This window comes from Pseudomonas sp. CGJS7, assembly GCF_036961695.1.
On record NZ_JBAMDI010000052.1, the window covers coordinates 1 to 55,897 of the forward strand.

Genomic DNA, 55,897 nt, shown 5'->3' on the forward strand with positions numbered 1-55,897 from the left:
CTCACCTCAGATCGCCATATCCAAACGCCGATCCGCGCGATGCTCAAGAAAGTTCACCACCAGCCCCAAGCCGATCACCGCAGCCGCCACCACCAACACCTGATTCAAGCCGACCTGCCGCAACACCGCGCCGCCGATCAGCGAGCCCAGGGCGATGCCGATGTTGTAGCTCGACACGGTCAGGCTGGAGGCGATTTCGGCCGAACCGGGAATCAGCCGGCGCGAGATCTCGATCCCGTAATGCCCCAGCGACGGAGTGGAGCTCATCGCGAACAAGCCCAACACCAGAATGCCGGCGTAAGCGAACGAAGGCAGACCGATCAGGAAATAGATCGCCAGGAACAGACTCGCGATCAACGCGTAGTTGAAGCCGATGGTGCGCGACACGCCGAAACGCGCCGCGGCGATGCCGCCGAAGTGATTGCCCAGCACCACCCCGATGCCGAACAGCAGCAACAGGAAATTGGCGGTGTCCTGGCTGTAGCCCAGCGAATCGATGATCAGCTTGGGCAGGTAGGTGTAGGCGATGAAATAGCCGCCGAACAGCAGCACGATCTTCATCAGCGCCGACAGCACCCGCGGGTTGGAGATCACTTCGCCGAAACGCACCTGCTGCGATTCCAGCGTGCGTGCGCCGGCTTGCGCCGGAATCCAGCGCCACATCGCCGCCGCGGCGATCAGGTAAGCGCCGCCGAGCAGCCAGAAGGTGGCCTGCCAATGGTAGTGATCGCTGACGAAACCCATGATCGGAATGCTGAGCACGATGGCGATGGTCAGGCCCGAGATCACCTGGGCCATGCCTTCGATGGTCGAGCGCGGGCTGAGCTTCCCGGCCAACGGCATCGCCAGCGAGAAGAACAGGCCGTGATTGGCGCCCAGCAACAAGCGCGCCGCCAGCAACAGCCCGAAGTGTTCGGTCATCGAGGCCAGTACGGTCAGCGCGCCGGCCGCGGCCATCGACACCGCCAGGGTCAGGCGGGTGTCGTGACGTTGCAGCAGCCGGGTCAGCAACGGCGCGCCGATGGTGACGCCGATGGCGTAGATCGCCACCAGCCAGCCCAGTTCGTCGCTGCTGCGATGCAACTGATGGGTCAGCGACGGAATCAGGCCGACGGTGCCGAACTCGGCCGAGCCGAGCGCGAAGGCGCCGAGCAGGAGGGCGAAGAGGGATTTGTTCATGGGGGCGGAATTCGGGATCGGGGATTCGGGATTGGCGGAAGCGGCGGCTGGGGGCTGAAGTGGTTCCGGCCGATCCCAATCTCGTGCTATTGTTCCGATATTCGGAACTACGGAAACGATAGCAGCAGGCCGCGGCTTGTTGCAAGCTGTCGCCATGAGACCCCTGCATCACCCCGCCACCGACGATATCGAACTGACTTCCGTGCTCTACGCGCTGGCCGATCCGGTGCGGCTGAGCCTGGTCCGCGGCCTGAGCCGCGACAATCCGGTGTCCTGCGTCGGCGCCTGTCTGGACAACGAACTGGCGCTGCCGCGCGCGACCCTGTCGCGGCATTTCGACGTGCTGCGTTCGGCCGGCCTGGTCCACACGGTCAAATCCGGAACGCAGTATCTCAACACCCTGCGCTGCGACGATCTGGACCGGCGTTTCCCCGGTCTGCTGCGCGCGATCCTGCTCGGCGCCACCGGCTTGCCGGCGGCCCGCTTCGGCCAGGACAAGGCGCCCGCGGCCAAGCCCGAAACCGTTGCCGCGCGCGGGGAAAGCAAACCCGCCGCGCGCGGCCGCCGCGGCCAGGCCGCGCCCGCGCGTGCGGGCAAGGCGCGCTGATGCGCGCAACGCCGACGCGGCGGCGTTTTGCCGAACCGGCTCACACTAATGAAATTTGGTTGCGCGCTTATGCGTTCGGATTAGCCGGCGCGGCGGCCAAGCTGTTTATCGTGTCGTCCTTTCGCGCCCCGCGCGCGGCTTCTTGTATCGAGGGGATAGTCCGGCGATGAGTGCTCTGTTCTCGGCCTGGTTCCGTATTCCGTTCTGGCAGCGCGTGGTCGCCGGCTTCGCCCTCGGCGCCCTGGCCGGCTGGGCCCTGGGGCCGTCGGCCGATACCTGGTTCGGGCCGCTGGGCGATCTGTACGTCACCCTGATCAAGATGATCGCGGTGCCGCTGGTGTTTTTCGCGGTGATCAACGCGGTGGCCTCGCTGCATGGGCAGAAATCCATCGCCGCGCTCGGCGGCCGCACCTTCCTGTGGTTCGCGGTGACCGCGGTGCTGGCGGTGGGCGTGGGCCTGGCGGTGGGCACGATCATGCAGCCGGGCACCGGCGTGATCGGTCTGGCGATGGACTCGGCGTACAAGCCGCGCGACGTGCCCAGCGTGACCAAGGTGCTGCTGGACGTGGTGCCGAGCAATCCGTTCTACGCCCTGACCGGCATCGGCACGACCAAGAACGCCGCCGGCGAGACCGTGCTGGCGGCCGGCAAGGGCTCGATCCTGCCGGTGATTTTCTTCGCCGCCTTGCTCGGCTTCGCGATGGTCAAGCTGGGCGAAAAAGTCGCCGGCGTGCGCAAGCTGGTCGGCGAGACCAGCGAGCTGATGATCCAGGTCACCCGCTTCGTTCTGGAAGTCACCCCGATCGGCACCTTCGGCCTGATCGCTTCGCTGGTCGGCGCGTACGGCTTCGAGAAGCTGCTGCCGCTGGGCAACTTCGTGATCGCGCTGTATGTGGCCTGCGCGCTGCATATCGTGGTGGTGTACAGCGCGCTGCTGCTGGCGCACGGCCTGAACCCGTTGAAGTTCTTCCGCGGCGCCGCGCCGGGCATGCAGGTGGCGTTCGTGAGTTCGTCGAGTTTCGCCGCGATGCCGGCGGCGATGCGCTCGATCACCCACAACCTGGGCGTCAACAAGGACTACGCCGCATTCGCCTCGCCGCTCGGCGCGAGCATCAAGATGGACGGCTGCGGCGCGATCTATCCGGCGCTGTGCGCGGTGTTCATCGCCCAGTACACCGGCACGCCGTTGAGCGCGGACCAGTACCTGATCGTGATGATCGCCTCGGTGCTCGGCAGCTTCGGCACCGCCGGCGTACCCGGTACTGCGGTGATCATGGCCACGGTGGTGCTGAGCGCGGCGGGATTGCCGCTGGAAACCATCGGCTATCTGTATGCCATCGACCGTATCCTCGACATGATGCGGACCATGACCAACGTGACCGGGCAAATGCTGGTGCCGGTGCTGGTGGCGAAGGAAACCGGCCTGCTCGACCGCGCGGTGTACGAGGCCGCGCCGACCAACGTAGGATTGGAGCAAGACAAGGCCGCTTGATGCGGTAGCGTGGACCGGAAGACCGCGGCGGCAGATGCGCCGCGAGAGGCGATGCAAGGAGGCAGAGCGGATGTCGGTGGAAATCGTGTCGCGTCCGATGACGGACGAAGAAAAGCGCACCCTGGCCGCGAGCGCGCGGTTCCAGTGGATCGTCTCCATCGCGGCGGCGCGCGCCGGCCTGATCGTCGCGGCGATGCTGCTGGCGCTGATCGTGGTGCTGTGGTTCGGCCGCCACTGGCTGCCGTCATGCGCGAACGGATGCGTTTACTGGGCGCATCTGCTGCAACTGGTCGCGTTGATGGCGGCGATCTTCGCCGTCAGCGCAGTGCTGCTGGCCTTGTCGCGCCGCTGGCTGGAGCGCAAGCGCCTGCGCGCGCTGCGCGCCGATCTGCGCGCGGGCATGGTCGATGAAGAGCGCTACCGATTCAGCGGCTGCGAATGCTTCGTGCATGCCGAAGGCGAGCACGTGATGTACTTGCTGCGGATCGACGCCTCGCGCTGTCTGGCGGTGTACGACTACGGCCAGATCAGCGGCGACCCGGACGATGAGCACATGCTGACGCTGCTTCGGCCTCGAACCGAGGCGGTGCAGCGCCGCGCGCCGTGTTCGCGGACGGTGCTGTCGATCGCGCTGGAGGGCGCCGACCTGGCGTTCGTGCCGCAACTCGACGTGCCCAGCCGCGGCTGGCCGCCCGATCGCGCGGTCTGGGAGGTTCCATGGGACCAGGTGCGGCAGCGGCTGATGGCCGCCGGCGGCCCCACCCTGGCGGCCTTGTTGCAGGCCGAGCGCTTGCGCGATCATCGGCGCCGAGCCGAATCGCAAGGGACGCTATGAAGACGTGGATTCTCCCGGGCGCATGCGCCTTGTTGCTGGCCGCTTGCGCGACCACCGCGCCGCGGCCGCCGGCCGACGACGGCCGCAGCGGCGCGGTCGGCGTGCGTTCGATCGACAAGCTGATGCCCGGCACCGACCGCATGCAACTGGCCGACAACGAAACCTTCCAGATGCCGTTGGCCGAAGCCGGCAACCCGTTGCCGGCGTATCCGGCCGAGCTGTTGACCCAGCGGCTGCCGCCGCAAACGGTGTGCCTGCGGGTGGCGATCGGCGCCGACGGCCGGGTCATGGACAGCCAGCCGATCGCCGACGCCCAGGCCGGCTGCCCGGACGGCGACGGCCGCGATCCGCGTTTCATCCAGGCCGCGCGCACCGCCGCGGCGCAGTGGCGTTTCGATCCGGCGTTCCGTTGCGTCTATCCCGGCCCCAAGCCGGACGAACAAGGCTGCGTGACCGGCGTGGAGCAAGCGGTCGCGGTGAGTCTGGCTTTCAGCTTCGTGTTCGAACAGCAGGACGGCAAGGGCACGGTGCGGGTCGGCGGTTGAGCGGGAACCATTCGGGGGAGTCGTGTCGATGGAAGTTACCGCCGCCGCAATGACGGATCAGGAACGCGCTGCGCTGGAAACCTTGCTGCGGCCCGGTAAGTCGCGGTTGCGGCGAATGGGCGGGGAATGGGTGGTGGCGACGTCCTCGACCAGTTTGCTGGCGGCCTTGCTGTTCGCGCTTGCAGGTTGGTTGCTGCGCAAGCTCGCTGGGATCGACGTGGGCGACTATGTGTCGCTGGCGATCGTCGTCTGTGCGCTGTTGAGCGCGCTGATCTGCGCGGTTTACGTGTTCAGACACGATCGCTCCCGTCAGCGCATTCGCGCCCAGTCGGACCAGCGCTGCCGCGCGGATCTGGCGGCCGGGCAGGTGAGCGAGGAGCGCTATGCGCTCGACGCGATCAAATCCCTGCAGAACCCCGAACACGGCGGCTCGATCTATCTGCTGCGGATCGATGCGCAGCGTTGCCTGGCCGTATACGACTACGAATCCCACGACTTGGCGATGCGAGCGGCCGATCCGCTCAGCGGCGCGATGACGCCCGCCAACCGCGCGCTGCTACGCCGCGCGCCAGCGTCCGGCTACGTGTTCGCGATCGAGTTCAGCGGCGCACCGTTCGATAAAACGCCGCAAGGCGAACTGGCGGCCCCTCCCGAGCGTTGGCCGGAACACGGACAGCTGTGCGAAGTGCCTTGGGATCGGGTCGAACGTTGGTTGCAGGTGACCTGACCCACGCTCCAAGCGCGGGCGCTGCCGCGGATCAAACCCGCGAAAACTTCCACGACACCATCCGCCCGTCCCGATACGGCATCACCCCGTGGAACGGGCGCGGATCGGCGTCGAACACCAGCGGCAGGAATTCGCGGTCGCCTTCCCACATCGGCAATTCGTGCAATCGCTCGATGTCGACCCATTCCAGCGTGCCCTCGGGATTGCTCGCGAACGGCGCGCCTTCGAAGGCGGTAATGGTGAACACGAAACCGAGCCAGTCCTCGCCGTGTTTGCCGAAGCCCGGCCAGCTGATGGTGCCGCGCAGTTGCAGCGCGGTGCAGTCGATCCCGGCTTCCTCGAAGATCTCCCGGCGCATGCCCGCGACCACGTCTTCGTCGGCTTCCAGCTTGCCGCCCAGGCCGTTGTATTTGCCGAGCTGATGATCGTCGGGGCGGGCGTTGCGATGGACCATCAGCACTTGGCGGCCATCGGGCGAAATCACGTAGCCCAGGGTGGCCACGATAGGCGTATACGGCATGGGGGATGTATCGAATGGGGGCGGGACCGCGAGCGCACAGTGTCGGCGATTGTTCCCGCAACGGCCAGGGGCGCCGCCTCCCTACGTGACTTCCGACCCGCATCGGCATCCCTGGTGCGGGTTAAGGTGCCGGGGTTTGCGGCGACGGCGCCGGATCCGGCCATAATCGCCACGGTTCCATCACCAACCGATACGACAAGGACAGGGAGCACTCCATGCGCAAGCGTCGCCTCAGCATGCTGCTCGCCGGACTGACCACGATCACCGCCGCCGCGTTCGCTACAGCGTCCGCGGCCGAGAGCGATCGTTGGCAGTTGCCGGTGGCGGTCAAGAAACTCGACAACGGACTGACCGTGGTCGTGTCCCAGGACCGCAGCTCGCCGACCGTCGGGGTCAGCGTGGTCTATCACGTCGGCATGCGCCTGGAGCCGAAAAACCGCACCGGTTTCGCCCATTTGTTCGAGCATTTGATGTTCCAGGGCACGCCGACCGCGCCCAAGGGCGTGTTCGATCAGGTCATCAGCGGCGGTGGCGGACGCAACAACGGCTCGACCCGCCCGGACTTCACCAACTACATCGAGGTCGCGCCGGTGTCGGCGCTGGACCGCATCCTGTGGTTGGAAGCCGACCGCATGAAGACCCTGGACTTCAATCCGACTTCGCTGAAGAACCAGCAGGACGTGGTCAAGGAAGAAATCCGGGTCAACGTGAAGAACCAGCCCTACGGCGGCTTCATGTGGATCGACATCGGCCAGCACGCGTTCCAGAAGTGGGAGAACAACCACGACGGCTACGGCAGTTTCCAGGATCTGGAAAACGCCAGCCTGGCCGACGTGCAGTCCTTCCATCGCGACTACTACGGCCCCAACAACGCCGTGCTCGGCATCGCCGGCGACATCAGCCCGGAAGAAGCGTTCAAGCTCGCCGACAAATACTTCGCCGCGATTCCGGGCCGGCCGACGCCGGCGCCGCCGGATTACAGCGAAGGCCTGAACACCGCCGAGAAGCGGATCAGCCAGACCGACGCGCTGGCCCAGGTGCCGGCGATCGCCGCGGCCTGGAAGATGCCCGCGCGCGGCACTCGCGATCACGCGCCGATGGCGGTGCTCGGCAACGTGCTGGCCGGCGACGACGCTTCGCGGCTGTATCAGGGCCTGGTCAAGCAGCGCCAGATCGCGCTCAACATCGAGCCGCTGTACGGCCTGGTCGATCCGTGGACCTATAACGGCCCGACCTTGTACACCTTGTTCGCGCTGTACAAGCCCGACACCAACGCCGACGCGGTGCTGACGGCGATCGACGAGGAGGTGGCCAAGATCGCCCAGAGCGGCGTCGATGCGGCCACGCTCAAGCGGGTCAAGACCAAGATGCTGGCCGATTGGTACAACGGCCTGGAGAGCTACATCGACCGCGCCGACACCATCGCGCTGATGCAGACCTTGTGGGGCGATGCGAACGTGGTCAACAAGATTCCCGGCTGGATCGAAGCGGTGACCTCGGCCGACGTGCAGCGTGTGGCCAAGACCTATCTGACCCGCGCCAACCGCACCGTGATCGATCGCCGGCCGGCCGCGATGGCCGCCGCGCCCGCGGCCAAGGCCGACGCGCCGAAGACCCAGACGGCCGCGCCGTCGGGCAAGAACTGAGGACCGACGCCATGAGACTCCAGACTACTTCGCTCGCGCTGTCCCTCTCGCTGGCCCTGACCGCGCTGGCCGGCACCGCCGTCGCCGGTCCCGCCGCCAAGCTGCCCGAGCGCTTGCCGCCGCTGGCCGCCGACAAAGCCTTGCCGGTGCCGCAGATCGCGCAGAAAACCCTGGCCAACGGCTTGCAGGTGTGGGTGGTGCCGCGTCAGGGCTTGCCGCGCGTGGACTACGTGCTGACCGTGCGCAATGCCGGTTACGCCGCCGATCCGGCCGACGCGCCGGGCTTCGCTTCGCTCTACGCCGGTCTGCTGGTGGAGGGCACCGCCAAGCTCAACGCCAAGGCCATCGCCGAAACCGCGCAGAGCTACGGCGGCGAGATCGGCGCCAACGCGGTCAACGACGGCGTGCTGCTCAGCGCCAACGCTCTGCCTTCGCAAGCCGCGCCGATGCTGACCTTGTTGTCGGACGTGGCCGAAGGCGCCAGCTTCCCCGACGATGAGGTCAAGCTGGCCCAGGCCAACGCGCTGCAAGGCTTGAAGGCCGCGCAGGCGCAGCCTTCGTTCAAGGCCACGCGCGCGTTGCTGGCGGCGACCTACGGCGATCATCCGTATGCGCGCACCCAGCCAACCGAAGCCTCGATCAACGCCATCACCGCCGAAAAGGTCCGCGCCGAACACGCCAAACGTTTCCGTCCCGACCGCGCGCTGCTGGTCATCACCGGCCGCATCGACCCCGAGCAAGGCTTCAAACTCGCCGAAGCGGCGTTCGGCGACTGGAAAGCCAGCGGCGAGCCCATCGCCGACACCGCCGCCGCGCGCCGCAGCGCGCCGGCGCAGCGGGTGTTCGTGCAGCGCGACGGCAGCGTGCAATCGGCGGTGCGGCTGGGCCGCCCGGCGATTCCCGCGACCGATGCCGACTACATCCCGGCGCAGCTCGCCGGCATCGTCCTCGGCGGCGGCTTCAGCAGCCGGCTGATGCAGAACCTGCGCGAGGACAAGGGCTACACCTACGGCGCCCGCGGCGGTTTGAGCGCGCTGCTGTCCGGCGGCGCGATCCAGGCCTCGGCCGACGTGCGCAACGAAGTCACCGGCGCGTCGATCGGCGAATTCATCTACGAATTCGGCAAGCTCAACGATTACCCGGTGCCGGCGCAGGAGTTGGAAGACACCAAGCGTTACGTCGCCGGCGGTTATCTGATCAACAACCAGCTGCAACGCGCGGTGGCCGCGTCGTTGGCGAGCAACTGGCTGTTCGGCCTGCCGCCGGAATTCCTCGGCGAGTACGTGCCCAAGGTCCGGGCGGTCGATGCCGCGCAGGTTCAGGCGATGGCGAAGAAGTATTACGCGCCCAAGGATCAGTCGATCATCGTGGTCGGCGATTACCAGGCGGTGCAGTCGCAGCTCAAGCAGTACGGCGAGTTCAAGCAGGAGAAGTGATTCGGCGTTGGTCGTTGGCGGATGCGCGGATTGGCGTATGCGCCGGGGTTGTCGGTGATCGGCGACTGACGACCGACGAAGAGACCTGGAAGCCCCGGCCGTTTTGGCCGGGGCTTTTTCTTTTGCTCGTCATTCCCGCGAACGCGGGAATCCAGGGCCTTTCGCGCGAAACAGCGTGAAGCCTGTCGACGCGCCTTCGCAGTTTTCGTTGCGAAACACCGAGCGTTCAGACTTCCGGCGTTCTCGCACGAAAGGCCCTGGATTCCCGCGTTCGCGGGAATGACGGGCGAAAAGGCGGCCATCGAGGCTGCAACCGAATCCCCAATCCCGCGCCATAATGCCCGCCTCGCCACGGAGGACCTTATGTCCGCAGCCAGCCCATCCGACGCCCCGCGCCTGCTCGCCTTCGCCGGCAGCCTGCGCGCAGGTTCCTACAACCGCCGGCTGATCCCGGTGTTGGCCGAAGGCGCGCGCGCCGCCGGCGCCACGGTCACCCAGATCGAACTGCGCGACTACCCGCTGCCGATCTACGACGGCGACATCGAAGCCGAAGGTCTGCCGGAGAACGCACGCCTGCTGCAAGCGTTGATGGCCGAGCACGACGGTTTGCTGATCTCCACGCCCGAGTACAACGGATCGATGCCGGCGCTGGTCAAGAACACCCTGGATTGGATCTCGCGCCCGCTCGGCGACGGCCGTTCGGGCACCAGCCTGTTCGCCGACAAGGTCGCCGGCATCGTCTCGGCGTCGCCGGGCCCGCTGGGCGGGCTGCGTTCGCTGCTGGTGCTGCGCGATGCCTTGGCCAAGCTGGGCTTGATCGTGGTGCCGCAGCAGGTGGCGGTCGGACAGGCGGGCGAGAAGTTGCACGACTACGGCCAACTCGGCGATGAGCGCCAGCGCGAAGCGGTGCACCGCGTCGGCGCGGCGGTGGTCCGTCATCTCAAGGTCTACACCTCCACCAGCGGAGCCCGCGCATGAAAGGCCAGCAACGCGAATTGAACCTGCGCTTCCTTGCCCAGCCGACCGACGTCAATTACGGCGGCAAGGTCCACGGCGGCATGGTGATGAAGTGGATCGATCAGGCCGGCTACGCCGCCGCGGTCGGTTGGAGCGGCAAATACAGCGTCACCGTCGCGGTCGGCGGGATCCGTTTTGTCGCCCCGATCCGGATCAGCGATCTGGTGACCGTGCACACCAAGCTGATCCTGACTGGCACCAGCAGCATGCATTTCGCGGTCGACGTGAAAGCGCGCGATCCCGGTCTGGACGACGGCGAGCCGGAAGAGCGCTTGTGCACCCATTGCGTGATCGTGTTCGTGGCGATGGATCAGGTCGAAGGCAAGCCGACGCCGGTGCCGTCGTGGACGCCGGAAAGCGAGGACGACAAGCGTTTGGCGGAGTACGCGCTGAAGGTGATGGAGTTGAGCAAGGGCATTGAGGCGACGGTGGAGCGGTACGTTCACGAGAGTTGAGCCGCGTTTGCTCTTCCCCCTTTGAAAAAGGGGGGTAGGGGGGATTTGCTCTTAACCGCGCAAATCCCCCGCGCTGCGGTTTCTCGCCGCCTCGTGCCTCACCAGGCGCTCGCCCCCTTTTTCAAAGGGGGCGCCGACTCAAGCGCCGCCCCAAAACGAAACAGGCCGCCCGAAGGCGGCCTGTTTCTCGTATGCATATCGAAGCGCAGAACTCAGATCCCGTCGACCCGACGCGCTTCCATGAACTTCCCGCTCCAGTAACCGCTGTCCAGGCTGGACACAGTCACGTCCTTGCCGGTGCGCGGGGCATGCACGAAACGGCCGTCGCCCAGATAGATGCCGACATGGTCGACCCGGCCACGACGGCCGAAGAACACCAGATCGCCTTCGGTCATGGCGTCGCGGTCGATCACTTCGCCGGTCTTGGCCATCTCGCGCGAAACGCGCGGCAGTTCGATGCCCAGGGCATTGCGGAACACGTAGCCGACCAAGCCGCTGCAGTCGAACCCCTGGTCGGGCGAGGTGCCGCCCCAACGGTAGGGGGTGCCGAGCAGGGCCAGCGCGCGTTGCAGCATGCCCTTGATCCGGCCTTGTTCGGCCACCGGCATGTCGGTCTTGCTCAGCGCCACGTCCTGACCCTGGCCGAGCAGGCGGTTGAGGTCGGTGGCGAGCATCAGTGCGCGGTCGGAGAGGGTCATCGCCTCCGGCAGCATGTTGCCGGCGGTCGGTTCCGGCGCGTCGGCCGAATCGTTGCGCAGCGACGGACCGCCCGGAAGGATGCCGCCGATCGCCGAACCGGCGGCGGTGCCGGTCTGGGACGCGGACTGGGCGAACGCGGGCAGCGCGCAAACCGCCAGCGCGGCGGTCAGCAGAAGACGTTGGGTGGCCCGGCCGGAGCGGCTCTGGGCGGTGTCGCAAGATGCTTGGGGGGTGGCAGCCTGGCGGTTGTGGCGAGGTGTTTGGGTCGTCACTTAGTAATCACGAAGTCGTCACCGGTAGGGGACGATACCTGCCAAGCGCGAGAGGGTGGTTCAAATTTCGTTAGGCGGCCGTTAACAGGTGTGTGATTTTCCTCACATTTCTGACTGGTCTGAGACCTGCCGCGCATTCATGAGTCTCAGTTCTTCCTGAGAACTCGTTTGGCCCCGCTGTAATGGTCGCGCCAGTAGGGGCCGTCCAGACGGTCCAGGCGCACCGTGCCGCCGCTGCTGGGGGCGTGGATGAAGCGCCCCTCGCCGACGTAAATGCCGACGTGGCTGACGTTGCCGGAGCTGCCGAAGAACACCAGATCGCCGGCGGCCAGCAGCAACGGGGCGATCTTCGGGCCCTGATAGCCGGCCAGGTCGCGCGAGGTCCGCGGCAGGCTCATCGCCAGCATGTCGCGATAGACGTAATTGACCAGGCCGCTGCAGTCGAAGCCGCCTTCCGGGGTGTTGCCGCCGTAGCGGTAGGGCGTGCCGACCAGGCTGAAAGCGCGCATCAGCACCGAATTGGCGGCGCCGGGGTTCTCCGGGTCGACGTGCGGCCAGACCTTGGTCGGCTGGCCCGGCGGCGGGCGCTTGACGGTCTGCTGGCTGCCGCCGCAGGCCGCGAGCAGGCCGCTCAGGGCCAGCCCCAGCAGCAGCGCCGGCAACGGCAGCGGCCCGCGCGCTGGCGCGGGAGCGGTGTTGCCGGGATAATGCGCGGCCTTCGTCACGCCGATAGCTTGGCGGCTATCGGCGGCGGCGACAAGACAATCCATGTGACGTTTTGTGGCGGCCCATCCACATCGGCGCCGCCGTTACCTTTCCTGATCGCCGTTTGCGCGGTCTTCCAGCCGGACTTGCCATGAAAATCGAAAAAGATCGCGTCGTGCGTTTCCACTACACCGTTTCCGAACAGGGCAGCGAGCCGCTGGAAACCTCGGAAGGCCGCGAGCCGCTGGCGATCCTGATCGGCCACAACAACATCATCCCGGGCCTGGAAAAGGCGATGGAAGGCCGCGAAGCCGGCGACAAGTTCGAAGTCGACGTGGCCGCCGCCGACGCCTACGGCGCTCGCCAGGACGGGCTGACCCAGCGCGTGCCGAAGAAGTACTTCAAGGACACCAAGCTGGAAGTCGGCATGCAGGCGGTGCTGCAGACCAACTTCGGCCCGCGCGCGGTGACCATCCAGAAGATCGGCATGAGCGTGGTCGACGTCGACCTGAATCACCCGATGTCCGGTAAGGATCTGCACTTCGCGGTCGAGATCGTCGACGTGCGCGAAGGCGGTAAGGAAGAGATCGAGCACGGCCACGTCCACGGCGACGGCGGTCACGCACACTGATAAGCGGTTCGGCCCGGACACCGGGCCGAGCTCGCGACCCGGACGGCCCGCGCGAGCGGGCCGTTCGCTTTTGCGGCCGATCACGCCCAAGCTCCGCGCCGACGCCCGGTTCGGCAACGGCCTGAGTCAGGCGTTCGGGCAACATGGCCCGAGGCGAGGTTTCCGCGCCGGCGCAACGCTTCCGACCCCAGGCACCGCACGATGTCCGCTGCAACCCAATTGGCGCCGATCCCCGCACGCGACCGGCTGATCGCGCTCGATGCGCTGCGCGGGATCGCCTTGCTCGGCATCCTGCTGAGCAATATCGCCAGCTTCGCAGGGCCGCTGGCGCAGTTGCGCGAGGGCATCGATCCGGCGCTGAGCGGCATCGACCAGGCCTTGTCGGCGCTGGTGTACGTGCTGGTGCGGAACAAGTTCTGGACCTTGTTCGCGCTGCTGTTCGGCATGGGCTTTGCGGTGATGCTGGAACGCGCCGGCGCGGCCGGTCGCGATTTCCGCCCGGTGTATCTGCGCCGCAGCCTGGGTTTGCTGGCGATCGGTCTGCTCCACGCCTGGCTGATCTGGGCCGGCGACATCCTGGTCACCTACGCGCTGAGCGCGTTCGCGCTGCTGCTGTTGCGCCGGTGCTCGGGCGAGACCTGGCTCAAGCTGGGCGCGATGCTGTATCTGAGCGTGATCGGCTACATGCTGTTGATCGCGGCGGCGTTCGCGGTGCCCGGCGTGGCGCAGGGCAATGCGGAGAATCTGGCCCGCGCCCAGGCCGAGTACGCGGCCGAAGTCGCCGCATACGGGCACGGCGATTATTTCGCCGTGACCGCGCAGCGCTTGCGCTTCTTCTTCGACAGCGCGGTCCCCGGCTGGAGCCTGATGCTGCCGATGTCGCTGGGGCTGTTTCTGATCGGCGCCGGACTGGTGCGCAGCGGCGTCGTCGCCGATCCGGCCAGGCACCGCGCCGCGTTGCGCGCGATCGTCGGTTACGGCGCGCCGATCGGCGCGGTGTCGACCGCAGTCAGCCTGATGCTCGACAGCGCGCCGTCGCTGGTGAGCTTCAGCGCGTCGTCGGTGTTGGCGCAGACCCTGCACACGCTCTCCGGTCTGCCGCTGGCGTTAGCGTTGATCGCCGCGGTGCTGTTGATCCTGCAGGCCGGTGCGCGTTGGCCGCTGCGCTTCGCCCCGGCCGGGCGCATGGCCTTGAGCAATTATCTGGCGCAGTCGCTGGTCGCGACCTGGGCGCTGTACCACTACGGGCTGAATCTGTGGGGCCGGTTGTCGTACGCCGAACTGTTCGCCGCGGCCTTGGTCTTGTTCGCCTTGCAGATGGCGGTGAGCGCGTGGTGGCTTCGGAATTACCGGTTCGGGCCGGTGGAATGGCTGTGGCGCGCGTTCTCGTACTGGCGCATACCGGCGATGCGGTTGCGCGGCGGCGACTAGGGTTCGCCGCGGCAACAAGAACGGCCCGCTCGCGCGGGCCGTTCGATGCGGCGTTGGCGCAACCGCCAACGCCGCAGAGTCGGTGCGATGCGCCGACTCAGTTCACGCTCACCGCCGTCCACACCCGGGCCAGGGTGGTGTACTCGGTCGAGGTGTTGCCGTACAGATCCGCGGCGGCCTGCAGCGTCCAGGTGCGCGCCTGCGGATAGGTGGTGCTGGAAACGAAGTAACGGGTCAGCGCGCGGTACATGATCGCGCCGACCTTGTTGCGGCCGATGCCGACGATGGCGGTGTCGTTGTTGCACACCAGCTGAGCCTTGGTGTAGTTGAAACCGGCCGGCACCACCGCGCCTTCCGAGGCCAGATAGAACATCCGGTTGAGCACGCCGGAGGTGTAGTGCGGATCGAACGGGCCGCGCGCGTAGGTCTGCGAGGCGGTGAAGCCGCCGGACGGGTAGCAGACCTTCGACTTGCCGTCGGCGTCCTGCTTGAACATCACCCGCAACGCTTTCTTGTCGCCGGGGTTGCTGATGTAGATCTCTTCGCCGATCAGGTAATCGCCCGGATCGTTGGCGTTGCCGACCGCGAACTCGACCAGGGTGCCGAAGATGTCGGAGACGCCTTCGTTGATGCCGCCGCTGTCCTTGATGTTGTAGTAGCCCAGGCGCGCGGTGGCGCCGGTCACGCCGTGGGTCATTTCGTGGCCGGCCACGTCGAGCGCGACCAGCGGGCGATAGGTGGTGCCGTCGCCGTCGCCGTACAGCATCGCGCTGCCGTCCCAGTACGCGTTGACCAGGTTGGTCGGGCCGTAATGGACGTAGCTGTTGACGCCGCGGCCGTCGTTGAAGATGCCGTTGCGGCCGTGGGTGTTCTTGTAATAGTCCCAGGTCGCGGCGACGCCGTAATGGGCGTCGGCGGCGGCCGAGGCGCGGTCGGAAGTGGTGTTGTTGCCCCAGGTATTGTCGGCGTCCTTGAACAGGGTGCCGCTGGCGCTGCTGCGGTTGCCGGCATCCCAGGTCTTGCCGTTGCCGCGGCTGGGATCGGTCATCTCGAAGCCGCCGGTGACCGAATTGGTGACGATGCCGACGTTGCCCAGGGTCAGGGTCTTGCCGGTGCCGTTGGCGGCCGCGGCGTGGACGTGGTCGTCTTCCTGCAGCAGCTTGCCGTTGCCGGCATCGATGAAATAGCTCAGGTTGCCCGGCGCCGGGCTGTCGTTGCGTTCGCCGCGCACGTCGACCTGATAGGCCAGGGTCGGCTGGACGCCGCGCGCGAACACCACCAACTGCGCGTCGGCCGAAGCGATGGTACCGTCGAACGCGGCGCCGGCTTCGACCCGCGCCTGTTCGGCGCTGAGCTTGGGCTTGAGATCGGGGCGGGCGAAGCTGCGCATGTCGTCGCCCTGGCTGATCGACAGCAACTGGCCGTCGCGGCTGTGCACGACGAAATCGCCGCCGACCACCGGCAGGCCTTCGTAGCTGCGCTCCATGCGCACGTGCTCGGTGCCGTCGCGGTCGACCATCACGTCGCGGGCGTGGAAGCCGTCGGCGGCGACGCGGTGAACCTGCTCGGAGGCGACGCCGTTGAGCAGGCCGCGCGCGCGGTCGGCGGCGGGCGAGGCGTCGGCTTGCGCCGGCGAGGTCGATGCGGCGGCCAGTTCGCTGCCCGCGCGCGCGCCGGTGCTGGCGAACAGCGCTGTCAGCGGCGAGTTGTGGCGTTGCGCCGCGGTTTGCGCCGCATTGGCGCTGGCGTTGGTGGTTTTGCCGGCGGGTGCGGCGTCGGCGGTGCTGTCGAACAGATCGGCGGTGGCTCCGGTGCGGTCGGCGACTAGCGCCAGCGCGGCGAGAATGGCGCTGGCGAGCAATACGGTCTTGGCTTGCATGTGCGGTCTTCCCCATAGAAGTAGGAAACGGTGGCCAAAGCGCGCCCGTACCGCGCCGGTGGCGGCAATGCGTCGGGAGCGGATGGACCCGCGGCGGCTCGGCATCGCGTACCGATGACGGGCGGGCAAACAGACGTTAGGCGCGGCGCGTGGCCGATGCGAAGCAAAACCAGTTCTGTGCGTCACACAATCGCACAGCTCAGTAAGCGGTCTGTCACACATTGCGTTTCAGTAATGACGTTCAGCCGCTGTGCGCTTGCACGGCCGTGTCCGCTGCGACAAGCACGGCTCAGCGCGACAAAGGCCCGATTCGGCCGATCCGCCCCGCCGCCGGATTCGGCTAAGTCCGCGAGCCGATTCGGGCAGTTTCGGCGCCGCTGGGATGCGGTGCCGGCGGGCGCGGTTTCATTGCCGAAACTCAGCATTCGATCCTCATCGTGGTGACACCCCGGCGCGATCCCGGCACGGCCGTTACTATGGTCGCCGGCGCCGCGACGGCGGCGCGCCATCGCCGCGCGGCGCGCGGGCCGATGGCCCAGCCAACGACGGAGCACGATGAGCGCAGTCCAGGTGGAAGCAGAACCGGCCGGCCCCGCGAGCGGGCGCGAGGACGTGATCGTGGTCGGCGCGGGCGTGATCGGTCTGACCTGCGCCCTGGCCTTGCTGGAAAGCGGGCGCGGGGTGCGGGTGATCGACGCCGGCCGGGTCGGCGGCGGCAGTTCGCACGGCAATTGCGGCACCATCACCCCCAGCCACGCCACTCCGCTGGCCGCGCCGGGGGTGATCGCGCAGGCGCTGCGCTGGATGCTGACCCCGGACGCGCCGCTGTACGTGCACCCCAAGCTGGACCCGCAGCTGTGGCGCTGGCTGCTGGGCTTCGCCGCGCGCTGCAATCCGCGCGACTGGCGCGCCAGCGCCCAGGCCAAGGCGGCCTTGCTCAACGACTCGCGGGCGCGGCTGGAAGACTGGGTGTCGCGCTACGGCCTGGTCTGCGAATTCGACAGTTCCGGCGTGGACTACGTGTTCCGCGACGCGCGCGCGTTCGAGCACGGTCAGCACGAACTGGATTTGCTGCGCGAGTTCGGCGTGCGGATCGAGCTGATCGACGGCGGCGCGTACGAAGCGCAAGACCCGGCGTTCAAGCCCGGCGTGGCCGGCGCGATCCGTTTCGATCACGACGCGGTGCTGCGGCCGGACAAGTACGTGGACGCGCTGGCCCAGGCGGTGCGCCAGCGCGGCGGCGAAATAATCGAGCAATGCGCCCTGCGCGGCGTGCGCCGCGACAGCGACGGGCTGAGCCTGGACACCGCGCGCGGCGTCTTGCGCGCGCGCGAGGCGGTGATCGCGCTGGGCGCGTGGTCGCCGCAGATGTCCGAAGCGATCGGGCTGCCGTCGCTGAAGCGGGTGATGCAGCCCGGCAAGGGCTATTCGATCACCTACGACCGTCCCGCGCTGGTGCCGCGCCGGCCGGTGGTGCTGCGCGAACGCAAGGTTTGCGTGACCCGCTGGGACAGCGGTTTCCGCCTGGGCAGCACGATGGAATTCTCCGGTTTCGACGACAGCCTCAACCCGCGCCGGCTGGCCGCGTTGGAGCGCGGCGCGGCCGAGTACCTGCACCAACCCGTCGGCCCGGTCGAGCGCGAGCGCTGGCAGGGCTGGCGGCCGATGAGCCTGGACGATGTGCCGCTGATCGGCGCGGTGCCGGGCCGCGACGGCCTGTGGCTGGCCACCGGCCACGGCATGATGGGCGTGAGCATGAGCGCCGGCACCGGCCAGTTGATCGCCGACCTGATCGCCGGCCGCGCCACCGCGATCGACCCGCATCCCTTCCGACCGGAGCGTTTTGCGTGAGCGAAGACGACAACACCCAAACCCATTTCGACCTGATCGTGATCGGCGGCGGCTCCGGCGGCCTGGCCGGCGCGTTCCGCGCGGCCGAGTACGGCGCGCGGGTGGCGCTGCTGGAACCGGCCCTGCTCGGCGGCACCTGCGTCAATGTCGGTTGCGTGCCGAAGAAAGCGATGTGGCTGGCCGCCGACATCGCGTCCAAATTGCGCATGGCGCAGTCGCTGGGCTTCGCCATCGAGCAACCCGAAGGGCGGCGCTGCGAACTGGACTGGCCGACCTTCATCGTCCACCGCCAGCGTTACATCGCCAACATCCACGAGAGTTACCGCAAGCGCCTGGACGCGGCCGGGATCGTGGTCGCGCCGATGCGCGCGCACCTGCTCGACGCCAACACGGTGGAGTGCGAGAACGGCGCGCGGCTGAGCGCGCCGCGGATCCTGATCGCGACCGGCGGCCACGCGGTCAAGCCGGAGATCCCGGGCGCCGAGCTCGGCGGCACCTCGGACGATTTCTTCACCTGGAACGCCGCGCCGGAACGGGTGGGCATCGTCGGCGCGGGTTACATCGCGGTCGAATTGGCCGGCGTGTTGCAGGCGCTGGGCAGCCGGGTCGAAGTGTTCGCGCGCGGCGCGCGGCTGCTGGAAGGATTCGACGCGGAATTGACCGCGCAGCTGTCAGACGATTATTGCCAGAGCGGCGTGCGCCTGCATTTCGGCCACGCCGTCGCGGCGCTGGAAGCCGATGGGACGAAGGTGCGGGTGCGCGGCGTCGACGGCTCGCTCAGCGAGGCCTTCGACAAAGTGGTGTTCGCCACCGGGCGCCGGCCCAATACCTCGCGTCTGGGTTTGAGCCAGCTTGGAGTGAAGCTCGATGAGCGCGGCCATATCGTCGTCGATGAGCTGCACGCGACCAACGTGCCCGGGGTGAATGCGGTCGGCGATGCGACCACCGACGTGCAGCTGACTCCGGTGGCGATCGCCGCCGCGCGCCGGCTGATGGATCGGGTGTACGGCAAGCGCGAAGGCCGGCTGGACCAGCGCGATATTCCGACCGTGGTGTTCGCCCATCCGCCGATCGGCAAGGTCGGCTTGACCGAAGACGAGGCGCGCCAGCGACATGGTGACAATCTGCACATCTATCGCGCCGGCTTTCGGCCGATGCTGTACGCCCTGGCCGAGTCGCCGCAGCGCAGCCTGTTCAAGCTGATCTGCGTCGGCCAGGAGCGCCGCGTGGTCGGCATCCATCTGCTCGGCGAAGCCGCCGATGAGATGCTGCAAGGCTTCGCGGTGGCGCTCAAGCGCGGCATCACCCTGGACGACCTGCGCGACACGGTCGCCATCCATCCGACCAGCGCCGAAGAAGTGGTGCTGATGCGTTGAGCGACCCAGGCGAAAGGGGACTGCAAGGCATGAACGACTCACACCGCGTGAACCTTCGGCATCGGACCTTGCGCGCGGCGATCGCCGCGATGTTCGTCGCCGGCGTCGCGTTCGCCACAACCGCACAAGCCGCCGATACGCAAATCGACATCGCCGATTTGCTCAGCGCGCCGCAGCCCGAACAACTGACCGCCGCGCAGAACGCGCCGGTAATGGCCTGGGTGAGCAACGAGCGCGGCGTGCGCAATCTGTGGGCGGCGCGCGCGCCGGAATTCGCGCCGCGCCAGCTCAGCGGCTACGACGAAGACGACGGCCAACTGCTGGGCGCGTTGCAGCTCAGCCGCGACGGCCGCTGGCTGGCCTACGTGCGCGGCGGTTCGGCCGACGCGGCCGGCAACAACAGCAATCCCGACGGCGACCCGGACGGGCGCGAACAAGCGGTGTGGCTGGTCGCCAGCGACGGCTCGGGCAAGCCGCAGCGCATCGCCGCCGGCCGCGCGGTGCAGTTCGCGCCTGGCGGCGACGCCTTGATCGTGCAAGGCCGCGGCATCGGTTGCTATCCGTTGCCGGGCGCGACCGCGCCGGGCTGGTGCAAGGAAGCGCTGATCAAGACCCGCGGCGCCAACAGCGCGGCCGAGTTCTCGCCCGACGGCAAGTTGCTGGCGTTCAGCAGCAATCGCGGCGACCACGCTTTCATCGGCGTGCTCGATCTGGCCGCGCGCTCGGTGCGCTGGATCGGCGCGGATTTCTCCAACGACGCCAATCCGGTGTTTTCGCCCGACGGCCGCCGCATCGCCTTCCTGCGCACCCGCGCCACCCGCGGCGGCGAGCAATTCGATCTGACCAAAACCAATCCCTTCGAAATCTGGACCGCGGAGGTCGACACGGGACTGGCCAAGAAGGTGTTCCGTTCCAGCGACAGCGCAGGCGGCTACGCCCAGTTCAACGGCGCCGACCCGTTGCTGTGGAGCCGCGATAACCGGCTGATCTTCGCTTCCGAACAAAGCGGCTGGCTGCATTGGTATGCCTTGCCGCCCGAAGGCGGCGCGCCGTCGCCGCTGAGCCGCGGCGAGTGCGAGGCCGAAACCATCGCCCTGGCCGACGACGGCGCGTTCTTGTTCAGCGGCAACTGCGCGCAGATCGATCACCGCCAGATCTTCAGCGTCGACGCCAAGGGCGCGGCGCAGACGCTGCTCAGCGGCAAGGACGAAATTTCCACCGAACCGGCGCTGCTGGCCGGCGGCCAGTGGATCGCCTTCCGCCACGCCGACGCGCGCCGGCCGACCGCGATCGCGGTGATGGCGCGCGCGGGCGGCGAGCCGCGGCGGATTTTCCCGGCCAAGTTGCCGGCGCAGTTCCCGATCGATCGCTTGGTCGAACCCAAGACCATCAGCTTGAGCGCCAGCGACGGAGTGACCTCGCACGCGACCGTGTTCGAACCGCCGGCCAGCTTCAAGGGCAAGCGCGCGGCGCTGATCTACGTGCACGGCGGCCCGATCCGGCAAATGCTGCCGGGCTGGCATTACAGCAGCTACTACTACAACGACTACGCCAGCAACCAATGGCTGGCCAGCCGCGGCTACGTGGTGTTGGCGCTGAACTACCGCGACGGCACCGGCTACGGACAGAAGTTCCGCCTGGCCGACAAACAAGGCCCGCGCGGCGCGTCCGAATACCAGGACGTGCTCGCCGCGCAGGCGTGGTTGGCCAAACGCGAAGACGTCGACCCGCGCCGGATCGGCATCTACGGCGGTTCCTACGGCGGTTTCCTCACCGCCTCGGCCCTGGCGCGCAACTCCGACCTGTTCGCCGCCGGCGTCGACCGCCACGGCGTACACGACTGGCGCGAAAGCGCCAAGGGCGGCGACAACAGCGGCCTGTGGGGGCTCAAGCCCGACGAACTGGACACCGCGTTCAAGTCCTCGCCGGTCGCGCATATCCAGGGCTGGCGTTCGCCGGTGCTGATCGTCCACGGCGACGACGACCGCGCGGTCAAGTTCGCCCAGAGCGTGGACCTGGTCGAACGCCTGCGCGAACGCAAGCTGCCGGTGGAAACCCTGGTGATCCCCGACGAAGATCACTTCTTCCTGCGCTACGCGAGTTGGCTTCAGGTCCATCGCAGTACCATGGACTTCTTCCGCCGGCACCTGCCGTCCGGCGCCGACTGAATCTGTCTCTATTGAATCCGTCTCCATGACCATCCCGCATCCGACCGAACCGGTTTTCCAGTTGCACCGCGGCAGCGCGCCGCTGCTGATCAGCCTGCCGCACGACGGCTCGCTGATCCCCGAGGCGTTCAAGGCGCGCATGGTCGAATCGGCCCGGCGCGCGCCCGATACCGACTGGCACGTCTCGCGCCTGTACGCGTTCGCGCTGGAACTGGGCGCCTCGATCCTGGTGCCGCGCCATTCGCGCTACGTGGTCGATCTGAACCGGCCGCCGGACGATGTTTCGCTGTATCCCGGCCAGAACACCACCGGCCTGTGCCCGGCGGTGCAGTTCAGCGGCGAGCCGGTGTACCTGGACGGGCAATCCCCGGACGAGGCCGAGGTGGCCGAGCGGGTGGAGCTGTACTGGCGTCCGTACCACGACACCCTGGTCGCCGAACTCGACCGCATCCGCGGCGAGCACGGCCGCGCGGTGCTGTGGGAAGGCCATTCGATCCGCGGCGAAGTGCCGTTCCTGTTCGAAGGCCGCTTGCCCGATCTCAACCTGGGCACCGCCGCCGGCGCCAGCTGCTCGCCGGAGCTGCAAGCGCGGTTGGAGGGCGTGCTGGCCGCGCAGAACGGTTACGACTGGATCGCCAACGGCCGCTTCAAGGGCGGTTACATCACCCGCCATTACGGCGATCCGGAGATCGGCGTGCAGGCGGTGCAACTGGAACTGAGCCAGCGCAATTACATGGACGAAGACAGCTTCGCCTACGACGAAGCCAAGGCCGCGCGCCTGCAGCCGCTGCTGCGCGATTTGCTCAGCGCGACCCTGGAATCGCAGCGCGCATGAGCCCGGCGCGCGCGTCGGCGTCGCGCGGCGCGCCCGCGCGGACCGAGCCGGCTGCGCCGTCCGCGACCCTGGCCTTGACCCAGGCGCGCGCGCTGCACCTGCACGCGCAAGGCTTGCTCGCGCGCCCGCGCAAACGCGCGACCCGCGCCGACGCGCTGGCCGCGATCGCGCGCATGCAACTGCTGCAGATCGACACCATCCACGTGGTCGCGCGCAGCCCGTATCTGGTGTTGTTCTCGCGGCTGGGCTCGTACCCGGCGCAGTGGCTGGAACAGTTGCTGGCCGAACGCGAGATCTTCGAAATCTGGGCGCACGAAGCCTGCTTCGCGCCGATGGGCGATTACCTGCTGCATCGCAACGCCCATTCGCAGCGCGCCCACCATTGGGCGATCCGCAACGCCGAGCATCATCGCCAGACCAGCGGCGCCAAGATCGACCGCCTGCTCGCCCACATCCGCGAACTCGGCCCGGTCAAATCCTCGGATTTCGAGCGCGAACCGGGGCGCGGCGGTGGCGGTGGCTGGTGGGGCTGGAAAGACGAAAAGCGCTGGCTCGAAGCCGGTTTCGCCCTGGGCGAGCTGATGGTGGCGCGGCGCGAGAACTTCCACCGCGTCTACGACCTCAGCGAACGCGTGGCCGGCGTCGCGGTGCCCGGTTGGGACGCGACCTTGATTGACGCCGACACGGTGCGGCGCGAAACCGTGCTCAAGTCGGTGCGCGCGCTCGGGATCACCCAGGCGCGCTGGATTGCCGACTACTTCCGCACCAAGCCGCGCTGGCGCGACGCCGACCTGGACGCCTACGTCGACCGCGGCGAGCTGTTGCGGGTGGCGGTGAAGGGCTGGGACGCGCCGGGTTACGTCCACCCCGATCACGCCGCGGCGCTGTCGCAGGCCGCCGCCGGCCGCTTGCGCGCGACCCACGCGACTTTGCTGTCGCCGTTCGATCCGTTGGTCTGGGATCGCGAACGCGCCAGCGAATTCTTCGGTTTCGATTACACCCTGGAGTGCTACACGCCCGAACCCAAACGCCGCTACGGCTATTTCGTGCTGCCGATCCTGGCGCGCGGCAGGCTGGTCGGGCGTCTGGACGCGAAGGCGCACCGCGCCCAGGGCGAATTTGAGATCAAGGCCCTGCATCTGGAAGAGGGCGTGGCGCCGGACGAAGCGTTGGCGGCGGAGATCGCCCAGGCCATCGACGATTGCGCGCGTTGGCACCAGACGCCGACGGTAAAAATCGGGCGTTGCCGGCCGGCGGCGTTCGCCAAGCCGCTCAAGGCCGCATTAGCCGGCTTGCGCTAAAGGCTGGCTGTGGGCAGCGGCCTTGCACGGCAGCATCTTCGGTAGCCAGTTTCCTGCGCTGTCGCGCGTCCAGCGCAGATCGCGCGCATTGTCCTGTTCGCAATGGATGTCGCGCTGCGATTGTGGGCCGCCATCGATCCGCCGCCATCGAAGCGTGCAGCGAGGGCCGCAGACTTGCCAGGCCACTACGCTGTCGTCCGGAGAGAATCCGGCCGCGCGCAGATTGCCCACGCCCAAGCGATTCTGCCGCAGATCCGGCGACGACAGATCGGTCTGGCGGACGCCATCGGCGGCAAAACGCAACAGCAGCAAGCGCAGACGGTTGGGCGGAGATTGATTGGGCACCGCGACCATCACGCTGTCGGCTTTGTGGCCCCAGGTATAGATGTCCTGGGTGTCGGCGTGCATCTGGTCGGCGGGCGCGGCCTGTTTTTCGCCCGGGGCTTTCCAGGGCACGGACTCCAACAGGATTGCGCTCAGCGTCGCGTCCAGATCGGACGAGCAATCCAGGCACGACAAACGCCGGCCGGTGCGGGTGTCGAACATGTAGCCGGCGCGGCGGGGCCCTGCCGGGTGGCCGTCGGGCCTGGGCAAGACGCTGACGATGATCCAGCGCGCAGAATCGATCCGGACGTTCGCAGCGTGCTCGATCTCTATGAAGTTACCTTCGATGCACTTGCCGGTGACGGTCGAGCAAAGCTCGGCGCCGGTTGGCCAAGTACTGCTGGTGATGATGAAGGACGCGGTCTTCGTATGCGACTTCAGGCGGAATACGCCGATATTCTGGATCTGCGTGTCGCGATACACGCAACCGGCCAAGCAGATCGCCAGTACCGACAGCCAAAGCCAACGTCCCATGTCCGGCTCCGCGAAAATGAGCATCCAGCATAACCGTTCCCGCGCGGCGGCCGATCCGGCCGCGGCGTTATGCGCGCTCGGCCAGCACCATATACGCGGCCAACAGCCCCAGCAACGGAATCATATTCAAGATCAACGCCGGCACCGCCAGCGAACGCCGTTCGCCGCGGAACAGCGCGGTGATCGCCAGCAGCGAGCCGAACAACCAACTCGCCGCGCTGTACATGATCGCCTTGCCGGTGCAATGCAGGCTCCAGTCGCCGCACTGGCTCTCCGGCGTCAGCCCGAACACCACCAGCCACGCCAACGCCGGGCCCAGCAACAGTGCGAACCAGGACAGCGCGCCGAACAGGCGCCCGGCCGATTCGTCGGGCTGCTTGCGTCGGATCGCTTCGCTTTCAGTGGCCATGAGCACGATCCTCGCGGTCGCAGTGGCGCCCGGCGTGCGCGGTGGGGGTGTCGCGTCCTTTCATGTGGATCTCCTTGGGGCCGGGGCGATGCCGGCAGGTTGCCGCAAGCTATCGCATGGCCATGTGATTGTGCGGCTGGCGCAAGCGGGAACGGCGGCGCGGCGATGTTGTGAGAGCGTGGTCGCGGCTCGCGCCGCTCTACAGCGAGCAAGTGCGGCCGCGATCGCTCCCTGTAGCAGCGGCGCAAGCCGCGACCGCGGCAATGAAGCGGCCGCGCGCGGCCCGGAATCGTATCGAAAACGAAACGCCGCCCTCAGGCGGCGTTTCAAGCAAACCAAGAGCCGGGATGCGTCGCCGGGAAGCGCTCGGCAACCCAGGGCCCGGGCGTCGGTCAGACTTCCAGCGTGGCCAGGTCGCCCTTGGTTTCCAGCCAGTTCTTGCGGTCGCCCGAACGCTTCTTGGCCAACAGCATGTCCATCAGCGAATGGGTCTGGGCGTTGTCGTCGACGGTCAGCTGGACCAGACGGCGGGTGTCGGGATGGATGGTCGACTCGCGCAACTGCGAGGCGTTCATCTCGCCCAGGCCCTTGAAGCGGGTGACGTTGATCGCGCCGCGGATTTTCTCGCGTTCGATCTTCTCCAGCAGGATCCGCTTTTCTTCTTCGTCCAGCGCGTAGAACACCTGCTTGCCCACGTCGACGCGGAACAGCGGCGGCATCGCCACGAAGATGTGGCCGGCCGCGACCAGCGCCGGGAAGTGGCGCAGGAACAGCGCGCTGAGCAAGGTGGCGATGTGCAGGCCGTCGGAGTCGGCGTCGGCCAGGATGATGACCTTGCCGTAACGCAGTCCGCCGATGTCTTCCTTGCCCGGGTCGCAGCCGATGGCCACGGCCAGATCGTGCACTTCCTGCGAACCCAGCACGCTGCCGGAAGCGACTTCCCAGGTGTTGAGGATCTTGCCGCGCAGCGGCAGGATCGCCTGGAAGTCCTTGTCGCGGGCCTGGCGCGCGCTGCCGCCGGCCGAGTCGCCTTCCACCAGGAACAGCTCGGTGCGCGAGAGATCCTGCGAGGTGCAGTCGGCGAGCTTGCCGGGCAGGGCCGGGCCCTGGGTGATCTTCTTGCGGACGATCTGCTTTTCGGTCTTCAGGCGTGCGGCGGCGCGCTCGATCGCCAGCTGGGCGATCTTTTCGCCGAGTTCGGTGTGCTGGTTGAGCCACAGCGAGAACGCGTCGTGGGCGGCGCCTTCGACGAAGCCGGCGGCCTGGCGCGAGGACAAACGCTCCTTGGTCTGACCGCTGAACTGCGGGTCGGTCATCTTGATGCTGAGCACGAACGCGACCCGGTCCCACACGTCTTCCGGCGCCAGCTTGACCCCGCGCGGCAGCAGATTGCGGAAGTCGCAGAACTCGCGCAGCGCGTCGGTGAAGCCGGTGCGCAGGCCGTTGACGTGGGTGCCGTGCTGGGCGGTCGGGATCAGGTTGACGTAGCTCTCTTGGGTCAGCTCGCCGTCCGGCACCCAGGCCACCGCCCAGTCGACCACTTCGGTGTCTTTCTTGAGCTGGCCGACGAACAGATCCGGCGGCAGCAGCTCGCGCTGCGGCTGGCCTTCGCGCAGCTCGCCCGACAGGTAGTCGCGCAGGCCGTCTTCGTAATACCACTCGGTGCGCTCGCCGGTGGCTTCGTCGAACAGGGTGACCTTGAGGCCGGGGCACAGCACCGCCTTGGCCCGCAGCACGTGCTTGATCGAGCGCAGGTTGATCTTGGCGGTGTCGAAATACTTGGCATCCGGCCAGAACCGCACCCGGGTGCCGGTGTTCTTCTTGCCGACGCTGCCGACCACTTCCAAGGGCGTGGCGCGATCGCCGTCCTTGAAGGTCATGCGGTATTCGTTGCCGTCGCGCTTGATGTGCACTTCCACCAGCTTGGACAGCGCGTTGACCACGCTGACGCCGACGCCGTGCAGACCGCCGGAGAAGGTGTAGTTCTTGTTGCTGAACTTACCGCCGGCGTGCAGGCGGGTCAGGATCAGCTCCACGCCGGGGACTTTTTCCTCCGGATGGATGTCCACCGGCATGCCGCGGCCGTCGTCGGAGACCTCGCAGCTGCCGTCGGCGTACAGGGTCACCTCGATGCTGCGGGCGTGGCCGGCCAGGGCCTCGTCGACCGAGTTGTCGATGACTTCCTGGGCCAGATGGTTCGGCCGGCTGGTGTCGGTATACATGCCCGGACGGCGTTTGACCGGGTCCAGTCCGGAAAGGACTTCGATATCGGCGGCGTTATAGCGACTGCTCATTAACTGTTGGGCGTGGCCGTGGGGTTCGGAGCGGCGAGGATGAACACGGCGGGCAGGGTGGTCAAGCCGCGCGGTGTGAAGATCGGCCGGAAAGCTTGCGTGGCGGGCGTCTCGCGGTTTGAGACCGGGGCGGCGGGCGGGGCGGCGGGCGTTCGCCGGCGCCGGGCGCGGTCGCGGGCCGCGTGGCATGATCCGGCCATCGATCGCGAGGCGCTGGACGTTCCCGCGCGGCATGACTGAAAGGATGCACCGATGAAATCGCCTACCGCCGCCTGGCTGATCGTGCTCGCGATCTACTGCGCCTCGTTGTTTTTCGCCGGGCTCCATGGCGGCGGCACCTCGCTCGACGGCTGGGTGCTGCTGATGTTCGGTTGGGTCCAGGCGTTCGACGGACGTTGTTTCGCCTGGCTGGCCAATCCGGCCTTCGGGGTGGCGTTGTTGCTGTTCATCAGCAAGCGCTACCGGGCGGCGGGGATTCTGGCGCTGGTGGCGCTGGCGATCGGGCTGGATACCTTCAGGGTGGAGCGCTTCGCCTACAACGAGGCCGGCCACACCGCCGAGGTCGATTCGGTCGGCCTGGCCTTCTATTTGTGGGAGGCGAGTTTCCTGATGCTGGCGGCGTTCGCGTTGGGCCCGCGTCAGCCGATGGTCGGCAAGATCCCGTAAGGCCGCGGTCATTGAATCGCCGAGGTTCGGGCCGCATATTCAGGAGCGTCCGGCAGGCCCGTCGAATCGCCCTCGCGGCGTCCGTTCAGGCGCGAGCGAGGGTGCTGGCGCTAGGGTTCGCGGCGTCGCAGCAGGGAAGCGGCGAGCGACCGGCGAAGCCAGAGGCCGCCGAGAGTCGTCGAAATCCGGCGCAGCGCCGGTTCCACCCGTTTCAGGAGGCCATCTTATGAAGATCGATCTGTCCAAAGCCCGCAAGCTGCTCATCCCCGCCGCCATCGCCGCCGCCCTGACCGTGCTGATGGCGCCGAGCGCGTTCGCCCAGCAGGACCCGCAGGCCGACAAGAAGGCCGAAGACGCCAAGAAGGCCGAGGACGCGAAGAAAGCCGAGGCCAAGAAGAAGGCCGACGCCGACAAGAAGAAGTCCGGCGACCGCGGCGTCGAGCCGGAGGAAGAGGGCGACAAGTAAGGCCCTTAGGTCCATACATCCCTAGCGCCGCTCACGCGGCTCGCCAGCGCCCCGGCCTCGTGTCGGGGCGTTGTGTTTTTTGGCCCCCGCACATGGCTAGACTCGGTTCGCCCATGGCAGCGGCGACAGCGCAGGAGCGGGGATGCACAAGTCGATGGCGGCGGTTCTGGCGGTATGCGCGGCGGTCGGCTGCGCGCATGTGGGCGCCGATGCGGAGGACGACTTCGAGACGCCGCCGGGGTGTTCGGGCGTTCCCGGAGATTTCCGAACGCCGGACGCGGCGCGGCGGGCGGATCCACCGACCCATGGACCCGGCACGCTCGCGACCCCCGCGCGGATCAAGCTGCGGCGCGAAGCGGTGCGCTGGAAGGAATTGCCGCCGCTGTACGTATTCGATCCGGACGGCGCCCGGGTCTACTCGCTCAGCGGCCACGATCCGACCAGGGACGATATTCCGCTGGAGTGGCTCAGGCAGGCCCCGTTCGACCGCGCCGAGGCCGTGTCTTACTGGGGCGAGGTCGTCGACAACCAGTTTTATCTGGTCCCCGAGTTCGATACCTGCGAACTGATCGCCGCGCTGGACCAGCCGCTGGGAACGTCGGCGCCGCCGCGCGGTCTGTTGTTCTTGCAATACGTGTCGCGCGACTGCCGGAGCTGCGATGAGTTGTCCAGAGCGATCGAACAGGTGATCGGTGCGCATCCGGATCGCCCGTTCCGCTGGGTCCAGATCGAAAGTCCGGTGCCGGTTTCCAGCCGTTAGCGGCACTCTGGCTAGCGTACACCGTTGCGATCAAAACCGCGGCCGGCCATTAAGCCCGGTGCGATAGCTTGGAACCGAACGGGAGCGTGGCTTGAGCCATCCTTGCAAAGCCGGATTCTGGGTAGTGCTGGCCTGTCTGTTCGGCCTGCCGGCGCTGGCGCGCGAGCCGCGTTACACCGTGGTCGCCATCGATCCGCACACGCAGACGCTGGGCCTGTATCTGCGCGACGACAGCGGCCGGCCGCTGCATACGCCGGCGCGGCTGCAACGCTGGCTCGCCGGGCGCGGCCAATACCTGCGCTACGCGATGAACGCTGGCATGTACGAACCCGATTATTCGCCGGTCGGCTTGTTGGTCGTCGACGGCAAGCAACTCTCGCCGCTCAACCTGCGCGAGGGCGAGGGCAATTTCTATCTCAAGCCCAACGGCGTATTCCTGCTGTCCGATGCCGGCGCGCAAGTGGTCGAGTCCTCGCGTTATCCCGGGCTGGCCCGCGGCGTGCGCCTGGCGACCCAGTCCGGGCCGTTGCTGGTGCAGGACGGGCGCATCCATCCTGGTTTCGATCCGGACTCGAAATCGCGGCATATCCGCAACGGTGTGGCGGTCAAGGACGGCCAGGTGCTGCTGGTGATCAGCGACACGAAGGTGAACCTGTACGAATTCGCCGCGTATTTTCGCGACCAGCTGCATTGCCGCGACGCCTTGTACCTCGATGGCAGCGTGTCGACGCTGTATGCGCCGGAATTGCGCAGGAAGGGTTGGCGCGCAAAACTCGGGCCGATGTTCGGCGTGATCGAGTAAGGGAGGATCCGATGGCCTTGCGTATCGTCAGATTGGGCAGCGCCCGGGCCGCGGGCGAGGGCACCCGCATCGGCACCGTGCGGCGTCCGCCGCGCGGGGTGCCGAAGGCCGAATTCGCCTCGCAGGATTGGTACGACGTGTGGTTTCCGACGTTGGCGCCGAGCCTGGAGACGATGAAGCAGGCCCAGGCGGCGCAGACGCCGGCGCAGTGGAACGCGTTCGTGCGCAAGTACAAGGCCGAGATGGCCGCGCCCGATGCCGCGCATGCGCTCGCGCTGCTGGCGGCGCTGTCGCACCACAGCGATTTCTCGGTCGGTTGCTATTGCCAGGACGAATCGCACTGCCATCGCTCGATCCTGCGCGAGTTGCTGCTGGCGCGGGGGGCGAGGTTGGTCTGAAGCCCGGCATGGGCGGTATCCCCCGCAGACTTCGGGGTTACGCCGTTGGCCGGCTGTCGCGGTCGCGGCACGCGCCGCTCCTACAGGGGGACCGGCGCGGGTTTGAGGGGGCGGTTGGTTTCCGGAAACCGGCGCAAAGCCTTGCAGCGCAAGGGCTGGCGGGGCTTTGCCGAGGCCGGCGCCGCTGTCAAGCAGTCGCGGCTTCACGTTCCAGCCTGTAAACTGCGGCTTTCCAGCGGCAGCAAAATCCATGACTCCCCTGATTTTCGTCACCGGCGGCGTGGTGTCCTCCTTGGGTAAGGGCATCGCAGCGGCCTCGTTGGCGGCCATCCTCGAAGCGCGCGGCCTGCGCGTGACGATGATGAAGCTCGACCCCTACATCAACGTCGACCCGGGCACCATGAGCCCGTTCCAGCACGGCGAGGTCTACGTCACCGACGACGGCGCCGAGACCGACCTGGACCTGGGCCATTACGAGCGCTACCTGCGCACGCGCCTGAGCCGCAAGAACTCGATCACCACCGGCCGGATCTACGAGAACGTGATCCGCAAGGAACGCCGCGGCGATTACCTCGGCGGCACCGTGCAGGTGATCCCGCACATCACCGATGAGATCAAGCGCCTGATCGTGGAGGCCACCGAAGGCTTCGACGTGGCCCTGGTCGAGGTCGGCGGCACCGTCGGCGACATCGAGTCGCTGCCGTTCCTGGAGGCGATCCGCCAGCTGCGCACCGAACGCGGCCCCGAGCACGCCTTGTTCATGCACCTGACCCTGGTGCCGTACATCGCCGCCGCCGGCGAGCTCAAGACCAAGCCGACCCAGCACTCGGTCAAGGAACTGCGCTCCATCGGCATCCAGCCCGACGTGCTGCTGTGCCGCAGCGAGCAGCCGCTGCCCGACAGCGAGCGCCGCAAGATCGCCTTGTTCACCAACGTGCCGGAAAAGGCGGTGATCTCGGCGGTCGATCTGGACAACATCTACAAGCTGCCGCAGTGGTTCCACGAGCAGGGCCTGGACGCGATCGTGCTCGACCGCCTGCGCCTGCAGCCGGGCCCGGCCGATCTGGCCGAGTGGAACGAAGTCGTCGATGCCTCCGAGCATCCGGTCGACGAAGTCACCATCGCCGTGGTCGGCAAGTACATCGACCACCAGGACGCGTACAAGTCGCTGTCCGAAGCGCTCAAGCACGGCGGCTTGCGCCAGCGCACCAAGGTCAAGCTGAAGTGGCTGGAATCTAGCGAGATCGAGCGCGACGGCGTGGAGTCGCTGAAGGACGTCGACGGCATCCTGGTGCCGGGCGGGTTCGGCGATCGCGGCTTCGAAGGCAAGGTCGCCACCGCCAGGTACGCGCGCGAAAACAAGGTCCCGTATTTCGGCATCTGCTACGGCATGCAGGCGGCGGTGGTCGATTACGCCCGCCATGTGGTCGGTCTTGAGAACGCCAACAGCAGCGAAAACGACAAGCACAGCCCGCATCCGGTGATCGGCCTGATCACCGAGTGGCGCACCGCCACCGGCGAAGTCGAGCGCCGCAGCGAAGCCAGCGACCTGGGCGGCACCATGCGCCTGGGCCTGCAGGATCAGCGGATCAAGCCCGGCACCCTGGCGCGCGAGCTGTACGGCAAGGACGTGGTCGGCGAGCGTCACCGCCACCGTTACGAATTCAACAACCGCTACCGCACCCAGTTGGAAGACGCCGGTCTGGTGATCGCGGCCAAGTCGATGGACGACCTGCTGGTCGAGATGATCGAACTGCCGCGCGCCCAGCACCCGTGGTACCTGGCCTGCCAGGCGCATCCGGAATTCCTGTCGACTCCGCGCGACGGCCATCCGTTGTTCATCGGCTTCGTCCGCGCCGCGCGCGAGGCCAAGGCCGGCGGCAAGCTGTTGCGTGAGGTCAAGGGTTGAATCCCGCTCCGCCCGGTCCGTCCGGTCGGGCGGAGACTTCGCAGGCGGCCGCGGCATCGGGCCGGCCTGTTCGCAACGATGTTCGTAGTACCGGCAAATGGCTGATGCTGCTCGCGCTGGGCGTGCTGTTGGCCGGGGTGGTGGCTTTCAAGCTCATCCTCGGCGACGGTGTCGACAATTACGGCATGGTGTTCTTCCCGCTGGCGTTGGTGGTCTCGTGCATTGCCGTGCCGTTGGCGTTGATCGGGATAACTATGTGGTTGCTCGGTCTGGCGCGGGCCAGGCGCTGCGGCGGCTCGGGTTGAGCGCGGCCGCGCTTGAGTCGGCGGCCGCCGGCATCCATGTGATGGCGATATCTCGCGCGGGCTCGAACGCGCACTCATGAACCTAGGAAGCAAGCGATGAAACTCTGCGGCTTTGACGTCGGTCTCGACCAGCCTTTCTTTCTGATCGCCGGCCCCTGCGTGATCGAGTCGATGCAGTTGCAGCTCGACGTCGCCGGCCAGCTCAAGGAAATCACTTCGGCGCTGGGCATTCCCTTCATCTTCAAGTCCAGCTTCGACAAGGCCAACCGCACCTCGGCCACCAGCTTCCGCGGCCCCGGCCTGGAAGAGGGGCTCAAGGTGCTGGCCGAGGTCAAGCGCCAGATCGGCGTACCGGTGCTGACCGACGTGCACGAATACACGCCGATGGCCGAGGTCGCCTCGGTGGTCGACGTGCTGCAGACCCCGGCCTTCCTGTGCCGGCAGACCGATTTCATCCAGAACGTGGCGCGCGCCGGCAAGCCGGTCAACATCAAGAAGGGCCAGTTCCTCTCGCCCTGGGAGATGAAGCACGTCACCGCCAAGGCCAAGGCCACCGGCAACGAGGCGATCATGGCCTGCGAGCGCGGCGCCAGCTTCGGCTACAACAATCTGGTCAGCGACATGCGCTCGCTGAGCGTGATGCGCGACACCGGCTGTCCGGTGGTGTTCGACGCGACCCATTCGGTGCAGTTGCCCGGCGGCATGGACGGCAAGTCCGGCGGCCAGCGCGAGTTCGTGCCGGTGCTGGCGCGCGCGGCGATCGCGGTCGGCGTGTCGGGCGTGTTCATGGAAACCCACCCCAAACCCGAGGAGGCCTTGTCCGACGGCCCCAACGCGGTGCCGCTGCCGAAGATGCGCGGCCTGCTGGAGACCCTGGTCGAGCTGGACCGGATCACCAAGAAGAACGGGTTCCTGGAGCAAGACTTCTGATCGCCGGAGCCCGGACCCCGCATTCGGCCCCGGCGCGGGCCGATTTCGCAGCCGCTACCGTCCCGGATCGCCATTTTCGCGCGCCGCCCGCCCGGGCCGGCCGCGTTCTCGGCTATCTTTCGTCCCGACCCTCTTCCCCACTGAACCCGACCGCCCTCACATGAGCACGATCACCCAGATCCACGCCCGCGAAATCCTCGACAGCCGAGGCAACCCGACCCTGGAAGCCGAGGTCACCCTGGCCGACGGCAGCTTCGGCCGCGCCCTGGTCCCCTCCGGCGCCTCCACCGGCAGCAAGGAAGCCGTGGAACTGCGCGACGGCGACAAGACCCGCTACCTCGGCAAGGGCGTGCGCAAGGCGGTGGAGAACGTCAACACCACCATCGCCCAGGCGCTCAAGGGCCTGGACGCGACCGATCAGGCCGGCCTGGACCGGCGCATGATCGATCTGGACGGCACCGAGAACAAAGGCCGCCTGGGCGCCAACGCGCTGCTCGGCGTTTCCCTGGCCAACGCCCACGCCGTGGCCGCCTCGAAGAAGCTGCCGCTGTGGAAGTACCTGGCCGGCGACCGTCAGGCCGTGTTGCCGGTGCCGATGATGAACATCATCAACGGCGGCGCGCATGCCGATAACAATGTCGACCTGCAGGAATTCATGATCCTGCCGGTCGGCGTGCCGAACTTCGCCGAGGCGCTGCGCGCCGGCGCCGAGGTGTTCCACGCGCTCAAGTCGGTGCTCAAGGGCCGCGGCCTGAGCACCGCGGTCGGCGACGAAGGCGGTTTCGCCCCGGACCTGCGCAGCAACGAAGAAGCGCTGGAAACCATCCTGGAAGCGATCGGCAAGGCCGGTTACAAGGCCGGCGAAGACATCCTGCTGGGCCTGGACGTGGCTTCCACCGAGTTCTACGACAACGGCAAGTACCACCTGGTCGGCGAAGGCAAGCGCCTGACCAGCGAGCAGTTCGTCGACTTCCTCGCCAACTGGGCCGCGCAGTACCCGATCGTGACCATCGAAGACGGCATGGCCGAGGACGATTGGGCCGGCTGGAAGCTGCTGACCGAAAAGATCGGCAACAAGGTGCAACTGGTCGGCGACGATCTGTTCGTGACCAACCCGAAGATCTTCGCCGAAGGCATCGACAAGCACGTCGCCAACGCGATCCTGATCAAGGTCAACCAGATCGGCACCCTGACCGAGACCCTGGAAGCGGTCGCCATGGCCGACCGGGCCAAGTACGCGGCGGTGATTTCGCACCGTTCCGGCGAAACCGAAGACACCACCATCGCCGACATCTCGGTCGCCACCACCGCGACCCAGATCAAGACCGGCTCGCTGTGCCGCAGCGATCGCGTGGCCAAGTACAACCAGCTGCTGCGCATCGAAGAAGCGCTCGGCGCCGGCGCGCGTTACGCCGGTCGCGACGCGTTCGTGTCGCTGCGTCGCTGAGACCGGACTGAGCGCGATGGCGGAAAAGACGGGCAAACGCTGGCAGGCCCTGCTGGTGCTGGGTTTGCTGGCGTTGCTCGCTTTTCTGCAATACCGGCTGTGGTGGGCCGGCGGCGGCAGCGGCGGCAGCGTCGCCGCGCTGCAGGCCCAGGTCGACGGCCAGACCCGCGACAACCAGGGCTTGCAGCAACGCAACGATTCACTGGCGGCGGAAGTGGAAGACCTCAAGTCCGGCGAAGCCGCGGTCGAGGAACGCGCGCGCAGCGAGCTGGGCATGATCAAGCCCGGCGAGACGTTCTATCGCGTGGTCGAAGCCAAGCCGCAACAACCCGGTCCGAACGCGGCCGCGGCGGTCAGCGCGGTGCAGAACGGCCCGCTGCCGGGCGATGCGCCGGCCGAGGAAGAGCCGGGCCTGGAGGAGCAGGTCGACGAACCGCCGACCGAAGTGCCGCCGCACGCGCCGCCGCCGCAACCGATGCCCGCGCCGGTGCAAGAACGGCCGGGGCATTGAGCGCGGCGATGGGGCGCGCGTTTGCCGCTTCGGGATGCGTCAGCGATTGCATGGGCGGTGCGCGGATTCGCCGCCTCGCCTTGTTTTCGCCCACCACATCCTTCTCATCCGTCATTCCGGCGAAAGCCGGAACCCATTTTGATCTTGCTCTCTGCATCGCTGCGGTTGCAGCGAAAGCAAAGTCAAAATGGGTTCCGGCTTTCGCCGGAATGACGGGTGCACCATTCGTCGGAACGGCGGGTGAAAGATTCGGCGGAATGGCGAGTGAAACATTTGCACCAGTGAAAATGCACCAACCCATCCGAGCCGCATCCAGCACCGGGCCGACACCATGATCTGGGCCGTACTCCCGGCCGCCGGCCGCGGCAAACGCTTCGGCGGCGACACGCCCAAGCAGTACCTGCACGCCGCCGGCAAACCGCTGATCGAACACGCGCTCAACGCGCTGCTGGCGCATCCGCGCGTGGCCGGCGCGATGCTGGCGCTGTCGGCCGACGACGCGCTGTGGCCGGGCTGGACGCAGTTGCACGGCAAGCCGGTGCTGCGCTGCGTCGGCGGCGGCGAGCGCTGCGACTCGGTGCTGGCCGCATTGCGCGCGTTGCCGGCCGAACTCGGCGACGACACGCTCGTGCTGGTGCACGACGCCGCGCGGCCCAATCTGCGCGGCGAAGACATCGGCCGCCTGATCGACGCCGCCGAAGCTTGCGAGCAAGGCGCGATCCTCGGCGCGCCGCTGCGCGACACGCTCAAGCGCGCCGACCAGGACCGCATCGTCGGCACCGAGCCGCGCGACGGGCTGTGGCGCGCGTTCACGCCGCAAGCGTTTCGCCGCGGCGCGCTGACCGCCGCCTTGGCCGAAGCTGCGGCCGCAGGCGTGGTCGTCACCGATGAGGCGTCGGCGATGGAGCGCGCGGGTGTTCGGCCGCGTCTGGTCGAAGGGCGCGAGGACAATTTGAAAGTGACCACGCCGGCGGATCTGGCGTTGGCGGAGTTTCTGTTGGGCAAACGCTGAGGCGACCCGGACGATGAAATCGATGGCTGCGATAACCCGCACGATCGGCGGTTCGGCCGTTCTGGGCGGGTTGGTGTTCGCTGTGTTCGCACTGTGGGCGCTGTTCGATCCGGCGGGCGCGCAAATGTCCAACGACGCCGATCCGTTCGCAGCGCCGCCATCGACGCTGCGGATTTGCCTGGAGTTGGCGATTTCCCTGGCTGTCGCAGTCGGCGGAATATGGCTATTGTTGCGCCCCCTCGGCGACGGCCGCGAGCGCCGCTCGCTTCCGAATAAACGCGTTACCTCCAAGGAATCTCAATGAACATCCGCATCGGCCAGGGCTACGACGTCCACGCCTTCGGCGACGGCGATCACGTCATGCTCGGCGGCGTGCGCGTGCCGCACGATCGCGGCGTGCTGGCTCATTCCGACGGCGACGTGGTCCTGCATGCGCTGTGCGATGCGATGCTCGGCGCGCTCGCGCTGGGCGACATCGGCCAGCATTTCCCGCCCAGCGACGAACGCTGGCGCGGCGCCGACAGCCGCCAGTTCCTGCGCCATTGCAACGCGCTGATCGGCCAGCGCGGCTATCGGCTCGGCAACTGCGACGTGACGGTGGTGTGCGAACGGCCCAAGGTCGGACCGCACGCGTTGGCGATGCGCGAGGCGATCGCCGCCGATCTGGGCGTGGCGGTGGACGCGGTCAGCGTCAAGGCCACCACCAGCGAGCAACTGGGTTTCACCGGCCGCCGCGAAGGCATCGCCGCGATGGCGATCTGCCTGTTGGTGGCCGCATGAGCGAACTGCGCGATCCGTCGGCCGAGCCGGCCTTGCCGCGCGCCAACGGCGAGGCCGCGTTGCGCGCGCGCATCCGCAGCGCGCCGGAGGATTTCCGGGTCGAGGAACTGCCCGGTTTCGAGGCCACCGGCAGCGGCGAGCACTTGCTGCTGACTGTGGAAAAGCGCGGCATGAACACCGCCTTCGCGGCCAAACGGCTGGCCCAATGGGCCGGCGTGGGCGAGGTCGGCATCGGTTATGCCGGGCTCAAGGACCGCCACGCGGTCACCGTGCAGCGTTTCAGCGTGCATCTGCCCAAGCGCGTCGCGCCGGATCTGGCGGCGTTGCAGAGCGACGACCTGCGCGTGCTCGAGCATCACTGGCACGCCAAGAAACTGCCGCGCGGCGCCTTGGCCGGCAATCGTTTCGTATTGACCCTGCGCGAAATCGAAGGCGAGCGCGAAGCGATCGAACAGCGGCTGCGCCGGATCGGCGAGCGCGGCGTGCCGAATTATTTCGGCGAACAGCGTTTCGGCCGCGACGGCGACAACGTCGCCAATGCGCTGGCGATGTTCGCCGGCCGCCGGGTCAAGCGCGAACAGCGCAGCATGTTGCTGTCGGCGGCACGGTCGGAATTGTTCAACCGGGTGCTGGCGGCGCGGGTGCGCGATGGCAACTGGGACGGCCTGCGCGACGGCGAGGCGCTCGCGGGCGAAGTGTGGTCGCTGGCCGGCAGCCGCAGCGTGTTCGGCCCGGAGCCCTGGAGCGAGACCTTGGCGCAGCGTCTGGCCGCATTCGACATTCATCCCAGCGGGCCGTTGTGGGGCCGCGGCGAGCTGCGTAGCCAGGACGCGGTGCGCGGGTTGGAACTCGATGCGATGGCCGGCGAACAGGCCGAAGCCTTGCGCGCGGGATTGGAAGCGGCCGGGATGGATCAGGAGCGGCGCGCGCTGCGTCTGCGTCCGGACGGGTTGAGCTGGCAATGGCTGGACGACGGCGCGCTGCAAGTCGCGTTCGTGCTGCCGGCGGGCGCGTATGCGACGGTGGTGTTGGCCGAGTTGGGGCAGATCGAGGGCGTGCGCTAGGGCGCGCGTTTGAAGGCGCGGGCGGAGGGCGATGGTCGCTGCTCGCCGGTGGTTCCTCGCGGGTCGCCGGTATCTTCTGAGCCGTAGCTCAAGCAGGTCTTTGCTGGCCAGCCAATCCACCACTCCGTCATTCCGGCGAAAGCCGGAATCCATTTTGATCTTGCTCTCGGCATCGCCGCGATCGCAGCGAAAGCAAAGTCAAAATGGATTCCGGCTTTCGCCGGAATGACGGGGTAGGGGAGCGGCGGCGTTCGGTATCGATGTTGCCACCGTACTCGCAGTCGCTCCTGCATCCGAATGCCACCTCGGGACGGCTCCCCGACCCGCCAATTTCATCCCGCACACGCCGCATTCGGACACCCAACACGACCGCTCGTCGGATGGTATCGACCCGCACTGGCTCACGATTTTCGCCGGCGTATAAGCCGAGATAACAGCCGGCAGGGGCCGGTTGCCGCCCGGCGGCCAGCGCGGCCGGGTTCAACGCACGTCAGGGAGCCAAGGTCATGAACGCATCGTTGCGTGTTGCCGTCCTGTCGTTGTCCATGCTCGGTCTGGCCGCGTGCGCAGGCACGCAGACCAAGACCGCCCACACCGCAGCGCCGATGTCAGCGCACCCAGCCGCGAGCCCGGATCGCGACAGCGTGTACGTGGCGACGGTGGAACGGGTGGCGCGGCGCCGCGGTATCGACGTGGTCTGGGTCAATCCGCCGGATCGGCGCAAGTTGGCGCGTACGCCCGCGCCGCAGCCGTAACCCCATCGCTGGGCGAGGTCGCAACGGCGCGCGGCGTCACCGCCGCCGCTGCGGTTTGGCCAGCAGCACCAGCACCGCCCCGGTGCCGCCCTGCGCGGGCGGCGCGGAGTGGAAGCCGAGCACGTCCGCGCGTTGCCGCAGCATCCGGTCGACCAGGTTCTTCAGCACCGGCGAGCCGCGGCTGTCGACATAGTCGCTGACGCCGTTGCGGCCCTTGCCGTGGATGATCCGCACGCAGCCCAGTTCGTGGGTGCGGGCGTCGTTGAGGAAGGCGCGCAGCAGCGCCTCGGCTTCGCGCGCGGGGCTGCCGTGCAGATCCAGTTCTTCCTGCGCCGACAACTCGCCGCGGCGCAGCCGCGCGAATACTTTCGCCGGCAGTTCCTCGCGCCGATAGCTCAGCGCGTCGCCGGCCTGCAGCAGGCTTTCGTCCAGGGCGTGGCGGAATTCTTCGCGCGCCAGCGCTTCGTCGCGTTCGGCCATGCGCGGCCGCGGCTTGGGTTTGGGCGCGGCCGGCGGCGTCGCCGCTTCGGGCAGCCGGCGGACCTCGCCGATCGCGGCGCGGAACAAGGTCGCGTCGTCATCGTCGTCGCCGTCGGTGTCCGGGGCGGGGCGGTCGGGCGGGAGCGTCATCGGCACAGGATAATCGCCGCGATGCCGATCCGGTCGCACCGCCGCCCCGATTTCGGCGGGCGAATTCCGCGCCGACTGGGGGAATAAAAGCCCCGGCCCTTCCTTGGGACCTGCGACCCGTCGGTAATCGGGCCGGCACCGGGGAAACACTGGCAATGTCGGTGCGCCGAGGCCGTCCCCTCGCGCCATGCGTCGCGCACGCGACGGCGACACCGTATGGACGAAGTTGACCATACGGCCCGACCCGCGGACGCCGGCACTGTCAAAACTGACAGGGCATTCGGTTTTGAGCGCGCGCGCCCAACATGCGATCGCGCGGCAGGCGCGGTATGAGCGGAAGTGTCGGAAATTCCAGGCGACGGCGCTGCGCGTCGGGCGGCTGCGAGCGCGAAAACTCAGACCTGAGGGCGCCATCGAATCGGCAGATTCGGCAAAGCGGCCGAGGCGCCTATCCAGCGCTTACGACCTGCGTATCGGCGCGACCCTGCGATGCGAACATGCGGCAGCGCCAACCCGCGCCCCGCTTCACAGCACGATCAACCCCAACGCCACCGCCCGCGCGCAAGCCGCGCGCCGGCCCTTGACCCCGAGCTTGCGCGAGACCTGCTGCAGGTGGAAGTTCACCGTGCGCTCGCTGATGTGCAGGATCATCGAAATTTCCCACGAGGTCTTGCCGATCGCCGACCAGCGCAGCACCTCGCATTCGCGATCGCTCAACTTGGGCGCGCCGACCGGCCGGCGCAGCACCCGGTCCATCGCCGCGTGCATGCAGCTGACGAAGTACACCGACTCGCCGAGCACCGGCAGCAACTCGCGCGGGTCCAGCTGCGCCTTGTGGGTGAAGGTGGTGAAGGCCCAGCGCGTGCCCGGCGACCAACTGGGCACGGTGATGCCGCCGTGCAGGCCGAACTCGCCGGCCTGGATCAGGGTCTTGCGCGTGCGCAGGGCCAGGGCGATGCGCGGCGCCTCGTAACTGGTGTGGCCGCGCGAGTTCCAGGCCACCGCCGGAAAACCCTCGCGCGAAAGCACGATGCGCGGATCGCTCTGCTCGGACTGCGGCGTGATCAGCTTGGGATACGACTTCGACCAATCGCTGTCGAAGTCCTCGAAATAAACGAAGTCGCCGCCACCGCCGACCAGCGGTTCGCGCAGGCGGGTGGCGTAGCCGTGATGCTGAAATCCGGCGGCGCGGGTGTAAGCGCTGGTGGCCGCCTTGATCTCCTCCAGCGTGCCGGCGCGCATTACCCGATCGATATGATCCCAATACTCCATGCCGTACCTGTATACCTGCGTCCCGGCGGGCCGAGGCCATCATACGCTCCGCGCCGGCGGCCGCGGCGCGGGAAGGCGGTCGCCCTATCGGGTATCATTCACGCTCTGATTGCCTGTCTTTTCACCAGCGGAGACTCATGCGCGTATTGGTCAGCAACGACGACGGCGTCGACGCGCCCGGCATCGGCATCCTCGCTCAGGGGCTGCGCGACGCCGGTCACGAAGTGCTGGTGGTCGCTCCCGATCGCGATCGCTCCGGCGCCAGCAACTCGTTGACCCTGGACATGCCGGTGCGGGTCACCCAACTCGATGAGCGCACCTGGCGGGTGTACGGCACGCCCACCGACTGCGTGCACCTGGCCCTGGCCGGGATGCTGGAGCTGGAACCGGACATCGTGGTGTCCGGCATCAACACCACCACCAACCTCGGCGACGACGTGATCTATTCAGGCACCGTCGCCGCGGCGATGGAAGGCCGGTTCCTCGGCCTGCCCGCGGTGGCGGTGTCGTTGGCCCACGGCGAGGGCGAGCAACGCCATTACCCGACCGCCGCGCGCGCCGCGGTCGAAATCATCGCCCGCCTGCGCACCGATCCGTTGCCGGCCGACACCATCCTCAACGTCAACGTGCCGGACCTGCCCTGGGCCGAGGTCGCCGGTTTCGAAGTCACCCGGCTGGGCAACCGCCATCGCGCCGAGGCCTGCGTCCAGCAGACCGATCCGCGCGGCCGCCCGTGGTGGTGGATCGGGCCGGCCGGCGCCGAGGCCGATGCCGGGCCGGGCACCGATTTCCACGCCGTGCGCACCGGCAATATTTCGATCACCCCGATTCATGTCGATCTGACCCGCTATCAGGCCCTGGAACAGGTCGCCAGCTGGGTCGGCGGCCTGGCCGCCTCGCTCGACGAACCGCGGCCGCAAGGCGCGGCCGTGGAGGGCGGGGCATGATCCAGCGCATGCGTCTGCAACCCGAGGCCATCGGCAGCGGCCTGACCTCGCAGCGGGTGCGCGACCGCCTGGTCGAGCGACTGCGCGAAGCCGGCATCCGCGATGAGCGCGTGCTCAACGCGATCCGTACCGTGCCGCGCCATCTGTTCGTCGACGAAGCCCTGGCGATGCGCGCCTACGAAGACACCGCGCTGCCGATCGGCCACGGCCAGACCATCTCGCAGCCGTGGGTGGTGGCCAAGATGACCGAGGCCCTGTTCGAGGACGGCATTCCCGGCAAGGTGCTGGAGATCGGCACCGGCTCGGGCTATCAGGCCGCGATCCTGGCCGCGCTGGGCCTGGAAGTGCACACGGTCGAGCGCATCGGCGAACTGCTGCGCACCGCGCGCAAGCGCTTCCGCCAACTCGGCTTGAACGTGCGCAGCAAGCACGACGACGGCCGCATCGGCTGGCCCGAGAACGGCCCGTTCGACGCGATCATCGTCACCGCCGCCGCGCCCGCGCTGGTCGATGCGCTCACCGAACAACTCGCGCCGGGCGGCACCTTGATCGCCCCGGTCGGCGCGGCCTCCTCGCAGTCGCTGCTCAAGCTGCGCAAGGACGCCGAGGGCAACATCAGCCAACACACGCTCGCGCCGGTGGTGTTCGTGCCGCTGCTGTCGGGCATGATCGACTGAACCCGCAACAGGACGGCTTTTCACCTTGAAGATTTTCGGCCCGCTCTACGAGCGCACCATCACCTGGGCCCGGCACAAGCACGCGCCGGCCTATCTCACCGGCCTGAGCTTCATCGAGGCGATCATCTTCCCGGTGATGCCCGAGGTCATGCTGGCGCCGATGTCGGTGGCGCAGCCGCGGCGCGCGTTCTGGTTCGCCACCTTGAGCCTGCTCGGCTCGATGGCCGGCGCGCTGGTCGGCTATTTTCTCGGCCATTACGCCTTCGAGGCGCTCAAGCCGATGTTCGCCGCGTTGGGCATGCTGCCGGCGATCGAGTCGGGCATCGCCACCGTGCAGGCCAAGATGGCCGAGTCGCCGTGGGCGGTGTTCTTCTTCCTGGTGGTCGGCGGCTTCATGCCGATCCCGATGAAGGTGTTCACCTGGGCGTCGGGCATCGTCGGCGTGCCTATGCTGCAATACGTGCTGAGCATGCTGATCGGCCGCGGCAAGCGCGTGTACCTGCTGGCGCTGGCCATCCGCATCGGCGGCGAGCGGGCCGAAGCGGCGTTGCGCCGTTACATCGAGCCGATCGGCTGGATCGCCACCGCGCTGGTCGCGGCCGCCGTCGCCTGGTTGGTCTGGCGTTCACAACACTAAGCCGGCACTGCCGCCACACTGACCGCGGCGGCGACATCTCCGGCAATTCACCCGCGCGAGCAGCGGCGCAGTAAGCGTTAAGAGGACAGGCATGAGCAAGACGACCCGAACCCCGACTCTGGCGATGGCCGCCTGCATCCTGGCATCGCTCGCCCTGATCGGTTGTTCGAGCAGCGTCGTCCGCGAACCCTCCCGCGGCAACCGTCCCAGCGCTTCGCGCCCCAGCGGCGCGCGTCCGGCGCCGGCGGCGTCCAGGCCGAAGTACGGCGCCACCTACACCGTGCAGCGCGGCGAGGGCCTGTACCGGATCGCCACCAACAACGGCATCCAGATGGCCGACCTGGCCGCCTGGAACAATCTCTCGCCGCCTTACAGCCTCAACCCGGGCCAGCGTCTGCGCCTGTATCCCTCCAGCGGCGAACGTCCGTCCTCAGGATCTTCGCCCAGCGCGGGCACCGCGCCGCGCGCCACCGCGCCGGCCCCGGCGCCGGCCGCGCCGATCAACAGCGGCATCCGCTGGCGCTGGCCGGCCGACGGCCCGCTGCTGGGCCGCTACGTCGCCAACGAGCCGACCAAGCAGGGCATCGACATCGGCGGCGCCAGCGGCACCCCGGTGCGCGCGGCCGCCGACGGCGTGGTGGTGTATTCGGGCACCGGCCTGGTCGGTTACGGCGAGCTGATCATCGTCAAGCACAACGAACAATGGCTGTCGGCGTACGGCCACAACCGCAAGCGCCTGGTCAACGAAGGCCAACTGGTCAAGTCCGGCGAACAGATCGCCGAAATGGGCCGCAGCGGCGCGGCGCGCGAGATGCTGCACTTCGAGGTGCGCTACAACGCCAAGCCGGTCGATCCGATGCTGTATCTGCCGGCGAAGTAAGCCGGCCGCGTCTTCGCCGCGCAGGCGAAGGGTTGGGCGAGCGCATGGATTTCGCGACCTTGAAAGCGGGCAGGCCTTGGACCGGGATCGTCGGTTGTCCGGGCCGCTACGTACTGAAAAACGCCAAGTCCGAATTGACCCTCGCGGAGTTGCTGGGCGGCCCGGTGCCCGTATCGGAACACCGCAGCCCATTGGCGCGCGATGTCGTCCTGGTCGCGCGGCTGGCCGACGGCGGAGTGATTTCCTATCGACGGCCCGATGGCGGCTGTCTGCACACGCTCAACACCGCCGAAGGCATGGCGCGGAAACTCGCGCAGTTGGGCATCGCCTCGGCTTAGGGCGCAGGCCGAGCGACTGCGGTCGCAGCATCGGGCACGATGCCGACCGGATGCCGCGGGCGGGGTTGCTTGCGGTTGTGGCTCGCGACGATAGGGACCATCGGCATGCCGGCATCGCAGATCGACGAGCAGCCGCCGCGGACGATCGTTTTCCAGGTGGGCGAGGTCATGTTTCGCTCGGTCGGCATAGGCGATGCGGTTCGGATTGCCTATGTTCCGCAAAGCAAGATCATCGTTCAGTTGAGTACGGCGTCGTACGAATACTCCATCTGCGATGACCTTGCCCAGGGGCAGAGCGCTTAGGCGCGAGCTCTGCGCGACGCCACGGGGAAGCGAACGCAGCTTGTCGAAGGCGGTCGCGGGCTCGCCGAATCCGACGGTCCATCCCAAGCTCGGGCGCCAGTGACATCTGCAATGGCGCGGAGCCAACCAACGACACTGCGAGGGCCTCGCCGCCGCAACTAGCATCCAGGCCATGCGTGCGGCGCCGCCGTGCGACGACAGAATCGACGGGGCGCGAATGAAGTCTGCGATGTGGGCGGGTGCGTTGGGGACGATGTTCTGGTTCGCGGCGCCGGCTGCCGACGCTGCGGCGACAGCGCCGGGCGAATCCGCGATTCCGCTCGAACGCGCCGCCGAAGTATTCGCCTTAGTGCGCACGCTGTGCGAAGCCGACGGCGGCAAGCTCTGGGGCGCTTCGTTGTGCGCGCCGATCATGCTGGTGGAGCCGAAAACCCGCGCCATCCTCGCCAGTCAGGCCGATGCCGACGGGGTATTGAAGGCCAGCGGCGCGGTCTTCGTCGGTACGTTGCCGGCCAAGGACAATGCGGCGAATACCGCGACGCACTGGTCGGGCACTCACTGGACCCAGTTGGTGTGGCCGTTGCCCGACGATGCCGGGCGGCGTTCGGTGTTGATCACGCACGAGTTGTTCCATCGCTTGAGTCCGCAGTTGCGGATCGCCGTCGTGCAAGGCAGCGACAACGCGCATCTGGATACGCTGGAAGGCCGCTACACCTTGCAGTTGGAATGGCGCGCGCTGGCCGCCGCATTGCAGACGGACGATGCGCAGGCACAGGCGCTGGCCATCGGTGATGCGCTGGCGTTTCGCGCCGAGCGTTATCGGCATTTCCCCAATGCCGCCAACGACGAAGCCGCGCTCGAATTCAACGAAGGCCTGGCCGAATACACCGGCGTGATGGTCGGCGAGACCGCGCCGGAGCGTCGTCTGCAAGCGGCGCTGCACGACTTGCGCGCGCATGTCGACGATCCGAGTTTCGTGCGTTCCTTCGCTTATGCCACCGGGCCGGCGTATGGCTTGTTGCTGGATCGCCATGCGCCGGGTTGGCGCGAGCGGCTCGCGACGGCCAAGAGCTTGCACGGCTTGTTGCCGGCCGCCGCGGACCTGGATGCCGACGCGCAACTGGACCAGCGTGCCGCGCGTTACGACGGTGCGTCCTTGCGCCAGAGCGAGCAAGCGCGCGAGCTCGCGCGACAACGCGCGTTCGCCGACAATCTGCGCCGTTTCGTCGACGGCCCGGTGCTGCGCCTGCCATTGCAGCATATGAACATCCAGTTTGATCCGCGCAACCTGCAAGCCTTAGGCGAGCACGGCACGGTCTATCCGAATCTGCGCATCAGCGACGATTGGGGCACGCTGGAAGTCGGCGACGGCGCGTTGATGAAGCCCGATTGGCGCATGTTGATCCTGGCCGCGCCGTCGGAGAAAACCAGCGACGGCCAGTTGTCGGGGCCAGGCTGGACGCTGCGGCTCAAGCCCGGCTGGCAGTCCACGCGCGGCGAGCGTGCGGGCGATCGGGTGTTGCAGCCGGTCGATAAGTGATCGCTGAGGCCTTGGTCGCGATCGCGCGAGGTTGCGGCGCGGTCGTTGCTTCTGCAACGAAGTTGGCGGCGACGAAAGGCGACAGGAAGACGACAGGCGGCAGCGACAGGCACGCAGGTCCGATGCGAATGCGAAACGGCTCATGCGCAAAGCCGGTACTTCATCGGTTATGCGCTATTTTCCAGCGGTTTCGTGCGATTCGCGCAATGCCGAGGCGACGCGTCCGCGAACGGATGCACAACGATGCGAATAGCGTTTTCGCCCGCGACTGACTGAGCAGCAAAATCGGGCCTGTATCTCAGATCGAATCACTGCTCGCGCGAATCGTTCGAATGCTTGGCGAATTCGAACATTTGTTCGGGAAATCGCGTGCTAGTGTCCGCGCCGCGGTGTGGCGAGGGATGCTGCGAACGAAGTTCTCGCACGCTCCCGGCCCGCATCGGTGAACCACCGCGATGGATTGCGAAGAGCCGAGGATCGGCATCTCGACATCGCCGGACGAACACAACCCCTGTCTGTGAGCGGTCTCGCGGCCGCTCAAGCGAGCTTGTGTCTACGAGCGTGGAATGCGGCGTCGCCGCACCCATCGCGCGCGTGCATGGACGGCGAGGCTGTTTGGAGCTGCATCCGGCTGATCGCCGAATCGAACCGATGCGGGAGCTTGGAGCCGATGCACCGAATTAAAGCGCTGCGCGCTCGCGATGGACGGCGAGCCGCGATGGTCTGCGCGTGTTTTAGAACGAGCCGGATCGATGCGGCCCGTGCAATCGAAACAGCGTTCGGCGGCGTCTGCCCGTCGCCGGCGTGGAATGCCTCTACGGTCGCGACGACGGCGGATCTGCTGCGCTGCTTCGCGATCGACTCCCCCAATAGTGCGAGACAAAAACATGATGACTTTGACTGAAGAAGGCTGGAGCCTGCCGCTGGGCGATTTCGAACAGCTCTCGACCTGGAGCGCGCAAGCGGAGACTCAGCGGCCGCTGAGCGAACTCGAACGCAAGCGGCTCGCCGCCAAAGCCGGCGGTTACTGGAAGGTGCTGGCGCTGTTGTCGCTTGCGGCCGCAGCCGTCGGTTCGCTGGCGTTGCCGCTGGGCTTGGGCGGCGGCGCGGCGTTCGTGATCGCGTGCCTGGTGTTCATGCTCGCGTTGAATTTCCCCATCGCCGAAAACCGCAAACGCTATGTGCGCGACGATATCGAGTTGGGAACCAAGCAGTTCGCCAGCGGCCGTGCGGCGACGCTGCGTGTGGCTGGCGCGCATTGCCTCCTCGGTTTCGTCGCCGACGGCGCGTCGGCGCGCATGATCGAGTTCAAGCTGCCGCGACAGGTGTTCGAATCGATTCAGCAAGGTCAGCCGATCGAGGTTTGGTACGTGCCCGTCAGCGAGACCGTGATGGAACTGAGCGCGGGTTCCTACCGTTACCGGCTCGGCGACGCCGAAGTCGATAAGCGGAAATCGCTTCCGGTCTGATCGGTTATCGCCGTCGATCGGTTCGAACAGCGGCCGGCGCTTGTGCCGGCCGCGGGGTATCGGGCCCGGCCGGACGCAGGTCGCTGCCGCTAGCTGTCGTCGCGGATGCGTTCGTCGTCGACGGCGACGTAATCGCAGTTTCCGCCTTCCAGTTCGAGCAGCGTCCTGCTGAGCGGCGCGTAGGCGATGCGCACGTTCTGGTTTTCGTAGAGCGCGTCGTACAGCGGCTCGGATATGCGAAACGACAACGGCTTGGAGGTGCGCCCAATACGTATGCGGACGCGATAGGTTGTTTGATCCTCGCTTTGGCGCCGGTCCTTGCCGACGACGACACCGTTGCCGACCAGTTTGATTCCGCGCAGCAGATCGTTGAACAAGCGCGATCGGGTGATCGCCGCATAGACGGTAGGCGGACCGAACAACAGCGCCGCAATCGGGAGAGGCACGTACCAATCGGGCGCTACGATGACGATCGCGATCACGATGATGTCGATCGCCAGCATGACCGGCAGGATCAGCGAACGCGAACGCAACAACTTGCGCTCGCGCGGGTCCAGCGGAACTGCCGACTTGAGCGCGTCGATCGAGGGCATGCGGTGGTCGCGTGATGACTGGTTCGCGGCCGGTGCGGATTCTATGGCGTCCTGGCTGCGCGCGTGCCAGCGGCCGCGGCGCAAAGCGACGTCGGCCTGCGGTAATCCGATCCCCAGGTTCGGAAACCCGCGGTATCGATATGCAGACGGCGGCGGTCGTAAAAACCCAGGCCGAATCCGCTGGCCGGCCCGCGCCGGCGCCAGAACCCGCACAGCGCGGCGATATCCGCATCGGCCGCCAGATCGAAATCGTAGGCGCCGCCGTGCAGGTGTCGGCTGCGGGTGCTGCCGCCTTCGCAGCGGTTCAAGCCCGGTTCGCGATACCCCGAGGTGATTTCGGCGCCCCCGATCAAGCCGGCGCTGCGCAGTTCGCCGATCAGCCGCAGCGTGCGCGCGGTGTCGGCCCAGGCCGATTGCGGCGGCAACGTGAATTCGGCCGCGCGGCACCAGCGCCAGCGGCGCCCGGATCGCAGCAACTGCTGCATCGGCACGATTTCGGCGACGCCTTGGGCGCGCAAGTAGGCGCGGTAACGTTCGACCGCGCCGCGTTGTCCCTCGCCGAGCCAGCGCTCGTAGCGTTCGGAAGGCGAGGGTGGGCGGCAACCGGCGATCGCCAGCAGGCACAGCAGCAAGAAAACCGGACGCAGGCGATGCGCCCGAAGGTTCACGCGCCCAGCACGAATCCGGCGACCACGCGCCGGCCTTCGCCGGCCAGCACGTTGAAGGTGCGCGCAGCGGCGGAATTGGTCATCGATTCCAGACCGACGCCGCGGCGCAGGCAGGCGGCCAAAGTCGCGGCCGGAGGGAACGCCTGGGTCGCGCCGCAGCCGAGCACGATCAGTTCCGGCTCCAGCGCGAACAGGGGCTCCAGGTCTTCGATGGTCAGCGCGCGCGCATCGCGCACCGGCCAGTCTTCGATCAGCCGGTTCGGCGCGAGCACGAAGCTGCGCTGGATCTGGCGGTCGTTGATCAGCGCGATCCGGCCATCGGCGCCGCGCAGGAAGAATTCGTGGTCGGGGCGTTCTAGGGTCAGTTGCACGGCGGCAAGGAGTCGGAAGGGGAGAGGAGGCGGTGATTTTGCTCGTCATCCCCGCGAAGGCGGGGATCCAGAGACTTCAGAGTCGTGTCGCGATGAGGCCCTGGATCCCCGCCTTCGCGGGGATGACGAGCCAAAGCGGGCAGTCCATCGTTCAGCCTTGACCGAATCCCGATCCGAATCCCGGCCCTCAGGCCCGCGGCAGCACGATCTGGCGCTTGTCCTTGCTGGCCCGGTACAGCACGGCGGTGTGGCCGATGCGTTGGACCAGGGCGGAGTCGGTCCGGGTCGCAATCTCACCGATCAGTGAGTCGCGAACCTCGCGGTCGTCGGCGCCGACCTTGACCTTAATCAGCTCGTGGTGCTCCAGGGCCAGATCGATTTCGGCGATCAAGGCATCCGTCACCCCCTTACCGCCGACCTGCAGCATCGCCTTGAGGTCGTGGGCCAGGCCACGCAGGAAGCGGGTCTGGGCGGAGGTCAGCAGGGTCGGCATCGGGTCACACGAACGGAGCGGAAAGGGCGCTCAGGGTATCATGGCGCCCCCAACCCCCACCGGGACGGCCGCCCGCCCATGGCGACCCGCAGCAAATCCAGCCAGCGCTGGCTCAAAGAACACTTCTCCGACCCCTTCGTGAAGAAGGCCAAGGCCGAAGGCCTGCGCTCGCGCGCGGCCTATAAACTCGAGGAATTGGTCGAGCGCGACCGCCTGCTCAAGCCGGGCATGGTGGTGGTCGACCTCGGCGCGGCCCCCGGCGGCTGGTCGCAGTGGGTCCGCACCGAGCTGGACCGGCTCAATCCCAAGCAGCCCGGGCGGGTGATCGCCCTGGACATCCTGGACATGCCCGGTCTGGCCGGGGTCGACTTCATTCTCGGCGATTTCCGCGAAGACGAGGTCCTGGCCCAGCTGGAGGCGACCGTGGGCGGCCAACTTGTGGACCTTGTGCTGTCGGACATGGCCCCCAATATGAGTGGCGTGGACGCGGTGGACCTGCCGCGGGCGATGCACCTTTCGGAGTTGGCGATGGATTTCGCCGACAAGCACCTGAGGGTCGACGGCACGTTCCTGATCAAGCTGTTCCAGGGCGTGGGGTTCGACGATTACGTGCGCGAGCTGCGCCGTCGCTACGCCAAGGTCTCGATCCGCAAGCCGGCGGCCTCGCGCAAGCGGTCGCCGGAGGTGTACGCGCTGGCACAGGGCAAGAAAGCGGCGGCGAGCTGAGCGTAGGACCAACGGGTGGTTGCGCCCGGGGCCGAAGCGGCCGAATCTCGTCAGGTGCTCCGGCGCGGGTGTGTGACAATCTGAGCATTACCCCTGGCGCACGAGGCGTCGGAGGACATCGGCCCCAGCGGGCCGCAGGGTAGGAAATACATGAACGATTTGGCCAAGAATCTGCTGCTCTGGGTGATCGTCGCCGTCGTACTGATGGTGGTGTTCCAGACGTTCGGTCCGCGCAACCCGGGCACCGATGTGCTGCCCTACGATCAGTTCGTCGCCCAGGTCCAGAACGACCGTATTAAAGAGGTCAAGTTCTCCGACGACGGCACGACCATCACCGGCACGCGCAAGGACGACAGCAAGTTCACCACCTACGCCACGCGCGACCAGTACCTGATCAACGACCTGATCAACCACAAGGTCGTGACCGAGCAGACCCCGCCGTCGAGCGGCCCGTCGCTGGTGATGATCCTGGTCAACGTGCTGCCGTGGCTGCTGTTCATCGGCATCTGGGTCTATTTCATGCGCCAGATGCAGCAGGGCGGCAGCAAGGGCGCGATGAGCTTCGGCCGTTCGCGGGCCAAGCTGCAGGGCGAGGACCAGGTCAAGGTGACCCTGGCCGACGTCGCCGGCTGCGACGAGGCCAAAGAGGAAGTCGGCGAGCTGGTCGAGTTCCTGCGCGATCCGTCCAAGTTCCAGAAGCTCGGCGGCAAGATTCCGCGCGGCGTGCTGATGGTCGGCCCGCCGGGTACCGGCAAGACCTTGCTGGCCCGCGCCATCGCCGGCGAGGCCAAGGTGCCGTTCTTCAGCATTTCCGGTTCGGACTTCGTCGAAATGTTCGTCGGCGTCGGCGCCAGCCGCGTGCGCGACATGTTCGAGCAGGCCAAGAAGCACGCGCCGTGCATCATCTTCATCGACGAAATCGACGCGGTCGGCCGTCATCGCGGCGCTGGCCTCGGCGGCGGTCACGATGAGCGCGAGCAGACCCTCAACCAGTTGCTCGTGGAGATGGACGGTTTCGAAGGCGGCGAAGGCGTGATCGTGATCGCCGCGACCAACCGCCCCGACGTGCTCGACCCGGCGCTGCTGCGTCCGGGCCGTTTCGACCGACAGGTCGTGGTCGGCCTGCCCGACGTCAAGGGCCGCGAGCAGATCCTGCGCGTGCACATGCGCAAGCTGCCGCTGGCCGACGACGTCGAGCCGATGACCATCGCCCGCGGCACCCCGGGTTTCAGCGGCGCGGACCTCGCCAATCTGTGCAACGAAGCGGCCTTGTTCGCCGCGCGCGAGAACGGCAAGGAAGTGCGCATGGAGCACTTCGACAAGGCCCGCGACAAGATTCTGATGGGCGCCGAGCGCCGTTCGATGGCGATGAGCGAGGACGAGAAGAAGCTCACCGCCTACCACGAAGCCGGCCACGCCATCGTCGGCCGGGTCGTGCCTGAGCACGATCCGGTCTACAAGGTCACCATCATCCCGCGCGGCCGCGCCCTGGGCGTGACCATGTACTTGCCGGAAGGCGACAAGTACTCGATGAACCGGGTGGCGATCGAATCGCAGCTGTGCTCGCTGTACGGCGGCCGCGTCGCCGAAGAGCTGATCTTCGGCGTCGACAAGGTCACCACCGGCGCGTCCAACGATATCGAGCGCGCGACCAAGATGGCCCGCAACATGGTCACCAAGTGGGGCCTGAGCGATGAGATGGGCCCGATCGCCTACGGCGAAGAAGAGGACGAAGTCTTCCTCGGCCGTTCGGTCACCCAGCACAAGAACGTGTCCAACGAGACCGCGCGCAAGATCGACGAAGTGGTGCGCGGGATCCTCGACAAGGCTTACGGCCGCACCTCGCAGATCCTCAAGGACAACCTGGACAAGCTGCACGTGATGGCCGATGCGCTGTTGCTGTACGAAACCATCGACGCCACCCAGATCGACGCCATCATGGCCGGCCGCGAGCCGGGTCCGCCGGCGGACTGGGCCAAGTCTGGCAAGGTGACCAAGGACGACAACCGTCCCGGCGCGATTGGTGGGCCTGCGGCGCAGACCTAACCAACCGAAGCTACGTTCAACGCGATCCAACAAAACCGCCGGGCACTCCCCGGCGGTTTTTTGTTTTTGACTTAGCCCCTCTCCCGCGAGCGGGAGAGGGGTTGGGGTGAGGGGCAACCCAGGTCGCGCCGTCGACTGGTAACTCCGCGCGCCCTCATCCGGTCCTTCGGACCACCTTCTCAGCCTTGCACTCCCTTCGGTCGCCGCAAGCGGGAGAAGGGAACGGCGGCGCAAGCGGTAGCATTCGCTATCCCCAAGCCCCCCGGACCCACCCATGTTCGACCTCGCCCCGACCCTGGACTGCAACGGCCGCGCCCTGGTCCTCGACCGCCCGCGCGTGCTCGGCATCGTCAACGTCACCCCGGATTCGTTCTCCGACGGCGGCGCCCACGACACCCTGGAAGCCGCGGTCGCGCACGGCCTGCGTCTGGCCGCGGAAGGCGCCGACGCGCTCGACATCGGCGGCGAATCGACCCGGCCGGGCGCCGATGAGGTGCCGGTCGAGGAAGAACTGCGCCGCACCGTTCCGGTGATCGAGCGGCTGGCCCGCGAGACCGGCCTGCCGATCAGCATCGACACCTCCAAGCCCGAGGTCATGCGCGCGGCGGTCGCGGCCGGCGCGGGTTTGATCAACGACGTCTACGCATTGCGCCGCGACGGCGCGCTGGACGCCGCTGCCGAACTGGGCGTGCCGGTGATCCTGATGCACATGCAGGGCGAACCGCGCTCGATGCAGCACCAGCCCGAGTACGACGATGTAGTCGCGCAGGTGCACCGCTTTCTGGCCGAGCGCATCTTCGCCGCGGAAATGGCCGGCATCGCCAAGAAGCGCATCGTGGTCGATCCCGGCTTCGGCTTCGGCAAGACCCTGCAACACAATCTGACCCTGTTGGCGCAGTTGCAGCGATTCACCGAACTGGGCGTACCGCTGCTGGCCGGGCTGTCGCGCAAGCGCAGCATCGGCGAGCTGACCGGGCGCGAGGACGCGCGCGAGCGCGTGCACGGCTCGGTCGCCGCGCACCTGATCGCGGCGCAGCGCGGCGCCAAGCTGCTGCGCGTGCACGATGTCGCCGCGACGGTGGATGCGATCAAGGTCTGGGAAGCGGTCGCGGCGCAGCGCATGCCCAAGCCCAGCGGATCGCCGGCGATGCCGAAGTGGCCCGACGATGAGTGAGCGGGGCGGTCGCGTGACGCGGGCCATCGAGCATCGGTAGCGCGATTTCGCTGTGGCTAAAATTTAGCCAAACTTGCCGAGCCCTTGCGGCATAAGGCGTGAAACCCGATTGCAAGGCGTGTGTCCGCAGGCTTGTCCACAGGCGTTGTGGACAGCGGCGACCGCGAAAGTCGGCGATCACCGATACCGATCCGACCGCCGTAACGCAGATCAATCTACCGCGCAAGCCCGTAGCCCGACTGTAGGAGCTGCGCAAGCTGCGACCGCGAATCCGCAGCTACGTTGAATTCCGCCTCGTCCGATTCGCTGGCATTGACTTGCGAGCGCAAATCGGCACGACGTAATTCGCTGAATCCAGTTGTCGACGTAGATGGGGATTCGCGGTCGCAGCTTGCGCAGCTCCTACAGTCGGACTTCAGGCTTGCGCTAACGGATGTTTTCTGCCTTCGAACGGGTGGCGAAATTTTGTCCAAACTCGCCCAGCCCTTGCGGCGTAAGGCGTGAAACCCGATTGCAAGGCGTGTGTCCGCAGGCTTGTCCACAGGCGTTGTGGACAGCGGCAACCGCGAAAGTCGGCGGTCGCCGATATCGATCCGCCCGCCGTAACGCAGATCAATCCACCACGCAAGCCCACTGCCCGACTGTAGGAGCTGCGCAAGCTGCGGCCGCGAATCCGCAGCTACGTTGAATTCCGCCTCGTCCGATTCGCTGGCATTGACTTGCCAGCGCAAATCGGCACGACGTAATTCGCTGAATCCAGTTGTCGACGTAGATGGGAATTCGCGGTCGCAGCTTGCGCAGCTCCTACATTCGGACTTCGGGCTTGCGCTAACGGATGTTTTCTGCCTTCGAACGGGTGGCGAAATTTTGTCCAAACTCGCCCAGCCCTTGCGGCATAAGGCGTGAAACCCGATTGCAAGGCGTGTGTCCGCAGGCTTGTCCACAGGCGTTGTGGACAGCCGCGACCGCGAAAATCGGCGATCGCCGATATCGATCCGCCCGCCGTAACGCAGATCAATCCACCGCGCAAGCCCGCAACCCGACTGTAGGAGCTGCGCAAGCTGCGACCGCGAATCCGCAGCTACGTTGAATGCCGCCTCATCCGACTCGCTGGCATTGACTTGCGAGCGCAAATCGGCACGAAGTAATTCGCTGAAGCCGGTTGTCGACGTAGATGGGAATTCGCGGTCGCAGCTTGCGCAGCTCCTACAGTCGGACTTCAGGCTTGCGCGAACGGATGTTTTCTGCCTTCGAACGGGTGGCGAAATTTTGTCCAAACTCGCCCGACCCTTGCGGCATAAGGCGTGAAACCCGATTGCAAGGTGTGTGTCCGCAGGCTTGTCCACAGGCGCTGTGGAAATCCATATCGCCGCGTTCGCACACGCCGCGAGCCGCTGATCGGCCGACATGCCGAACGCGCCATCCAAGTCAAGAAAATTCGCTGGTCAATTTATCGCCAACCCTCTTGCAATGCTTATGCCGCAACGCTTGGCGAGGACGTTCTGGAATCTGTCCGCAGGCTTGTCCACAGGCTGTGTGGACAACCGTAACCGGGTGGTCAAAAAATAGACAAACCGCCGCAATCCGTTGCGGGGCTTGCGCCGCAGGCGCTTATCAACAGGTTTGCCCCAGCGGTTCTCCACATGTTCTGTGGGAAACCGGCCGTGCCGATGCCGGCCGGCCGCAGGGCGTCGGCTTCCGCCGCGCCCGCGCCTGTGCGAGGCTGCCCGCTCGTTACGCCTCGCCGACCGCATGAGCACCGCTTCCGACCCTCGCCCGATCGCCATCGCCCTGATGGGGCCGACCGCCTCGGGCAAGACCGCGCTCGCGCTGGACTGGGCGCAGCGGCTGGACGGCGAGATCGTCAGCGTCGATTCGGCCCTGGTCTATCGCGGCCTGGACATCGGCGCGGCCAAGCCGACCGCGCAGGAGCGGGCGAGGGTGCCGCACCACCTGATCGACTTGCGCGACCCGTGGCAGACCTACTCGGCGGCCGAATTCGCCGTCGACGCGCGCCGGGCGATGGCGCAGATCGCCGCGCGCGGGCGGGTGCCGATCCTGGCCGGCGGCACCGGCCTGTACTTCCATGCGTTGCTGCGCGGCCTGTCGGACATGCCCGAGGCCGATCCGGCCACCCGCGCCGGCATCGCCGCCGAGGCG

At 67.3% G+C, this 55,897-nt stretch carries 58 protein-coding genes (1 of these 58 cut by a window edge); 44 read left to right on the forward strand and 14 right to left on the reverse strand.

All coding sequences use genetic code 11. From position 1 onward, the window contains the following. Positions 1–6: 6 nt before the first annotated feature. Positions 7–1,179 (reverse strand): MFS transporter, encoded by a 1,173-nt coding sequence (locus V7787_RS27075; protein ID WP_336090358.1) that lies wholly within the window; start codon positions 1,177–1,179, stop codon positions 7–9. Positions 1,180–1,333: 154 nt separating this feature from the next. On the opposite strand from V7787_RS27075, the gene V7787_RS27080 reads away from it, so the two are divergent. The 5 genes from V7787_RS27080 (at position 1,334) to V7787_RS27100 (ending at position 5,385) form a co-directional block, all read left to right on the forward strand. Beyond that, positions 1,334–1,786, forward strand: coding sequence for an ArsR/SmtB family transcription factor (locus V7787_RS27080; protein WP_336090359.1), 453 nt, complete (start codon positions 1,334–1,336; stop codon positions 1,784–1,786). 166 nt (positions 1,787–1,952) lie between these two features. Continuing rightward, positions 1,953–3,278: a dicarboxylate/amino acid:cation symporter gene (locus V7787_RS27085; RefSeq protein WP_336090360.1), complete on the forward strand. Its 1,326-nt coding sequence runs from the start codon at positions 1,953–1,955 to the stop codon at positions 3,276–3,278. A gap of 70 nt (positions 3,279–3,348) precedes the next feature. Then, complete coding sequence (locus tag V7787_RS27090) at positions 3,349–4,113, forward strand: hypothetical protein (protein ID WP_336090362.1); 765 nt, start codon at positions 3,349–3,351, stop codon at positions 4,111–4,113. After that, entirely contained in the window at positions 4,110–4,658 is a 549-nt protein-coding gene (locus tag V7787_RS27095; RefSeq protein ID WP_336090365.1) for a hypothetical protein, read from the forward strand. Before V7787_RS27090 ends, V7787_RS27095 begins: the two co-directional genes overlap by 4 nt. Positions 4,659–4,686: 28 nt before the next feature. Next, positions 4,687–5,385 (forward strand): hypothetical protein, encoded by a 699-nt coding sequence (locus V7787_RS27100; RefSeq protein ID WP_336090367.1) that lies wholly within the window; start codon positions 4,687–4,689, stop codon positions 5,383–5,385. Between the two features lie 31 nt (positions 5,386–5,416). Here the strand turns inward: V7787_RS27100 and V7787_RS27105 are convergent, their stop codons facing one another. After that, positions 5,417–5,905 carry an NUDIX hydrolase gene (locus V7787_RS27105; protein ID WP_336090368.1) on the reverse strand — a complete coding sequence of 163 codons (489 nt, stop codon included), beginning with the start codon at positions 5,903–5,905 and terminating at the stop codon, positions 5,417–5,419. Between the two features lie 215 nt (positions 5,906–6,120). Between V7787_RS27105 and V7787_RS27110 the strand changes: the two genes are divergently transcribed. The 4 genes from V7787_RS27110 to V7787_RS27125 all read left to right on the forward strand — a co-directional run bounded on the left by V7787_RS27110 (position 6,121) and on the right by V7787_RS27125 (position 10,459). Beyond that, a complete protein-coding gene (locus tag V7787_RS27110) occupies positions 6,121–7,551 on the forward strand; it encodes a M16 family metallopeptidase (RefSeq protein WP_336090369.1) in 1,431 nt (476 codons plus the stop codon). 11 nt (positions 7,552–7,562) lie between these two features. Next, positions 7,563–8,987 (forward strand): M16 family metallopeptidase, encoded by a 1,425-nt coding sequence (locus tag V7787_RS27115; protein ID WP_336090372.1) that lies wholly within the window; start codon positions 7,563–7,565, stop codon positions 8,985–8,987. A 363-nt stretch (positions 8,988–9,350) separates the two neighbouring features. Then, entirely contained in the window at positions 9,351–9,965 is a 615-nt protein-coding gene (locus V7787_RS27120; RefSeq protein WP_336090374.1) for an NADPH-dependent FMN reductase, read from the forward strand. After that, positions 9,962–10,459 carry an acyl-CoA thioesterase gene (locus V7787_RS27125; protein ID WP_336090377.1) on the forward strand — a complete coding sequence of 166 codons (498 nt, stop codon included), beginning with the start codon at positions 9,962–9,964 and terminating at the stop codon, positions 10,457–10,459. The genes V7787_RS27120 and V7787_RS27125 overlap by 4 nt, the downstream gene beginning before the upstream one ends. Before the next feature lie 212 nt (positions 10,460–10,671). Here the strand turns inward: V7787_RS27125 and V7787_RS27130 are convergent, their stop codons facing one another. After that, positions 10,672–11,430, reverse strand: a complete 759-nt coding sequence (locus tag V7787_RS27130) for a C40 family peptidase (protein ID WP_336090379.1) — start codon at positions 11,428–11,430, stop codon at positions 10,672–10,674. Between the two features lie 146 nt (positions 11,431–11,576). Continuing rightward, the gene (locus V7787_RS27135; RefSeq protein WP_336090475.1) at positions 11,577–12,098 is read right to left on the reverse strand and encodes a C40 family peptidase; all 522 of its coding nucleotides are present in this window, start codon (positions 12,096–12,098) and stop codon (positions 11,577–11,579) included. A 188-nt stretch (positions 12,099–12,286) separates the two neighbouring features. On the opposite strand from V7787_RS27135, the gene V7787_RS27140 reads away from it, so the two are divergent. Together V7787_RS27140 and V7787_RS27145 are read left to right on the forward strand one after the other, a co-directional pair. Next, positions 12,287–12,766 carry an FKBP-type peptidyl-prolyl cis-trans isomerase gene (locus V7787_RS27140; RefSeq protein ID WP_336090381.1) on the forward strand — a complete coding sequence of 160 codons (480 nt, stop codon included), beginning with the start codon at positions 12,287–12,289 and terminating at the stop codon, positions 12,764–12,766. 201 nt (positions 12,767–12,967) lie between these two features. Further along, positions 12,968–14,197 (forward strand): DUF418 domain-containing protein, encoded by a 1,230-nt coding sequence (locus V7787_RS27145; protein ID WP_336090383.1) that lies wholly within the window; start codon positions 12,968–12,970, stop codon positions 14,195–14,197. Positions 14,198–14,294: 97 nt separating this feature from the next. On the opposite strand, the gene V7787_RS27150 is transcribed toward V7787_RS27145, so the two are convergent. Beyond that, a complete protein-coding gene (locus V7787_RS27150) occupies positions 14,295–16,076 on the reverse strand; it encodes a M4 family metallopeptidase (RefSeq protein ID WP_336090385.1) in 1,782 nt (593 codons plus the stop codon). A 555-nt stretch (positions 16,077–16,631) separates the two neighbouring features. On the opposite strand from V7787_RS27150, the gene V7787_RS27155 reads away from it, so the two are divergent. From V7787_RS27155 to V7787_RS27175, 5 genes are read left to right on the forward strand one after another with little or no spacing between them, the layout of a single operon-like run. Then, entirely contained in the window at positions 16,632–17,927 is a 1,296-nt protein-coding gene (locus tag V7787_RS27155) for an NAD(P)/FAD-dependent oxidoreductase (protein ID WP_336090387.1), read from the forward strand. After that, positions 17,924–19,303 (forward strand): glutathione-disulfide reductase, encoded by a 1,380-nt coding sequence (gene gorA, locus V7787_RS27160; RefSeq protein ID WP_336090389.1) that lies wholly within the window; start codon positions 17,924–17,926, stop codon positions 19,301–19,303. The genes V7787_RS27155 and gorA overlap by 4 nt, the downstream gene beginning before the upstream one ends. A 29-nt stretch (positions 19,304–19,332) precedes the next feature. Beyond that, on the forward strand, positions 19,333–21,471 hold the full coding sequence (locus V7787_RS27165; RefSeq protein WP_336090391.1) for a S9 family peptidase: 2,139 nt from the start codon (positions 19,333–19,335) through the stop codon (positions 21,469–21,471). A 25-nt stretch (positions 21,472–21,496) separates the two neighbouring features. After that, on the forward strand, positions 21,497–22,306 hold the full coding sequence (hutG, locus tag V7787_RS27170; RefSeq protein ID WP_336090392.1) for an N-formylglutamate deformylase: 810 nt from the start codon (positions 21,497–21,499) through the stop codon (positions 22,304–22,306). After that, entirely contained in the window at positions 22,303–23,607 is a 1,305-nt protein-coding gene (locus V7787_RS27175; protein ID WP_336090395.1) for a winged helix-turn-helix domain-containing protein, read from the forward strand. Before hutG ends, V7787_RS27175 begins: the two co-directional genes overlap by 4 nt. Here V7787_RS27175 and V7787_RS27180 read toward each other — a convergent pair. The 3 genes from V7787_RS27180 to parE form a co-directional block, all read right to left on the reverse strand. Beyond that, positions 23,590–24,465 (reverse strand): hypothetical protein, encoded by an 876-nt coding sequence (locus V7787_RS27180; RefSeq protein ID WP_336090397.1) that lies wholly within the window; start codon positions 24,463–24,465, stop codon positions 23,590–23,592. The genes V7787_RS27175 and V7787_RS27180 overlap by 18 nt on opposite strands. Before the next feature lie 67 nt (positions 24,466–24,532). Next, entirely contained in the window at positions 24,533–24,874 is a 342-nt protein-coding gene (locus V7787_RS27185) for a hypothetical protein (protein WP_336090398.1), read from the reverse strand. 392 nt (positions 24,875–25,266) lie between these two features. Then, on the reverse strand, positions 25,267–27,168 hold the full coding sequence (parE, locus tag V7787_RS27190; protein WP_336090399.1) for a DNA topoisomerase IV subunit B: 1,902 nt from the start codon (positions 27,166–27,168) through the stop codon (positions 25,267–25,269). A gap of 252 nt (positions 27,169–27,420) precedes the next feature. Here parE and V7787_RS27195 point away from each other — a divergent pair, with 252 nt between their 5' ends. From V7787_RS27195 to V7787_RS27265, 15 genes are all read left to right on the forward strand, one after another. Next, complete coding sequence (locus V7787_RS27195) at positions 27,421–27,834, forward strand: hypothetical protein (protein ID WP_336090400.1); 414 nt, start codon at positions 27,421–27,423, stop codon at positions 27,832–27,834. A gap of 226 nt (positions 27,835–28,060) precedes the next feature. Continuing rightward, entirely contained in the window at positions 28,061–28,300 is a 240-nt protein-coding gene (locus V7787_RS27200) for a hypothetical protein (RefSeq protein WP_336090401.1), read from the forward strand. A gap of 142 nt (positions 28,301–28,442) precedes the next feature. Then, positions 28,443–29,060, forward strand: coding sequence for a hypothetical protein (locus V7787_RS27205; protein ID WP_336090402.1), 618 nt, complete (start codon positions 28,443–28,445; stop codon positions 29,058–29,060). A 91-nt stretch (positions 29,061–29,151) separates the two neighbouring features. Then, positions 29,152–29,862, forward strand: coding sequence for a phosphodiester glycosidase family protein (locus V7787_RS27210; protein ID WP_336090404.1), 711 nt, complete (start codon positions 29,152–29,154; stop codon positions 29,860–29,862). An 11-nt stretch (positions 29,863–29,873) separates the two neighbouring features. Next, entirely contained in the window at positions 29,874–30,260 is a 387-nt protein-coding gene (locus V7787_RS27215) for a DUF488 domain-containing protein (RefSeq protein ID WP_336090406.1), read from the forward strand. Between the two features lie 250 nt (positions 30,261–30,510). Then, positions 30,511–32,169, forward strand: coding sequence for a CTP synthase (locus V7787_RS27220; protein WP_336090407.1), 1,659 nt, complete (start codon positions 30,511–30,513; stop codon positions 32,167–32,169). 104 nt (positions 32,170–32,273) lie between these two features. Continuing rightward, the gene (locus tag V7787_RS27225; RefSeq protein ID WP_336090408.1) at positions 32,274–32,474 is read left to right on the forward strand and encodes a hypothetical protein; all 201 of its coding nucleotides are present in this window, start codon (positions 32,274–32,276) and stop codon (positions 32,472–32,474) included. 96 nt (positions 32,475–32,570) lie between these two features. After that, the gene (kdsA, locus tag V7787_RS27230) at positions 32,571–33,404 is read left to right on the forward strand and encodes a 3-deoxy-8-phosphooctulonate synthase (RefSeq protein WP_057946814.1); all 834 of its coding nucleotides are present in this window, start codon (positions 32,571–32,573) and stop codon (positions 33,402–33,404) included. A gap of 160 nt (positions 33,405–33,564) precedes the next feature. Further along, positions 33,565–34,851, forward strand: coding sequence for a phosphopyruvate hydratase (eno, locus tag V7787_RS27235; RefSeq protein ID WP_336090413.1), 1,287 nt, complete (start codon positions 33,565–33,567; stop codon positions 34,849–34,851). A gap of 16 nt (positions 34,852–34,867) precedes the next feature. Then, entirely contained in the window at positions 34,868–35,362 is a 495-nt protein-coding gene (ftsB, locus tag V7787_RS27240) for a cell division protein FtsB (protein ID WP_336090415.1), read from the forward strand. A gap of 331 nt (positions 35,363–35,693) precedes the next feature. After that, entirely contained in the window at positions 35,694–36,374 is a 681-nt protein-coding gene (gene ispD, locus V7787_RS27245; protein WP_336090418.1) for a 2-C-methyl-D-erythritol 4-phosphate cytidylyltransferase, read from the forward strand. A 13-nt stretch (positions 36,375–36,387) separates the two neighbouring features. Beyond that, positions 36,388–36,678, forward strand: a complete 291-nt coding sequence (locus V7787_RS27250; RefSeq protein WP_336090420.1) for a hypothetical protein — start codon at positions 36,388–36,390, stop codon at positions 36,676–36,678. A 2-nt stretch (positions 36,679–36,680) separates the two neighbouring features. After that, positions 36,681–37,154: a 2-C-methyl-D-erythritol 2,4-cyclodiphosphate synthase gene (gene ispF, locus V7787_RS27255; protein ID WP_336090476.1), complete on the forward strand. Its 474-nt coding sequence runs from the start codon at positions 36,681–36,683 to the stop codon at positions 37,152–37,154. Then, positions 37,151–38,218, forward strand: a complete 1,068-nt coding sequence (gene truD / locus V7787_RS27260; protein ID WP_336090423.1) for a tRNA pseudouridine(13) synthase TruD — start codon at positions 37,151–37,153, stop codon at positions 38,216–38,218. The genes ispF and truD overlap by 4 nt, the downstream gene beginning before the upstream one ends. A 506-nt stretch (positions 38,219–38,724) precedes the next feature. After that, the gene (locus V7787_RS27265) at positions 38,725–38,973 is read left to right on the forward strand and encodes a hypothetical protein (RefSeq protein WP_336090425.1); all 249 of its coding nucleotides are present in this window, start codon (positions 38,725–38,727) and stop codon (positions 38,971–38,973) included. Between the two features lie 36 nt (positions 38,974–39,009). On the opposite strand, the gene V7787_RS27270 is transcribed toward V7787_RS27265, so the two are convergent. Together V7787_RS27270 and V7787_RS27275 are read right to left on the reverse strand one after the other, a co-directional pair. Beyond that, positions 39,010–39,603 (reverse strand): Smr/MutS family protein, encoded by a 594-nt coding sequence (locus V7787_RS27270; protein ID WP_336090428.1) that lies wholly within the window; start codon positions 39,601–39,603, stop codon positions 39,010–39,012. 525 nt (positions 39,604–40,128) lie between these two features. Next, on the reverse strand, positions 40,129–40,875 hold the full coding sequence (locus tag V7787_RS27275; protein ID WP_336090430.1) for a helix-turn-helix transcriptional regulator: 747 nt from the start codon (positions 40,873–40,875) through the stop codon (positions 40,129–40,131). 137 nt (positions 40,876–41,012) lie between these two features. Between V7787_RS27275 and surE the strand changes: the two genes are divergently transcribed. The 9 genes from surE to V7787_RS27320 all read left to right on the forward strand — a co-directional run bounded on the left by surE (position 41,013) and on the right by V7787_RS27320 (position 47,666). Beyond that, positions 41,013–41,822 carry a 5'/3'-nucleotidase SurE gene (surE, locus tag V7787_RS27280; RefSeq protein WP_336090431.1) on the forward strand — a complete coding sequence of 270 codons (810 nt, stop codon included), beginning with the start codon at positions 41,013–41,015 and terminating at the stop codon, positions 41,820–41,822. After that, entirely contained in the window at positions 41,819–42,499 is a 681-nt protein-coding gene (locus V7787_RS27285) for a protein-L-isoaspartate(D-aspartate) O-methyltransferase (RefSeq protein ID WP_442965333.1), read from the forward strand. Before surE ends, V7787_RS27285 begins: the two co-directional genes overlap by 4 nt. A 25-nt stretch (positions 42,500–42,524) precedes the next feature. Then, on the forward strand, positions 42,525–43,136 hold the full coding sequence (locus V7787_RS27290) for a YqaA family protein (RefSeq protein WP_336090434.1): 612 nt from the start codon (positions 42,525–42,527) through the stop codon (positions 43,134–43,136). A gap of 91 nt (positions 43,137–43,227) precedes the next feature. Continuing rightward, the gene (locus V7787_RS27295) at positions 43,228–44,016 is read left to right on the forward strand and encodes a peptidoglycan DD-metalloendopeptidase family protein (RefSeq protein WP_336090436.1); all 789 of its coding nucleotides are present in this window, start codon (positions 43,228–43,230) and stop codon (positions 44,014–44,016) included. 44 nt (positions 44,017–44,060) lie between these two features. Then, a complete protein-coding gene (locus V7787_RS27300) occupies positions 44,061–44,354 on the forward strand; it encodes a hypothetical protein (RefSeq protein WP_336090437.1) in 294 nt (97 codons plus the stop codon). A gap of 105 nt (positions 44,355–44,459) precedes the next feature. After that, complete coding sequence (locus V7787_RS27305; protein ID WP_336090438.1) at positions 44,460–44,657, forward strand: hypothetical protein; 198 nt, start codon at positions 44,460–44,462, stop codon at positions 44,655–44,657. A 217-nt stretch (positions 44,658–44,874) separates the two neighbouring features. Next, positions 44,875–46,197: a hypothetical protein gene (locus V7787_RS27310; RefSeq protein ID WP_336090439.1), complete on the forward strand. Its 1,323-nt coding sequence runs from the start codon at positions 44,875–44,877 to the stop codon at positions 46,195–46,197. A 598-nt stretch (positions 46,198–46,795) separates the two neighbouring features. Next, positions 46,796–47,101, forward strand: coding sequence for a hypothetical protein (locus tag V7787_RS27315; RefSeq protein WP_336090441.1), 306 nt, complete (start codon positions 46,796–46,798; stop codon positions 47,099–47,101). Continuing rightward, the gene (locus tag V7787_RS27320) at positions 47,085–47,666 is read left to right on the forward strand and encodes a hypothetical protein (protein ID WP_336090442.1); all 582 of its coding nucleotides are present in this window, start codon (positions 47,085–47,087) and stop codon (positions 47,664–47,666) included. The genes V7787_RS27315 and V7787_RS27320 overlap by 17 nt, the downstream gene beginning before the upstream one ends. Before the next feature lie 89 nt (positions 47,667–47,755). Here V7787_RS27320 and V7787_RS27325 read toward each other — a convergent pair whose 3' ends face one another. The 4 genes from V7787_RS27325 to yhbY all read right to left on the reverse strand — a co-directional run bounded on the left by V7787_RS27325 (position 47,756) and on the right by yhbY (position 49,791). Further along, the gene (locus V7787_RS27325) at positions 47,756–48,343 is read right to left on the reverse strand and encodes a hypothetical protein (RefSeq protein ID WP_336090443.1); all 588 of its coding nucleotides are present in this window, start codon (positions 48,341–48,343) and stop codon (positions 47,756–47,758) included. Then, positions 48,301–48,744: a D-Ala-D-Ala carboxypeptidase family metallohydrolase gene (locus tag V7787_RS27330; RefSeq protein ID WP_336090445.1), complete on the reverse strand. Its 444-nt coding sequence runs from the start codon at positions 48,742–48,744 to the stop codon at positions 48,301–48,303. The genes V7787_RS27325 and V7787_RS27330 overlap by 43 nt, the downstream gene beginning before the upstream one ends. A 179-nt stretch (positions 48,745–48,923) precedes the next feature. Continuing rightward, positions 48,924–49,298 carry an Mth938-like domain-containing protein gene (locus V7787_RS27335; protein ID WP_336090446.1) on the reverse strand — a complete coding sequence of 125 codons (375 nt, stop codon included), beginning with the start codon at positions 49,296–49,298 and terminating at the stop codon, positions 48,924–48,926. Positions 49,299–49,485: 187 nt separating this feature from the next. Next, complete coding sequence (gene yhbY / locus V7787_RS27340) at positions 49,486–49,791, reverse strand: ribosome assembly RNA-binding protein YhbY (RefSeq protein WP_336090447.1); 306 nt, start codon at positions 49,789–49,791, stop codon at positions 49,486–49,488. A 78-nt stretch (positions 49,792–49,869) separates the two neighbouring features. Between yhbY and rlmE the strand changes: the two genes are divergently transcribed. The 4 genes from rlmE to miaA all read left to right on the forward strand — a co-directional run. Then, positions 49,870–50,517, forward strand: a complete 648-nt coding sequence (gene rlmE, locus V7787_RS27345; protein WP_336090449.1) for a 23S rRNA (uridine(2552)-2'-O)-methyltransferase RlmE — start codon at positions 49,870–49,872, stop codon at positions 50,515–50,517. A 150-nt stretch (positions 50,518–50,667) separates the two neighbouring features. After that, on the forward strand, positions 50,668–52,563 hold the full coding sequence (ftsH, locus tag V7787_RS27350; protein ID WP_336090450.1) for an ATP-dependent zinc metalloprotease FtsH: 1,896 nt from the start codon (positions 50,668–50,670) through the stop codon (positions 52,561–52,563). A gap of 274 nt (positions 52,564–52,837) precedes the next feature. After that, positions 52,838–53,737: a dihydropteroate synthase gene (folP, locus tag V7787_RS27355; RefSeq protein ID WP_336090451.1), complete on the forward strand. Its 900-nt coding sequence runs from the start codon at positions 52,838–52,840 to the stop codon at positions 53,735–53,737. Between the two features lie 1,752 nt (positions 53,738–55,489). Beyond that, a protein-coding gene (miaA, locus tag V7787_RS27360; protein WP_336090452.1) for a tRNA (adenosine(37)-N6)-dimethylallyltransferase MiaA crosses the window boundary here: on the forward strand, positions 55,490–55,897 show its 5' portion. 582 nt of this gene lie beyond the right edge of the window; 408 of the gene's 990 nt are visible here — the first part of the coding sequence; it begins with the start codon at positions 55,490–55,492; the stop codon falls past the right edge of the window.

Coding starts and splice junctions, on each gene's coding strand:
- V7787_RS27075 (WP_336090358.1), bottom strand. CDS start 1,179: ATGAACAAATCCCTCTTCGCCCTCCTGCTCGGCGCCTTCGCGCTCGGC.
- V7787_RS27080 (WP_336090359.1), top strand. CDS start 1,334: ATGAGACCCCTGCATCACCCCGCCACCGACGATATCGAACTGACTTCC.
- V7787_RS27085 (WP_336090360.1), top strand. CDS start 1,953: ATGAGTGCTCTGTTCTCGGCCTGGTTCCGTATTCCGTTCTGGCAGCGC.
- V7787_RS27090 (WP_336090362.1), top strand. CDS start 3,349: ATGTCGGTGGAAATCGTGTCGCGTCCGATGACGGACGAAGAAAAGCGC.
- V7787_RS27095 (WP_336090365.1), top strand. CDS start 4,110: ATGAAGACGTGGATTCTCCCGGGCGCATGCGCCTTGTTGCTGGCCGCT.
- V7787_RS27100 (WP_336090367.1), top strand. CDS start 4,687: ATGGAAGTTACCGCCGCCGCAATGACGGATCAGGAACGCGCTGCGCTG.
- V7787_RS27105 (WP_336090368.1), bottom strand. CDS start 5,905: ATGCCGTATACGCCTATCGTGGCCACCCTGGGCTACGTGATTTCGCCC.
- V7787_RS27110 (WP_336090369.1), top strand. CDS start 6,121: ATGCGCAAGCGTCGCCTCAGCATGCTGCTCGCCGGACTGACCACGATC.
- V7787_RS27115 (WP_336090372.1), top strand. CDS start 7,563: ATGAGACTCCAGACTACTTCGCTCGCGCTGTCCCTCTCGCTGGCCCTG.
- V7787_RS27120 (WP_336090374.1), top strand. CDS start 9,351: ATGTCCGCAGCCAGCCCATCCGACGCCCCGCGCCTGCTCGCCTTCGCC.
- V7787_RS27125 (WP_336090377.1), top strand. CDS start 9,962: ATGAAAGGCCAGCAACGCGAATTGAACCTGCGCTTCCTTGCCCAGCCG.
- V7787_RS27140 (WP_336090381.1), top strand. CDS start 12,287: ATGAAAATCGAAAAAGATCGCGTCGTGCGTTTCCACTACACCGTTTCC.
- V7787_RS27145 (WP_336090383.1), top strand. CDS start 12,968: ATGTCCGCTGCAACCCAATTGGCGCCGATCCCCGCACGCGACCGGCTG.
- V7787_RS27150 (WP_336090385.1), bottom strand. CDS start 16,076: ATGCAAGCCAAGACCGTATTGCTCGCCAGCGCCATTCTCGCCGCGCTG.
- V7787_RS27155 (WP_336090387.1), top strand. CDS start 16,632: ATGAGCGCAGTCCAGGTGGAAGCAGAACCGGCCGGCCCCGCGAGCGGG.
- V7787_RS27165 (WP_336090391.1), top strand. CDS start 19,333: ATGAACGACTCACACCGCGTGAACCTTCGGCATCGGACCTTGCGCGCG.
- hutG (WP_336090392.1), top strand. CDS start 21,497: ATGACCATCCCGCATCCGACCGAACCGGTTTTCCAGTTGCACCGCGGC.
- V7787_RS27175 (WP_336090395.1), top strand. CDS start 22,303: ATGAGCCCGGCGCGCGCGTCGGCGTCGCGCGGCGCGCCCGCGCGGACC.
- V7787_RS27180 (WP_336090397.1), bottom strand. CDS start 24,465: ATGGGACGTTGGCTTTGGCTGTCGGTACTGGCGATCTGCTTGGCCGGT.
- V7787_RS27185 (WP_336090398.1), bottom strand. CDS start 24,874: ATGGCCACTGAAAGCGAAGCGATCCGACGCAAGCAGCCCGACGAATCG.
- parE (WP_336090399.1), bottom strand. CDS start 27,168: ATGAGCAGTCGCTATAACGCCGCCGATATCGAAGTCCTTTCCGGACTG.
- V7787_RS27195 (WP_336090400.1), top strand. CDS start 27,421: ATGAAATCGCCTACCGCCGCCTGGCTGATCGTGCTCGCGATCTACTGC.
- V7787_RS27200 (WP_336090401.1), top strand. CDS start 28,061: ATGAAGATCGATCTGTCCAAAGCCCGCAAGCTGCTCATCCCCGCCGCC.
- V7787_RS27205 (WP_336090402.1), top strand. CDS start 28,443: ATGCACAAGTCGATGGCGGCGGTTCTGGCGGTATGCGCGGCGGTCGGC.
- V7787_RS27215 (WP_336090406.1), top strand. CDS start 29,874: ATGGCCTTGCGTATCGTCAGATTGGGCAGCGCCCGGGCCGCGGGCGAG.
- V7787_RS27220 (WP_336090407.1), top strand. CDS start 30,511: ATGACTCCCCTGATTTTCGTCACCGGCGGCGTGGTGTCCTCCTTGGGT.
- V7787_RS27225 (WP_336090408.1), top strand. CDS start 32,274: ATGCTGCTCGCGCTGGGCGTGCTGTTGGCCGGGGTGGTGGCTTTCAAG.
- kdsA (WP_057946814.1), top strand. CDS start 32,571: ATGAAACTCTGCGGCTTTGACGTCGGTCTCGACCAGCCTTTCTTTCTG.
- eno (WP_336090413.1), top strand. CDS start 33,565: ATGAGCACGATCACCCAGATCCACGCCCGCGAAATCCTCGACAGCCGA.
- ftsB (WP_336090415.1), top strand. CDS start 34,868: ATGGCGGAAAAGACGGGCAAACGCTGGCAGGCCCTGCTGGTGCTGGGT.
- ispD (WP_336090418.1), top strand. CDS start 35,694: ATGATCTGGGCCGTACTCCCGGCCGCCGGCCGCGGCAAACGCTTCGGC.
- V7787_RS27250 (WP_336090420.1), top strand. CDS start 36,388: ATGAAATCGATGGCTGCGATAACCCGCACGATCGGCGGTTCGGCCGTT.
- truD (WP_336090423.1), top strand. CDS start 37,151: ATGAGCGAACTGCGCGATCCGTCGGCCGAGCCGGCCTTGCCGCGCGCC.
- V7787_RS27265 (WP_336090425.1), top strand. CDS start 38,725: ATGAACGCATCGTTGCGTGTTGCCGTCCTGTCGTTGTCCATGCTCGGT.
- V7787_RS27270 (WP_336090428.1), bottom strand. CDS start 39,603: ATGACGCTCCCGCCCGACCGCCCCGCCCCGGACACCGACGGCGACGAC.
- V7787_RS27275 (WP_336090430.1), bottom strand. CDS start 40,875: ATGGAGTATTGGGATCATATCGATCGGGTAATGCGCGCCGGCACGCTG.
- surE (WP_336090431.1), top strand. CDS start 41,013: ATGCGCGTATTGGTCAGCAACGACGACGGCGTCGACGCGCCCGGCATC.
- V7787_RS27285 (WP_442965333.1), top strand. CDS start 41,819: ATGATCCAGCGCATGCGTCTGCAACCCGAGGCCATCGGCAGCGGCCTG.
- V7787_RS27295 (WP_336090436.1), top strand. CDS start 43,228: ATGAGCAAGACGACCCGAACCCCGACTCTGGCGATGGCCGCCTGCATC.
- V7787_RS27300 (WP_336090437.1), top strand. CDS start 44,061: ATGGATTTCGCGACCTTGAAAGCGGGCAGGCCTTGGACCGGGATCGTC.
- V7787_RS27305 (WP_336090438.1), top strand. CDS start 44,460: ATGCCGGCATCGCAGATCGACGAGCAGCCGCCGCGGACGATCGTTTTC.
- V7787_RS27310 (WP_336090439.1), top strand. CDS start 44,875: ATGAAGTCTGCGATGTGGGCGGGTGCGTTGGGGACGATGTTCTGGTTC.
- V7787_RS27315 (WP_336090441.1), top strand. CDS start 46,796: ATGGACGGCGAGGCTGTTTGGAGCTGCATCCGGCTGATCGCCGAATCG.
- V7787_RS27320 (WP_336090442.1), top strand. CDS start 47,085: ATGATGACTTTGACTGAAGAAGGCTGGAGCCTGCCGCTGGGCGATTTC.
- V7787_RS27330 (WP_336090445.1), bottom strand. CDS start 48,744: ATGCAGCAGTTGCTGCGATCCGGGCGCCGCTGGCGCTGGTGCCGCGCG.
- yhbY (WP_336090447.1), bottom strand. CDS start 49,791: ATGCCGACCCTGCTGACCTCCGCCCAGACCCGCTTCCTGCGTGGCCTG.
- rlmE (WP_336090449.1), top strand. CDS start 49,870: ATGGCGACCCGCAGCAAATCCAGCCAGCGCTGGCTCAAAGAACACTTC.
- ftsH (WP_336090450.1), top strand. CDS start 50,668: ATGAACGATTTGGCCAAGAATCTGCTGCTCTGGGTGATCGTCGCCGTC.
- folP (WP_336090451.1), top strand. CDS start 52,838: ATGTTCGACCTCGCCCCGACCCTGGACTGCAACGGCCGCGCCCTGGTC.